This window comes from Bacillus sp. JZ109 (genome assembly GCF_053903135.1).
The window spans coordinates 3,308,015-3,365,685 of the sequence record NZ_CP096388.1 but is presented as its reverse complement, the minus strand read 5'-3'; the positions used below and the strand labels follow the sequence as shown (position 1 = coordinate 3,365,685).

Sequence of the window (57,671 nt, the reverse complement as noted above, 5' to 3'; positions counted from 1 at the left end):
TGCAGCTGGCCTTTCAGAAAAAAGCCGGGGCTATTTTGGGCTGGATCATGTTAGGGTCCGTTCCGATCGGCGTTCCCATCATCGCTTTGACTGGCGCGCATTACGTCAGTTACGTCACAGAGGCGGCCGATTGGCAGGTTACATCGATTGCTGGTTGTATGCTGGCTATATCTATTTTGCTTCATATGAAAGGGATTCAACTATCAGCAAACATCAGTACACTCGTTATATGTGTCATTGTATTTCTGCTTGTCACTTCTATTGCTGTGTCATTGCCACACGTCACGATAGCAGAATTCAAACCGTTTCTTCCGCATGGCTGGTCTGCCGCGGGATCTGTTTCTGTTATGATTTTTTTCTCTTTTGTAGGCTGGGAAATGATTACTCCATTGGCTGAGGAATTTCATCGCCCTGAAAAAGATGTCCCAATCAGCTTGTTCTTGGGAGCGTCTTGTGTGGCAGGGCTGTATATCATGCTGTCATTTGTGACGGTGGGGACTCATTCATATGGAGAGAATGGAGAAATTGCATCGCTCGCCATGCTCATCTCAAAAGGAGCAGGGGAAAGCGGTGTATACGTCACGGTATGCTTAGCGCTGTTTATTACATTCGCCACCATCCATGCCAATATTGCTGGTTTTTCAAGAATGGTGTACGCATTGGCGAGAGAGGGGCACATACCCGTATTTTTTGGAAAACTCAGTGCGACAAAACGTACGCCTATTCGCGTTTTGACAGCGATGGCCGCAGTGTTTGGCTTAGTGCTTGCGGCGCATGGTCTGTTTCAAATCGATTTGACGACTCTGTTGAAAGGGCCGAGCGCGGCTTTTATCGCATCTTACATATGTACAATGGCGGCAGCACTGAAACTGCTGGGCAGGAGAGATATAGGCTGGTGGATGGCGCTCGGGGCATTTGTCGCGTGCGCGGTGATTTATTCATTCAGCGGCTGGGCACTGCTTTATTCGGCAGTGCTGGCAGCTGCAGGATATTTCTATATGAAAACAAAGGGTGGGCATAAAAAAAAGCTTGATCACGTTTTGTGATCAAGCTTTTCCATTTATCCGTTTTGATGCTCGTTATTTCCAGAATCACTGTGTTGAAACATGTAGGTCACAGGACAGAAGCGCAAGATTCCCGAACCCGCTTTCATGGCCCCCATAAAGATGTAAAAGAGATGCATTCTGCACCAAGGTTTTTTCGTAAACTTTGCACTGGCGGCTGACATAATCGTCAATCCGCAGGCGATTCTGAACACGGCATTGATGAGACTGATGTTTGGCTTCAAGGAAATCCGCTCCTTTTACTTAAAAAAGTTTTTTAACCGAACCTTCAAAAATTTGTAACGTTTTTATCGTGCGTGATGAGGAAGGATGTGATACCATGAGTCTAATACATGTAAAGGAGAGTATGTGAATGTCCGAACGCACCTTTAACTGGAAAAACAAAGACATCAGGGCACAGGTTGATGTTGTAGACTCAAAGCTGCTTCCAACGCTCCTTTTACGGAATGCTCTCGTCTTAAATCCATATGTAAAACAATGGCTGAAAAAAAACATTTGGATTTATCAGGACCGCATTGTTTATGTGGGTCATGAACTTCCGAATAGAGCCGAAGAAATTCATACGATTGATTGTGAAGGAAAATACATTGTGCCAGGTTATATTGAACCGCACGCACATCCTTTTCAAATATATAATCCCCAAACACTGGCGGAATATGTGTCTCAATACGGAACAACGACATTCGTGAATGATAACTTATTTTTGCTTTTGCAAAGCGGAAAAAAGAAAGCGCTTACGATTTTGAATGAACTCAAAAAGCAGCCTGTCCAGTATTTTTGGTGGTCACGCTATGACCTCCAGACCGAGGTTCTGAACGAGGACCACGTCCTTCCATTTGACGTCAGAAAACAGTGGATTGAACATCCGGATGTGATTCAAGGCGGAGAAATGACCGGATGGCCTCGCTTGGTAGATGGTGATGATTTAATGCTCCACTGCATGCAAGCTACAAAGAAACAGCGAAAACGCATTGAAGGGCATTTTCCCGGCGCATCTGATAAAACGCTTACAAAAATGAAGCTGTTCGGTGCGGATTGTGATCATGAAGCGATGACAGGTGATGAAGTGATGAGAAGGCTGGAACTGGGCTATTATGTTTCCCTTCGGAACTCTTCCATTCGCCCCGATGTAAGAAAAATCTTGCAAGAGCTGCATGAGAAGGGCTTCCGTTATTATGACCACTTCTTTTACACGACAGATGGCGCAACCCCGAATTTCTATAAAGGCGGCATGACAAACGAGCTGATTCGCATCGCTTTAGAAGAAGGCGTACCTGCAATCGATGCCTACAATATGGCATCATTTAATATCGCAAAGTATTACCAAATGGATGATTATTTAGGAGTTGTCGGACCGGGTAGACTGGCATCGCTGAACATATTGGAAGATCCGTTAAATCCGAATCCCGTGACTGTTCTGTCAAAAGGGACCATTCTGCGTGAAGACGGCTGTGATTTGAAGGCGTTTACAAAGACGGACTGGCACAAAGGCGGTCTTGTCCCGCTTGAGCTTTCATATGATATGACGATGGATGACTTGCAGTTTTCTATGCCGATGGGCGTGAAAATGCGGAATGCGGTCATTATGGAGCCATATATGATTGAGATCGACAATTCGATGGAGCAGCTCTCGTTTGACCATGATGAAAGCTATTTGACAATGCTTGATAAACATGGAAAATGGCGTGTGAATACGATGATAAAAGGATTTGCCTCAAGCGTGCAGGGATTTGTAAGCTCCTTTACGACGACGGGCGACATTGTCGCGATTGGAAAAAATAAAGCGGATATGCTGCTCGCTTTTGCCCGCATGAAAGAAATCGGAGGAGGAATTGTTCTGGCGGAAAATGGCAGCATTCTGTATGAAATTCCGCTTGCGCTGTGCGGCTGCGCCTCTTCGGAAGCGTATGAAGACGTGCTTGAGAAGGAACAAAAGCTGAGAGATCTTTTGACTGAAAGAGGCTATGAGTTTTGCGATCCTATCTATACGCTACTCTTTTTGCAAAGTACGCACCTTCCGTATATACGCATTACGCCAAGAGGAATCTTCGACGTCATGAAAAAAACTGTACTCTTTCCATCGATAATGCGTTAAAATATAAAAGAGCAGGGAGCCGACATATGAAAAAATGGATGACAGTTTGCGCGCTGTGTTTCGTGTTTTTTCTGCTGGTATCCTGCCAGCAGAAGGATGCTGTCCCGGATACTGCAAAGAAGCTGAAAGCTCCTTTAACGGGGCTAAAGACTGAACAGAAGGTGACTGAACGCCGGCCTGTTGCTGTTGTGGTGAACAATCACCCGAAGGCGAGGCCGCAGTCTGGACTGTCTAAAGCCGACATTGTCATAGAAGCGCTAGCCGAAGGGCAAATCACAAGATTTCTGGCCATTTTCCAAAGCCAGATGCCCGAAACTGTCGGACCTGTGCGGAGCGCGCGGGAATATTTCGTCACTCTCAGCAATGGCTTTGACAGCATATTTGTCCATCACGGCTGGAGTCCCGGCGCCAAAAAGCAGCTGGAATCCGGAGCTGCCGATTATATGAACGGATTGGATTTTGACGGAAGCTTATTTTGGAGAGCTGATTTCAGCAAACCGCCCCACAATTCCTATACGTCTTATGATTACATAAAAAAGGCGGCAGAACAAAAGGGTTATAAGTTGAAGCAGGAAACAAATCCGCTGCTGTTTCAAACATCAGATGCAAAACCTGCAAATGAATCTTACAATGTTCGGGTAGATTATGGAACAAATAACGTTACAAATCTTGTCGAATACAACTATGATAAAAAAGCTGAATCTTATACAAGAAGCTCTGATGGTGTCATAACGACAGACCGGGAAACCGGAAAGCCGGTTGCAATGCAAAATATTTTCATTGTTGAAGCCAGCCATCATATTATTGATCAAGATGGAAGGCGGGACATCGACTTGGAATCAGGGGGAAAAGGTCTGTTGTTTCAGCACGGAAACGTCATTGAAACAGACTGGAAACAAGTGAATGGCAGAATTGTGCCGGTAAAAGACGGCAAGTGGCTTCCGTTTGTGCCAGGAAAGACTTGGATCAATATCGTACCTGATCTTGATGCGGCTTCCATTAGTAAAGGAGAAGGTGTGTAACGATGCAAATCGATAAATTACGCGGCAAAGAGCTGGACCAGTTATTTAACTCGATCTTATCGCTGAAAGACCTGGAGGAATGTTACCGATTCTTCGATGATCTATGCACAATTAACGAAATTCAATCGCTGGCTCAGCGCCTTGAAGTGGCGCGCATGCTTCGCGAAGGAAACACGTATCATAAGATTGAAACAGAAACAGGAGCTTCCACGGCTACGATTTCCCGTGTGAAACGCTGCTTAAATTACGGAAATGACGCTTATGAAATGGCGCTTGACCGTGTGAAGGAGACTGAAACTGAGTCTTCTTCAAAATAATAAACAACCGCCCTGCCGTTCGGCAAGGGCGGTTTCTTTATGAAACAAATTGGTGGATCAGGTTGTCGATATCGATGATACTGCCATCCTCTTTCCGATAGACAACATGCTCCTTGGAAAAGTGAATCGGCGAATTGATCCCTGCTGCGGCTGCAAGATTAAACAGCCCCTCGCGCAGGGAAATGACGTAGTTGCAGACACGATGCTGTTTTTCCTCAACGCTCAACGCTTTTTGCAATTTCGGATCTGTCGTCGCCACACCTGCCGGACAGGTGTTGGTGTGGCAGACGAGAGCGCGGATGCAGCCAACGGAAAACATCATGCCGCGTGCGATGTTGACAAAGTCAGCGCCGAGGGCTAAGGCGACCGCGATTTTATCAGGGGTCAGGAGCTTTCCGGAAGCAAAGATTTTCAGCTGGCTGCGCAAGCCGTACTGTTTAAGAAGCGTGTCAACAATAGGCAGCGCTGTCATAATCGGAAGGCCGACTGTATCCGCGAGCTCGTAAAAGGAAGCTCCGGTACCGCCTTCACTTCCGTCGATCGTGATAAAATCCGGATGCTTTCCGCTTTTCTGCATATGAGAGAAAAGCTCATGCAATTCTTCAGGATGCCCTGCGACCAGTTTGATGCCGACTGGCTTTTGTCCGACATCTCTAAGTTTTTCAATAAAGTCGAGCATTTCAGGAGGGTTTGAGAATTCATAAAAGCGGTTCGGGCTGTCAATCGACTTTCCAGGTTCGACATTCCGAATATCTGCCACTTCCTCTGATACTTTGGCGCCGTCCACATGGCCGCCGCGGGTTTTCGCTCCTTGTGCCAGCTTTAGCTCAAACGCTTTAATCTGGTCAATCCTGCTTTTTCTTTTAAATTCCTCCCATGAAAATTCCCCGTTTCTTTTGCGCACGCCGAATAGGCCCGGTCCGATTTGGCAAATGATATCCCCGCCGCCCTTTAAGTGATACTCAGACAATCCTCCTTCACCTGTATTCATCCAGGTGCCGCCTGCCTGATGGAGCCCTTTTGAGAGCGCCGTAACAGCCCGTTCTCCAAGAGAACCGTAGCTCATGGCGGACTGGCCGACTAAGCCCTTCACATAAAATGGCTTCTCGCATGTATGCTCGCCAATCACCTGTACATCATCAGGATGGAGAAAATACGGGTCTGCCTTGATATGTTCGGCATGCTCCTTGCGTTTGAATAGATTGTCAGCATCCATTTTATAGATTTGGGTTTCAATTTTTGGCGTTTGATTTACGTGCATTTCTTCCCTTTGTTTTGGAAACATAGCGTTACGGATATAATAGCCAGGTTTATCAAAATCTCTTACAGATCCAAAGCCCATCATTCTGCTTTTGTATTTGCCGGAGATGACGGTTTGCTCATATTCCTTTCGTGAAAATGGCTGCTCTTCATTGTCATTGCTGTATAAATACTGTCTGAGCTCCGGCCCGATTTTTTCAAGGATATACCGAAACCTTCCGATGACGGGATAGTTGCGAAGAATTGAGTGCTCCTGCTGTTTTTCATCCTTTATGTAGATCCAGGCAAACAAGACGATCGGGATAGCGATGATCCCAATGATAAATGCGATGAGTGCTATTATGATGGTTTCCATCTCTCAGCCTCCCTTTTTATGTAACCATTTCCACAGTAGAACACTTTCCAAACAATAGCAGAAGGAATCTGGTGAAAAATGTGTGCTCCTGCCGATACAGGACTCACCATGCAGGTACTGCCCTATGCTCTCTTTTTTTATGAAAATAGAATCAAAACACCTTTTTCAGTGAATAACGAGATTAACGGCTTTTTCCGTTTTTCCGCGCTATGTGAATTTGTTATAATGTTTAAATGGTAACAAACGAATGGAGGAACGTATGACGTGTACGATGTAACAGAGTGGAAGCATGTCTTTAAACTCGATCCAAATAAAGATTTGCCTGACGAACAGCTGGAGATTCTTTGCGAATCAGGAACGGATGCGGTCATTATCGGAGGCAGTGATGGTGTGACAGAGGATAATGTCCTGCGGATGATGTCTAAGGTAAGACGGTTTTTGGTACCGTGTGTCCTTGAGGTATCAGCGATTGAAGCGATCGTTCCCGGCTTTGACTTATATTTTATTCCGAGTGTATTAAACAGCAAAAACGCGGATTGGATTGTCGGAATGCACCAGAAAGCCATGAAGGAATACGGAGAACTGATGTCTATGGAAGAAATCGTGGCGGAGGGCTACTGCATCGCAAATCCAGATTGCAAAGCCGCGGCACTGACTGAAGCGGACGCCGATCTGAATATGGATGATATTGTCGCCTATGCGCGTGTGTCGGAGCTGCTGCAACTGCCGATTTTTTATTTAGAATACAGCGGCGTGCTTGGAGACATAGAAGCTGTCAAGAAAACGAAGGCTGTATTGGAAACGTCCACCTTGTTTTACGGCGGCGGCATCAAGGATGCGGAAACGGCCAAGCAGTACGCAGAGCATGCGGACGTGATCGTTGTAGGCAATGCTGTGTATGAAGATTTTGACAGGGCTTTGAAAACAGTAGCGGCTGTGAAAGGCGAGTAGTAAATTGTACGGATTTGGTTTATGATAGAACATATGTTTTGTATAGGCGGGTGAACAAATTTTGAATTATATTAGCAATCAATTACTAAGCGGTTTAAACCCCGTTCAGCAGGAAGCAGTCAAAACAACGGACGGGCCCCTTTTGCTGATGGCGGGAGCGGGAAGCGGAAAGACGCGTGTCCTGACACACAGAATTGCTTATTTAATGGCAGAAAAGCATGTGGCGCCGTGGAACATTCTGGCGATCACATTTACAAATAAAGCGGCACGCGAAATGAAAGAACGTGTGGAAAGCATCCTTGGACCCGGCGCGGACGATATCTGGATTTCCACATTCCACAGTATGTGCGTGCGGATCTTGCGCAGAGATATCGACCGGATTGGGATCAACCGAAATTTCTCCATCCTTGATACGGCTGACCAGCTTTCAGTGATCAAGGGGATTTTGAAGGAGCGCAATCTTGATCCGAAGAAGTTTGACCCGAGAAGCATCCTCGGCACGATCAGCAGTGCAAAAAACGAATTGACCGAACCGGAGGAATTCTCTAAAGTTGCCGGCGGCTACTACGATCAGGTGGTCAGCGATGTATATGCTGATTATCAGAAGAAGCTATTGAAAAACCAGTCGCTCGATTTTGACGATTTGATTATGACGACGATTAAACTGTTTGACCGAGTGCCGGAAGTGCTTGAATTTTATCAGCGCAAATTCCAGTACATCCATGTTGATGAGTATCAGGATACGAACAGGGCGCAATACATGCTCGTTAAGCAGCTTGCCGAGCGTTTCCAGAACCTTTGCGTTGTCGGGGATTCTGATCAGTCAATCTACAGATGGCGCGGCGCGGATATCACCAACATTCTTTCATTTGAAAAAGATTATCCGAATGCAAGCGTGATTTTGCTAGAACAAAACTATCGTTCAACGAAACGGATTTTGCGCGCGGCTAACGAGGTCATTAAAAACAACTCTAACCGCAAACCGAAAAATTTGTGGACGGAAAACGATGAAGGCATCAAGATTTCCTATTATCGCGGTGATAATGAGTTCGGTGAAGGACAGTTTGTGGCCGGCAAAATTCATCAGCTTCACAGCACAGGCAAGCGGAAGCTGTCGGATATCGCCATTTTATACCGGACAAACGCGCAGTCCCGTGTGATTGAGGAAACGCTTCTCAAAGCGGGTTTGAACTATAACATTGTCGGCGGCACAAAGTTCTATGACAGAAAAGAAATTAAAGACATTCTTGCGTACCTGCGCCTCGTATCCAATCCGGATGACGATATCAGTTTCACGCGCATTGTCAATGTGCCGAAGCGCGGAGTCGGCGCGACATCACTTGAAAAAATCGCTTCGTATGCGGCCATAAACGGCTTGTCATTTTTCCAAGCGATTCAGCAGGTTGATTTTATCGGCGTCAGTGCCAAAGCGGCAAACGCGCTTGACAGCTTTAGACAGATGATTGAAAACCTGACAAATATGCAGGATTACTTATCCATTACAGAGCTGACAGAAGAAATTCTTGATAAGACGGAATACAGAGAAATGCTGAAGGCCGAGAAATCGATCGAAGCCCAAAGCCGTTTAGAAAACATCGACGAGTTCCTGTCTGTTACGAAAAACTTTGAACAGAAAAGTGAAGACAAGACACTCGTTGCGTTCCTGACAGACTTGGCGTTGATCGCAGATATTGATCAGCTCGATCAGAAGGAGGAAGAGTCAGGCGGCAAGGATGCGATCACCCTGATGACACTGCACGCTGCGAAAGGACTGGAGTTCCCGGTTGTTTTCTTGATGGGGCTTGAAGAAGGCGTCTTCCCGCACAGCCGTTCACTCATGGAGGAAGCGGAAATGGAAGAAGAACGCCGCCTTGCGTACGTTGGGATTACAAGGGCGGAACAGGAGCTTTATCTGACCAATGCTAAAATGCGCACCTTGTTTGGCCGGACAAATATGAACCCGGAATCTCGCTTCATTGCTGAAATACCGGATGATTTATTGGAAAACCTAAATGAGAAAAAAGAAACGAGAGCGACGTCTGCGAGAAAAATGCAGCCGAGACGCGGCCCTGTTTCACGCCCGGTATCCTACGCCAGCAAAACAGGCGGCGACACCTTGAACTGGGCAGTCGGAGATAAGGCGGGCCATAAAAAATGGGGAACAGGAACTGTCGTCAGCGTGAAAGGCGAAGGAGAAGGGACAGAGCTTGATATTGCCTTCCCGAGCCCTGTCGGCGTGAAACGCCTGTTAGCAGCATTTGCTCCTATTGAAAAGCAGTAATTGAAGAGGAAAGGAAGAAGCAGATGGACAAAGAAACAGCGAAGCAGCGGGCAGAAGAACTGCGCCGCACCATCAACAAGTATAGCTATGAATATTACACCTTAGATGAACCGAGCGTCCCAGATGCCGAATACGACAGATTGATGCAGGAGCTGATTGCGATCGAGGATGAGCACCCAGACCTCAGAACGCCTGACTCTCCTACGCAGCGCGTCGGCGGAGCCGTGCTTGAAGCGTTTCAAAAAGTCACCCACGGCACACCGATGCTCAGTCTGGGCAACGCCTTTAATGCTAATGATCTTCGTGATTTCGACCGCCGTGTGCGCCAAGCCGTCGGCGACGATGTGGCGTATAATGTGGAGCTGAAAATAGACGGTCTTGCTGTTTCTCTCCGTTATGAAGACGGCTATTTTGTCAGAGGAGCCACCCGGGGTGACGGAACGACGGGAGAGGATATCACGGAGAATCTGAAGACGATTCGCAATATCCCCCTCAAAATGAACCGTGAGCTGTCGATCGAAGTGCGCGGCGAGGCGTATATGCCGAAGCGTTCGTTTGAAGCACTCAATGAGGAACGGATTAAAAATGAAGAAGAACCGTTCGCTAATCCGCGAAATGCCGCGGCGGGATCACTTAGACAGCTCGATCCGAAAATTGCAGCGAAACGAAACCTCGATATCTTCGTCTACAGTATAGCGGAGCTTGACGAGATGGGTGTAGAGACGCAAAGCCAAGGGCTTGATTTTCTCGACGAACTCGGATTTAAAACGAATCAGGAACGAAAAAAATGCGGCAGCATAGAAGAAGTCATAGTGCTGATCGATGAGCTTCAGGCGAAGCGCGCGGACCTGCCGTATGAAATAGACGGCATTGTTATTAAAGTCGATTCTCTCGATCAACAGGAGGAGCTCGGTTTTACGGCGAAAAGCCCGCGCTGGGCCATCGCGTATAAGTTTCCTGCTGAAGAGGTCGTGACGAAGCTTCTTGATATCGAATTAAATGTCGGCAGAACGGGTGTGATTACGCCGACCGCGATTCTTGAGCCGGTAAAAGTTGCCGGCACAACGGTCTCAAGAGCATCCCTTCATAACGAAGATTTAATTAAAGAGAAGGACATTCGGATTTTGGATAAGGTTGTCGTCAAAAAAGCGGGCGATATCATCCCGGAAGTTGTGAATGTCCTCGTTGAACAGCGCACAGGAGAAGAAAAGGAATTCAGCATGCCGACGGAATGTCCTGAATGCGGCAGTGAGCTCGTCCGGATCGAAGGAGAAGTGGCGCTTCGCTGCATTAACCCTGAATGTCCGGCGCAAATCCGGGAAGGGCTGATCCATTTCGTTTCCCGCAATGCCATGAACATTGATGGGCTCGGCGAACGAGTGATCACACAGCTGTTTGAGGAAAACCTTGTCCGCAATGTGGCAGATTTATATAAGCTGACGAAGGAACGAGTCATCCAGCTCGAGCGCATGGGCGAAAAGTCCACTGAAAACCTGATCAGCTCCATCCAAAAATCAAAAGAAAATTCGTTAGAGCGTCTGCTGTTTGGGCTTGGCATCCGTTTTATCGGATCAAAGGCCGCAAAGACGCTTGCCATGCATTTTGAAAGCTTGGAGAACCTGAAAAAAGCCTCTAAAGAGGAACTTCTCGCGGTAGATGAAGTCGGTGAAAAAATGGCTGATGCTGTGATCACCTATTTTCATAAAGAAGAAATGCTTGAACTCTTGAATGAACTTCAGGAGCTGGGCGTAAACACGCTCTACAAAGGCCAGAAAAAAGTAAAAGCAGAGGACAGCGACTCTTACTTTGCCGGTAAAACAATTGTTCTGACAGGAAAGCTGGAAGAGCTGTCAAGAAACGAAGCCAAAGCGCAAATTGAAGCGCTGGGCGGAAAGCTGACTGGAAGCGTCAGCAAAAACACAGACTTAGTCATCGCCGGAGAAGCGGCGGGAAGCAAGCTGACAAAAGCACAAGAGCTGAACATTGAAGTGTGGAATGAAGAACAGTTAATGGGAGAGCTAAAGAAATAAGAGGAGTGTTTTCTATTGAAAAAGACGTTGGCATTGGCGGCAACGGCGGCAGTATTAATGCTGTCTGCCTGCTCGTCAGGTTTTGGGGGGGAGAAGGAGGAAGAGATTACGCAAAAGACGGCGAAATCGTCAGAAAAAGCGATTGTCCCGAAATATAATATCTCTGACTCCTATTACAAAATGGTGCTGCCGTTTAAGGCAGGCAAAGCGCGCGGCTTAACAACGGAACAGCTGAATACTAGGCTGGACATTGACGAGTTTGAAACAGGGCTGATGCGTCTTGCCCAAGATTCTTTCTCGACTGACGATTATCTGTTCCAAGAAGGACAATATTTAGATGAGGATACAGTATTAAGCTGGCTGGCACGGAAAAAAACGGGCTCTGATTTGAAAAAAGCCGAAAAAGAAGATAAAAACTTCAAAAATGAAGGCTTGAACCCAGCGCTCCCGAGCTCTGGTTCAACAGAAGAAAAGAACGAAAGCAGCCCGATTTATTTAGCATCCATGCTTGAGCACGATTATTTAGTCAGAAAGGACAAGAATTCTATCCAGCTTGGCGGCGTCATGATCGGACTGGCGTTAAACTCCGTGTATTACTATCGTGAAAAAACTGGCGACCCGCAAAAAGAAGTGGAGATTAAGGACAGCACGCTTCGCCAGCAGGGAGAAAAAATTGCACAGGAGGTTATTAACCGCCTCCGCAAAAAAGATAACTTGAAGAATGTGCCGATTACCGTCGCGCTTTATAAGCAGGCGTCAAAAACATCGATTGTGCCGGGGAACTTCATCGCCAAAACAGAGGTCAAAGCAGGCTCTACTGATATCTCAAATTGGGATGACATCAATGAAAAATATGTATTCTATCCGGCAGATACAACCACAGCAGAAAAATATCCGGATGACACCGAGGTCTTTAAGCGGTTCAAAAACTCAATTGAAGAATATTTCCCGAACTATACAGGCGTTGTCGGTACAGCGCTGTATGAAAATGATGAAATGAAGAAAATGAAGATTGACATACCAATGCAATTCTACGGAAAAAGTGAAGTTGTCGCGTTTACCCAGTTTTTAACGGGTGAAGTGATGGACTACTACTCTAAAGGCTCAGTTGATGTCGAAGTCAATATCACGTCCTCAGACGGACAGGAAGCGGTTATTATCCGCAATGCCGGAGATAAAGAGCCGACTGTTCACATTTATGACTGATAGAAAACCCTTGTGCCATATTGGCACAAGGGTTTTTATGTTACAATTAACAGGAAAAGGGAAATTATTTTCGCTTCTGCCGAAACACAAATCAAGGGGAGGTATGTTGATGCTGGAAATCGTGTGAAAACAATCATTATCAAATCTATAGCAATGAAAGGATGTTAGACATGCATAAAGATATCAAAAAAATATTTCATGAAGAGCAGGTTTTGGCAGAAGCTGCAGCGAGATACGGTTTCTCAAAAGATCAGGTGCGTTTTCTGGCTGATGCGGAAAACTATGTATATGAATGTATGAAAGACAATCAACCTTATATTTTAAAGATTACCCACACGATTCGGAGATCTTCTGATTATATAATGGGAGAGATGGAATGGCTCCGTCACCTTGCAATAGGGGGAATTTCAGTAGCCAAACCGCTCCCGTCGCTGAACGGAAAAGACGTAGAAGCAGTGCCGGACGGAAACGGCGGGTCATTTTTATTGAGAGTGTATGAGAAAGCTCCGGGGCAAAAAGTGGATGAATCGGGCTGGAATGAAACGCTATTTTATGAGCTTGGCAGATACACAGGCAGCATGCATAGCCTGACAAAAAGCTACAAATTGAGCAATCCCGCTTTCAAAAGACAGGAATGGGATGAAGAGGAGCAATTAAAGCTGAGAAAATATGTGCCTGAAGATCAGATAAAGGTGTTTCAGCAAGCCGATTCTTTGATGAATGAACTGCGGAGGCTCCCGAAAAGCCAGGACAGCTACGGCTTGGTGCATGCGGATCTGCACCATGGCAATTTTAACTGGGATCATGGCAAAATCACGGCATTTGATTTTGATGATATCGGCTACAACTGGTTTGTTAACGATATTAGCATTCTTCTCTACAATGTCCTGTGGTATCCTGTTGTGCCATATGATGATAAAGCTGCGTTTACAGAAGAATTTATGACGCATTTTATGAAAGGGTACTGGGAGGAAAATGAGCTTGACCCTGCATGGCTGATGATAATACCTGATTTCCTCCGCCTTCGCCATATGCTGATTTACGGATTGCTGCATCAGATGTTTGACCTTAACACAATAGGAGAAGAAGAAAAAGAAATGCTGGCCGGTTTCAGAAGAGATATAGAGAATGGCACGCCGATTACAGCATTTGATTTTTCAGCACTGGTGTAGATAGAAAAAGCCAATGGGATTCCAGTCCCATTGGCTTTTATAATGTATCACACTTCACGCCGACTACGCCTTCAATGGCTTTAATGTCATAGTAGACATCGGTCGTGTATCTGTTTTTATGGACGCGGACCTTCACTTCCATAATTGGAAAATCCTTTTCGCCCAGGTCGTCGATCCGAACGGAGTGTGCTTTGATATCTCTTCTTTTCATTTCTTTTAAAATCTCTGTCATTTTGTCTTTATCAGAAAGCGACATTCTGATGCGGATGTCTTTTTCCTGCAGGCGGTCGGGGCCGATTTTTCTGACCACCCATGGGAGAAATTCCACGCTGATCAGGATGAACAGAAGACTGGCAAACGCTTCTTTATAAAAACCGGCTCCCGTAGCAAGCCCGAGCCCCGCTGCCCCCCAGATCATGGCCGATGTCGTCAGGCCAGAAATGACATCATTGCTTTTTCGCAGGATGACACCGGCGCCGATAAACCCGACGCCGGAGATGATTTGTGCCGGCAGACGAAGCGGATCCATCATGATGCGGTAGTATTTAGGGAAATGATATGCCGCATTAATACTGACGATCGTCAGCATGCATGAGCTGACTGCGATGACAATACAGGTTTTTAATCCGAGCGGCTTATTTTTTAATTCGCGTTCAAGCCCGATGACCATGCCAATCAATGTGGCAATGCCCAATTTCAATAAAATATCAGGATCAATATACCAGCTCAACAGCAAACTTCCCCCTTCTCTATGGTGTTTTTAAATAAATATGATTTTCTCACAGTATTTATCGCAAAACAAGGGCACAAAAGCCACCAAGCTGCGCTTGATGGCTTATTGCTTACTTTTTGCGTTTTAACAGCTTTTCCATGACACCGAATAATCGGTAAGAGGCTTTTGCAGGACGTTTTGTGATCATGCTGACAATGATGCCGGCAATCATACTGAGAATAAACCCAGGGATGATTTCGTACACACCGGTTGATTTTGCCAGGCCGGTTGTAATCCAGATCAACACGGTCGCAGCCCCGACAATCATGGCAGCAAGCGCGCCCCATTCGTTCATTCGCTTCCAATACAGACTGAGCAGAATCGCAGGTCCGAAAGCTGAACCGAAGCCGGCCCAAGCGTATCCGACCAAATCAAGAATGGTGCTGTTCGGGTTCAATGACAAGAGTACCGCGATAACGGCAATGACTAAGACGGACAATCGCCCGATCATGACCAATTCTTTATCAGAAGCTTTTCGTCTGAAAAATGACCGGTATAAATCCTCTGTAACAGCACTTGCTGTGACCAAGAGCTGTGAGGAAATCGAACTCATGATGGCAGCCAAAATAGCTGACAATAAGAACCCTGTAATTAATGGGTGGAACAAGATTTTAGAGAAGATAATGAAAATCATCTCCGGATCTTTTACAGCAACTCCGAATTTATGGGCGTATGCAACACCGATTAAACCCGTCAGCACGGAACCTAGAACTGTAATGATCATCCAGCTCATGCCGATTCGGCGTGCAGGCTTCAAATCTTTAATGTTTTTAATCGCCATAAATCGGACGATGATATGAGGCTGGCCGTAGTAGCCCAAGCCCCAGGCTAAATAGGAAATAATGCTAATGACGCTCGCGCCTTTAAAAATATCCAATAAGTGTGGGTTAACAGCGCCGATTTCATGGAGAGTCGGAGCAACGCCGCCCACGTGGGTAAAAGCAACGATCGGCACAAGCACTAGTGCTGCAAACATGATCGCACCCTGCACGAAGTCAGTCAGACTGACAGCAAGGAAACCGCCAAACAGTGTGTATAATACGACAACTGCGGTGGTCAGAAACAAGCCTAATTTGTAATCCGCACCAAAAGCAGATTCAAACAGCCGTCCGCCAGATACCATACCGGAAGAGGTATACAATGTGAAAAAGATCATGATGATCAATGCAGATACGATTTTCAGCAGTGATGAAGAATGCTGGAATCGTTTATCAAAGAAATCAGGAATCGTAATCGCATCATCCGCCGCTTCTGTATAAGCACGCAGCCTTGGAGCCAGCAGCAAGTAATTTGAGTACGCCCCGATTGTAAGACCTAAAGCAAGCCATAAGGTGGACAGCCCTGTCGCAAACATCGCGCCGGGAACACCCATCAGCATCCATCCGCTCATATCGGCCGCGCCGGCAGACAAAGCAGTAACGAATGGTCCGAGGCCTCTTCCTCCAAGCATGTAATCATTGATGTCAGTGGTTTTCTTGAATGCATACCAGCCGATTAACAGCATGGCAATAAAGTAAATTCCTAAAGATATAATAATTTCAATACTCACGTTTTACCCTCTCTTCATTTCTAATAATGTTGCATCACCTCTCAAATTGATGGTGCCAGTTAAGCAGCCTGGCGTAAGTGCAAAACAAAAGAAATTCTTTTGCGGGTGCACTTGGTAACTTAACCTAACAAAGTATTCCCGGCCATTCAAGCGATGAAACATTGATCATAAACTGGAAATACCGTTGCAAACCTAGAAGGGAATAAAGAATAAAACGCTTTCAAAAAATAATTAAAGTAAAAATATTCAGAAAAATATTTCGTTTCTCCTTCTCCTCATTTTAGTATAAAATATATAGGGTATTGTTTCGAAAACACAGGCCTGTCTCAAGGCGTTTTGTTGCTTTAAAGGGCTTGTTTTTGATATGATCAGTATTATATGACTTAACGGAGAAATATGTGGAGGTGGATCATATGTCACGAATTTCAATAGAAGAAGTAAAGCACGTTGCGCACCTTGCAAGACTTGCGATTACTGAAGAAGAAGCAAAAATGTTCACTGAACAGCTCGACAGTATCATTTCATTTGCCGAGGAGCTTAATGAGGTTAACACAGACAATGTGGAGCCTACAACTCACGTGCTGAAAATGAAAAATGTCATGAGAGAAGATGAAGCGGGTAAAGGTCTTCCGGTTGAGGATGTCATGAAAAATGCGCCTGACCATAAAGACGGCTATATTCGTGTGCCATCAATTCTGGACTAAAGGAGGGACACAAGAATGTCATTATTTGATCATAAAATCACAGAATTAAAACAGCTCATACATAAAAAAGAGATTAAGATTTCTGATCTGGTTGATGAATCTTATAAACGCATCCAAGCGGTTGATGATAAGGTACAAGCCTTTTTGGCATTAGATGAAGAAAGAGCGCGCGCATACGCGAAGAAGCTTGATGAGGCGGTTGACGGCCGTTCTGAGCACGGTCTTCTTTTCGGTATGCCGATCGGCGTAAAAGATAATATCGTAACAAAAGGGCTGCGCACAACATGCTCCAGCAAAATTCTCGAAAACTTTGATCCGATTTACGATGCTACTGTCGTTCAGCGCCTTCAAGACGCTGAAGCGGTCACAATCGGAAAACTGAACATGGACGAATTCGCCATGGGGTCATCTACAGAAAACTCAGCTTACAAGCTGACGAAAAATCCTTGGAACCTGGATACAGTTCCCGGCGGTTCAAGCGGCGGATCTGCGGCTGCGGTTGCTGCGGGAGAAGTTCCGTTTTCTCTTGGATCTGACACAGGCGGCTCCATCCGTCAGCCGGCTTCTTTCTGCGGCGTTGTCGGATTAAAACCTACATACGGACGTGTATCTCGTTACGGACTGGTCGCATTTGCGTCTTCATTAGACCAAATCGGACCGATTACACGTACGGTTGAGGATAACGCGTTTTTACTTCAAGCGATTTCCGGCGTAGATAAAATGGACTCCACGAGTGCAAATGTGGACGTGCCTGATTTTCTTTCTTCATTAACTGGCGACATCAAAGGACTGAAAATCGCCGTTCCGAAAGAATACCTTGGTGAAGGTGTCGGCAAAGAAGCGAGAGAATCTGTCTTGGCAGCGCTGAAAGTCCTTGAAGGTCTCGGCGCTACATGGGAAGAAGTGTCTCTTCCGCACAGTAAATATGCGCTTGCGACATATTACCTGCTGTCATCTTCTGAAGCGTCAGCGAACCTTGCACGCTTTGACGGCATCCGCTACGGCTACCGCACAGACAACGCGGATAACCTGATCGACCTTTACAAGCAAACGCGCGCTGAAGGTTTTGGAAATGAAGTCAAACGCCGCATCATGCTTGGAACGTTTGCTTTAAGCTCAGGCTACTACGATGCGTACTACAAAAAAGCGCAAAAAGTGCGTACGTTGATTAAGAAGGATTTCGAAGACGTATTTGAAAAATATGATGTTATTGTTGGACCGACTACACCGACACCTGCGTTTAAAATCGGTGAAAACACGAAGGATCCGCTCACAATGTACGCAAACGATATCTTAACGATTCCGGTCAACCTTGCCGGCGTACCGGGAATCAGCGTGCCATGCGGATTAGCAGACGGTCTTCCGCTCGGCCTGCAAATCATCGGAAAACACTTTGATGAAAGCACTGTATACCGCGTTGCTCATGCATTTGAACAAGCGACAGACCATCATAAAGCAAAACCTGAACTGTAAGGGGTGAAAAGAATTGAACTTTGAAACGGTAATCGGACTTGAAGTCCACGTTGAGTTAAAAACAAAATCAAAAATTTTCTCAAGCTCTCCAACGCCATTCGGCGCGGAGGCGAATACGCAGACAAGCGTCATTGACCTCGGATACCCGGGCGTCCTGCCTGTCCTGAACAAAGAAGCCGTTGAATTCGCAATGAAAGCCGCTATGGCGCTCAACTGTGAGATCGCAACGGATACGAAGTTTGACCGCAAAAACTATTTCTATCCTGACAACCCGAAAGCGTATCAGATTTCTCAATTTGATAAGCCAATCGGCGAAAACGGCTGGATCGAAATTGAAGTCGGCGGCAAAACAAAACGCATCGGCATCACGCGCCTTCACCTTGAAGAGGATGCCGGAAAGCTGACGCATACAGGCGACGGCTATTCTCTTGTTGACTTCAACCGTCAGGGAACGCCACTTGTTGAGATCGTATCAGAGCCGGATATCCGCACGCCGGAAGAAGCGTACGCGTATCTTGAAAAGCTGAAATCCATCATCCAATATACAGGCGTTTCCGACTGTAAAATGGAAGAAGGCTCACTTCGCTGTGACGCCAATATCTCTCTTCGTCCGATCGGCCAAGAGGAATTCGGCACAAAAACAGAATTGAAAAACTTGAACTCCTTTGCGTTTGTTCAAAAAGGCCTTGAGCATGAAGAAAAACGCCAAGAGCAGGTTCTTCTTTCCGGCGGCGTCATCCAGCAAGAAACTCGCCGTTATGATGAAGCAACGAAGAAAACCATTCTTATGCGTGTCAAAGAGGGATCTGACGACTACCGTTACTTCCCAGAGCCAGATCTAGTCGAGCTCTACATTGATGATGAATGGAAGGAACGCGTAAAAGCAAGCATTCCTGAGCTTCCGGATGAGCGCCGCAAGCGTTATATCGAAGAGCTTGGCTTGCCTGCATATGACGCGATGGTTCTGACGCTGACAAAAGAAATGGCTGATTTCTTCGAAGAAACCGTTCAAAAAGGCGCTGAAGCTAAACAAGCGTCTAACTGGCTGATGGGTGAAGTGTCAGCTTACCTAAACGCAGAACAAAAAGAGCTTGCCGATGTTGCCCTGACACCTGAAGGCCTTGCCGGCATGATCAAATTGATTGAAAAAGGCACCATTTCTTCTAAGATCGCGAAGAAAGTGTTTAAAGAATTGATTGAAAAAGGCGGCGACGCTGAGAAGATTGTGAAAGAGAAAGGCCTTGTTCAGATTTCTGACGAAGGCGTGCTTCTGAAGCTTGTCACTGAGGCGCTTGACAACAATCCTCAATCAATCGAAGACTTTAAAAACGGAAAAGACCGCGCGATCGGCTTCCTAGTCGGACAGATTATGAAAGCGTCCAAAGGACAAGCCAACCCGCCGATGGTCAACAAAATTCTGCTTGAAGAAATTAAAAAACGCTAATAAAAAAGCAGCCCTTAGAGGCTGCTTTTTTTATGGTCAAATTGAGATAAAGACAGAGATGAGGGCTCGAAGCCTTTCAACTTCTTTGTCGTTGGTTCCGGTCAAATTGGACAGCATGCCTTTAATAATCGGTTTGCGCGGTTTATCCTGAGTCAATTCTTCCTCGATAACATCAAGTGACACGGTGATATCCTCGGGCAGCGTGCTGTTTTCTTTCACTTTCTGAATGTCCTCAAGCAGCTGGTCTTTCCCCGCAGGCATCGGGTTGAAAATGTCTTTTGGCACAATCGGATTGAGTGCTGAACGGCTCAGCCCCTGTACAAGATCATCCAGTCTTTCAATAATAAAGGCTGAGATTTCTTCTGCATCGATATTAAGCTCACCGTTAAATACCATCACGTTCATATAAGAATGTACAATGCCTCTTGCCATGATGGACAGATCTGCGACGTACGGCTCGATTCCTTTTCCATAGGACGACAGCAAGGCGTTCCGGTACAGCTTATCCGTCTCCATGGTTACTTTGTAAAAGTATTGCTTGATTTCTTGATTTTCCGGAATGATATTTTCGGTAAGCAAAAGTACGATAAAATCTTTATGATCACGAAAATCCTCAAATTGAGCGCCAATTTGTTTTTTCAAAACATCTTTAGGCGGCTTTCCAGCAAGATCTTCTTCTATATTTTTCATTTTGTTCATAGACATACCGATATAATATTCACAGGCAGATAACAGCAGCGCTTCTTTCGATTTGAAGTGCAAATAAAAAGCGCCCTTCGAAATGCCGCATTCACTGGCGATTTCTTGGATCGTCGTAGCTGCGAATCCTTTTTTCGCAAATAAACGAATGCTGGTTTTTATGATTCTCTCTTTTTTTTCATTCATGACGTGCTTCCCCTTAATCCTTGAAAAATTTAGTAAAATTTTCTGGTATATGAGTTGACGTTGTTGCGTTATAACGTTTAGTATTATATAGAATGACCAGTCAGTCAATAAAAAATGTAATGGAGGATATGATGAACCACGTTATTAATTTCGTTCTGAAAAACAAATTCGCCGTATGGCTGATGACGATTATTGTAACGGCAGCCGGCTTGTATGCGGGTATGAATATGAAGCAAGAGTCTATTCCTGACGTGAATATGCCTTACTTGACGATCAGCACGACATATCCGGGTGCGACACCAAGCCAAGTGGCTGATGAAGTGACCAAACCGGTTGAACAAGCCGTGCAGAACTTGGACGGTGTCAGCGTTGTGACGTCGACGTCCTATGAAAACGCATCGTCGGTCATGATTGAATATGATTATGAGAAAGATATGGACAAAGCGAAAACAGAAGCAGCTGAAGCGTTAGAAAACGTCAGCCTGCCTGATGACGCGAAGGATCCGGAGATTTCACGCTACAGCTTGAACTCATTCCCGATTCTGACGCTGAGCGTGTCCAGTGATAAAGATAACCTGCAAGAGCTGACGAAAAAAGTGGAGGACAGCCTCGTTTCTAAGCTTGAAGGCATAGAAGGCGTTGCGTCCGTCCAAGTATCGGGCCAGCAGGTGGAAGAGGTTGAATTCTCTTTCAAAGAAGACAAACTGAAGGAATACGGCCTTGATGAAGATACTGTGAAGAAAGTGATTCAAGGTTCAGATGTGACAACTCCGCTTGGATTGTACACATTCGGAAATGAAGAAAAATCTGTCGTCGTCAGCGGCGATATTGAAACAATTAAAGATTTGAAGAATATGAGAATTCCTACGGCATCTGCTTCAAGTGCAGGCAGCAGCGCAGCATCTCAAGCGGCGGCGCAAAGTGCACAAGCAGCTCAAAGTGCACAAGCTGCAGCACAGGCACAGCAAAGCGCAAGCACAGCAGTGCCGACGGTCAAGCTTTCTGACATTGCTACAATTAAAGATGTGAAAAAAGCTGAATCCGTTTCACGCACAAATGGCAAAGACAGCATCGGCATCAACATCGTTAAAGCAAACGATGCGAATACGGTAGAGGTTGCCGACAATGTCAAAGCTGAGCTGAAGAAGTTCAAAGAAGACCATAAAGGCTTCAACTACAGCGCAACTCTCGACATGGCGGAGCCGATCACACAGTCAGTTGACACGATGTTAAGCAAAGCCATCTTCGGTGCTATTTTTGCGATTGTGATTATTCTCTTATTCTTAAGAGATATCAAATCTACATTAATTTCGGTAGTTTCAATTCCATTATCATTGCTGATCGCACTCCTTGTGCTGCAGCAGCTTGATATCACACTGAATATTATGACGCTCGGCGCAATGACCGTCGCCATCGGACGTGTCGTCGATGACTCCATCGTTGTCATCGAGAACATTTATCGCCGCATGAGACTCAAAGACGAGCCGCTCCGCGGAAAAGCCTTGGTTCGTGAAGCGACGAAGGAAATGTTTAAACCGATCATGTCATCGACGATCGTGACAATTGCGGTATTCCTGCCGCTCGCACTTGTAGGCGGACAAATCGGTGAATTGTTTATTCCATTTGCCTTAACGATTGTTTTTGCGCTTGCCGCATCCCTGGTGATTTCAATCACGCTTGTGCCAATGCTCGCACACAGCCTGTTCAAAAAATCATTAACCGGTGCGCCGATTAAAGCGAAAGAACACAAACCAGGCAGACTTGCAAACATCTATAAAAAAGTATTGAACTGGGCGCTGAGCCACAAATGGATCACGTCTATCATCGCTGTTCTGATGCTCCTTGGAAGCTTGTTCCTTGTACCGTTAATCGGTGCCAGCTACCTGCCGTCCGAGGAAGAAAAAACGATGCAGCTCACATACAGCCCAGAACCGGGTGAAACGAAAAAAGAAGCCGAAAATGAAGCTGAAAAAGCGGAAAAAATCCTGCTTGACCGCAAGCATGTCGATACGGTTCAGTATTCATTAGGCTCTGGCAGCCCGCTCGCCGGAGGAGATTCTAACGGTGCGTTATTCTATATCAAATATGAAAGCGACACACCTAACTTTGATAAAGAAAAAGATAACGTTCTGAAGGAAATCCAAAAGCAATCTGACCGCGGAGAATGGAAGTCACAGGACTTCAGCTCTTCAGGCAATAACAACGAATTAACATACTATGTGTATGGCGATTCTGAAAACGATATTAAAGACACGGTCAAAGACATTGAAAAAATCATGAAAGATGAAAAGGATCTGAAAAACGTAAACTCAGGCCTTTCCAGCACATATGATGAGTACACATTTGTCGCTGACCAAGAAAAACTAAGTAAACTCGGTTTAACTGCGTCTCAAATTTCTCAGGCCTTAATGTCACAAACATCGCAAGAACCGCTCACCACCGTGAAAAAAGACGGCAAAGAGCTTGATGTGAACATTAAGACAGAAAAAGACGAGTATAAGAGTGTGAAAGATTTAGAGAATAAAAAGATCACTTCCGCGACTGGCCAGGAAGTCAAAATCGGCGATGTGGCAAAAGTGAAAGAAGGATCAACATCAGATACTGTGTCAAAACGTGACGGAAAAGTCTATGCGGATGTCACAGGTGAGGTTACATCTGACAACGTCACAGCCGTATCAGCTGCTGTACAGAAGAAAATCGATAAGCTAGACCATCCTGATAACGTATCGATTGACACAGGCGGTGTATCAGCGGATATCGCTGATTCCTTCACGAAGCTCGGTTTAGCGATGCTGGCAGCAATAGCGATCGTTTACCTTGTGCTCGTGATTACCTTCGGCGGAGCGCTAGCGCCATTTGCGATTCTGTTCTCATTGCCGTTCACAGTCATCGGTGCCCTGGTCGGACTTTACGTATCAGGTGAAACGATCAGTCTGAACGCAATGATCGGTATGCTCATGCTGATCGGTATCGTTGTCACGAATGCGATTGTCTTAATTGACCGCGTGATTCATAAGGAAGCGGAAGGCCTGTCTACGAGAGAAGCGCTCTTGGAAGCCGGCTCTACACGTCTCCGTCCGATCCTGATGACAGCCATTGCGACAATCGGCGCCTTGATTCCATTAGCACTCGGCTTTGAAGGCGGAAGCCAGGTCATTTCAAAAGGACTCGGCGTCACGGTTATCGGCGGTTTGATCAGTTCAACGCTTCTGACGCTCCTGATCGTGCCAATCGTATATGAAGTATTGGCGAAGTTCCGCAAGAAAAAACCGGGAACGGAAGAAGAGTAAAAAAACTAAAAGCCTCAGCTCTGCTGGGGCTTTTAGCTTGTTGAAAAACCCTCGCATTCGTTGTCAGGTCTGCGCGTCGGTGCTCACGAATTTTACATTCGCTCCGCTCCAATGCTCCCCCTTCCTAGACTACAAGGGTTTTCAATCAAGCTGAAAGAATGGTAAGGATGACAAAAGCTCAAAACAAGAATCAGTTTTGAGCTTTTGTGCGTTTTCACCTGTAAGATTATGTACATTTTGTTGCGATTTTTTTAACTCATAGTATAATTAAAGGTTGTTAGTGTAAAAATGGATCGGATACTCTTAAGTAGGATGATGAGATAATGAAACGTGCACGCATAATATACAATCCGACTTCAGGACGGGAGATCTTTAAAAAGCATCTTGCCCAGGTCCTGCAAAAATTTGAACAAGCCGGCTATGAAACCTCCACCCATGCGACGACATGCGCAGGAGACGCTACACACGCTGCCAAGGAAGCGGCATTGCGTGAGTTTGACCTGATCATTGCGGCAGGCGGAGACGGAACGATCAACGAGGTCGTCAACGGGCTTGCGCCTTTAGACAACCGGCCGACACTCGGTGTGATTCCTGTCGGCACAACGAACGACTTTGCCAGAGCGCTCGGCATTCCGCGAGAGGATATTTTAAAAGCGGCAGATACGGTCATTAACGGCGTCGCCCGCCCGATTGACATCGGACAGGTCAACGGCCAGTATTTTATCAATATCGCCGGAGGAGGCCGCCTGACGGAGCTGACGTACGACGTGCCAAGCAAACTCAAAACAATGCTAGGCCAGCTTGCTTATTATTTAAAAGGAATGGAAATGCTGCCTTCACTTCGTCCGACAGAAGTCGAGATTGAATATGACGGCAAGCTGTTTCAAGGTGAAATCATGCTGTTTTTGGTCACGCTGACAAATTCCGTCGGCGGGTTCGAAAAGCTCGCGCCGGATTCCAGCCTGAATGACGGCATGTTTGATTTGATGATATTAAAGAAAGCAAACCTTGCTGAATTTATCAGGGTCGCCACGATGGCGCTCCGCGGCGAACACATCAACGACCAGCACATTATTTATACAAAAGCGAACCGCGTGAAAGTCAATGTATCAGAAAAGATGCAGCTGAACCTGGACGGCGAGTACGGCGGCATGCTGCCGGGCGAATTCGTGAATCTGTACCGGCACATTCACGTCGTCATGCCAAAGGAGAAAGCGGAACAGCTGGATGACTAAAAACTTGGCTTTAATAGGCCAAGTTTTTCTTTCGCTTAAAACAAGAGGTGAACATACATGAAAATGAAACCCCCAGTAGAAAAAAACGAATACTATGACGTGACATTTGAGGATTTGACCCACGAAGGAGCGGGCGTCGCAAAGATCCAAGGCTTCCCGATCTTCGTGCCGAACGCCCTGCCGGAGGAAAAAGCCCAAATCAAAGTCACACGTGTCAAAAAAGGGTTCGCCTTCGGCCGTCTGATTGAGCTGAAGGAAGAAAGCCCGCATAGAACGGACGCCCCATGCCCGATTTACAAACAATGCGGAGGCTGCCAGCTTCAGCACATGACCTACGAAGGCCAGCTCCTGTTTAAACAGAAACAAGTCAAAGACGTCTTAGAACGCATCGGCAAGCTGGACCTTTCAAAAGTCACCGTGCACCCGACACTCGGCATGGAAGACCCGTGGAACTACAGAAACAAAGCACAGGTGCCGGTAGGAGAACGGGAAGGCGGACTCGTCGCGGGATTCTATCAGCAAAGAAGCCATGACATCATCGACATGAGCGCCTGCCTGATCCAGCAATCCAAAAACGACGAAGCCGTCCAAGCCGTCAAAGACGTTTGCGCCAAATACGGTGTCAAAGCCTACAATGAAGAACGCCACAAAGGCTGGCTCCGCCACATTATGGTCAGATACGGCGTTGTTACGGGCGAAATGATGATCGTTTTCATCACAAGAACAAACGATTTCCCGCATAAAGCGAAGATCATCGAAGACATCACAGCGCAATTCCCGCACGTCAAATCCATCGTGCAAAACATCAACCCAAACAAAACAAACGTCATTTTTGGCAACGAAACAAACGTCATCTGGGGCGAAGAATACATCTACGACCTCATCGGAGATGTCAAATTCGCCATCTCCGCCAGATCGTTCTATCAGGTCAACCCGGAGCAGACAAAGGTGCTCTACGACAAAGCGCTTGAGTACGCTGAGCTTCAAGGGGAAGAAACCGTCATTGACGCTTACTGCGGCATCGGAACGATTTCTCTCTTCCTGGCAAAGCAGGCGAAAAAAGTGTACGGCGTAGAAATTGTACCGGAGGCAATTGAGGATGCCAAACGCAACGCTGAATTAAACGGCATCACAAACGCAGAGTTCGCGGTCGGGGAAGCGGAAACCGTGATTCCAAAGTGGTATGAAGAAGGCATCACGGCCGATACGCTAGTCGTAGACCCGCCAAGAAAAGGTTGCGACGAAGCCCTCCTGCGGACAATTGTGGAGATGAAACCGAAGCGGGTTGTGTACGTTTCCTGTAATCCTGGCACGCTTGCGAGGGATTTGCGGGTGCTTGAGGATGGCGGGTATGCGACGCGCGAAGTGCAGCCTGTGGATATGTTTCCGCATACGAATCATGTGGAGTGTGTGGCTCAAATTAGTCTAAAAGAAGAAGCAGGTTTCCATTAAGTGGATTCCTGCTTTTAGTTTTAAAGAGGGTTGTGTTTATAATGACAATTATCCTCAATTGTTTTACTTTTTGAAAGGTTCTTTGCATTCGTACTTGAATTTTCTAAGGTTAAAGCATTGTTAAACCATATAACATACTAAACAGATAACAAGCACTTCTTATTTTAGTCAGTTTTCTCTCACTTTAAACTGGCATATATTTGAGTAAAATGTGAAATTTTAGTATTATAAATATAAGGACAATTAGAATTTGATTAGCTTATAAAAAAACCCTTAAAAATTTTTAGAATAAAAGAGAATGAAGGGGTACCTATGAGAGCAACAATTAACACATTTAAATCGATCTCCTTTACCGAGAATAAAATTGAATTACATTTCATTGACTTAGAAGATTATTCATTAGAACTCATGGAATACATAAACCATCACTTTGTTACAATCTGTGAAGGTGATAGTGGAAGTGATATTGAAACAGTAAAGCAAAGAGCAAGAGATTTTTTTGAACACAAATCAGATGAAATAAAAATGGGAGCTATTGCTGAATTTTTCATACACTTATATCTAAAGAAACAGGGTTTTAAACAGGAATGTACTTTCTTTAATCTTGAGGAAGGCTCAATTAAAAAAGGGTTTGATGGTTATTATTCTAAAGGCGAAGCAGAATGGATTATGGAAAGCAAAGCAGGGAGAAAAGAAAGCCAAAACAGTTCACATTGGAATAAGATCAAAACAGCTTATAATGATCTAACTGATAAATTTAGAGGAGCTGTAAAAAACAATCCTTGGAAAAATGCTTACAATCATGCCTCACTTATTGATGTTGGTACACACAATAGTATAAGGAAAAATATCAAAATGCTATCTGATAATTTCACTAAAAGAATATTCCCTTCAATTAACGATTTTAACATTATACCTGCCTCAACTATTTTTCTTAATGGACAATGGGAGGACTATAACATAGATGAACTAAAAACAAACATACTTGACAAGGTTAGTAAGCTAAATTTTAAAACTATGATTATAATATGTGTTACCAAAAAATCAATTGATCTCTTTTTAGATTTTTTAAGGGCTTAATGGGGGATTTATGAATAATACAGAAAAGTTAAATTTAACGAATATTAATAAGATAGATAGTTTTAATAAAATAATGCGAAAACTAACTATTAAAGAACAATTAACCAGTGAAGAAAAAAGTTATATTCTAGGATGTGCAATTTTGTTCTTAAAACATTATGAATCAGATAGAAGATTTAAGAGTTACCTGGATTTAGCCTACTATATTATTTTGAAATATTCTATATCATATCAAGATTACTTACCTTTGTATGACTTTTCAATTAACTTTGGGTTTTATCCTATTGCGAAGGATATTATAAATTATAATCTATTAGAAGATAATTTGACTCTAAATGATACTTTAATGGAAATTAAATTAGATGGTTTCAGGAATAAAGAATATATTGAAACGTTTCAACAAAAGAAGACTAGAGTTAATATAATAGCTGATGAATCGCAGGACATAAGTTATGTGGCTCCTACATCATTCGGAAAAAGTTCCTTAATAATAGAGCATATTCAACACAATACTATGCATAAAAAAATTGCAATAATTGTTCCGACTAAATCTCTTTTAATACAGACATATAGAGATATTAGGCAGGCGAAAATAGGTAGGAGAATTTTAATTCATGATGAAATGTATCAGGGTGATAATAAGTTTATAGGAATTTTCACTCAAGAAAGAGCCCTCAGATTATTAGATAAGAATAATATACACTTTGATGTACTTTATATTGATGAAGCCCATAACATATTTGGTAAAGATCAAAGAAATATTTTATTATCGAGACTAATTCGAAGAAATCGTACTCGTAATCCGAATCAAAAAACTATTTATCTTTCACCCTTAATATTTGATAGTAATAATTTAAAGATAGATAAGGAACAAGTGATTAGTGAACAAAGAATAACCAATAATATGAAAGAACCCGAAATATTTGAATATAAATCGTCAGGTGAAGTTTTCCAGTATAATAGATTTGTAAACCAATTTTATAAACTGGAATTTAAAGAGGACTTTTTTAAATATATAACAGATAATAAAGGAGAAAAGAACTTTATTTATATAAGATCTCCAAAAAAGATTGAAATGTTTGTAAAGGATTTTGTTAATAAGCTAGTTAATTCTTATCAAACAGATGTAGAAATTCAAGAACTTAAAAATGAACTAGGAGATTTTGTTCATGAAGACTTTTATGTGATAAATTTGCTTTCAAAAGGTGTAATTTACCTTCATGGAAAAATCCCTGATATAGTAAAAGAATATTTAGAGTTCAAATTTAAGAGAATTGATAATCTTAAATATATTATTGCCAACTCTGTAATACTTGAAGGAATCAACTTACCAATTGATACATTATTTATTCTAAATACACATGATATGGATGGCAAGGTATTAACTAATTTAATTGGTAGGGTAAACAGATTAAATAATATATTTAATGGCTATTCTAATCAATTACATAAGTTACTTCCACCGATTCATTTCGTTAACAATGATATATATAATAGGGCAAATGGTAAGATGGAGAATAAAATATTAAAACTTAGAAGTAGTGTATTTAAAGATAAAATTGAAAATCCCACATTAGATTCTTTTGATATTGATAAATTGGGGATTGATAAAAAAAGTAGAAAAGCAGCAGAAGAAAGATTTAATAAAATAATTGAAAATGAAAATATTTTGCTTGTATCAGATGATAACGAAGTAAATCTACTCAAGAAATATTTGATTAATTCAGGATTAGAAAGCGTTTATGATATCAGCAATACAACTTTTTTAGCAATGTTGAGTAATAAGTTGAAATCCATAAAAAATTTATCTGATTCATGGTTAAAAATGAATATAATAGATAAAATCCATTCAGTTTTCATTGAAAATTTGGAAAAATTCATTTTAGATTTTCAATTTTCCCGGTTATCTAACAAACAAGCAAGAAATTATTATAAAAAGTACTTTTTAGTTAATCGAACAAACTCTTTAAAAGAGAATATTAATTTAACATTTAAATATTTTAAAAAACGCATAAAGGAGGGTAATAGTTTATTTTATATAGGAGCTTCCTATGGAGAAGTCAGTAAAGAAACAGGAAATTACAGAGCTAATAATAAAGAAGTCTATATTGATCTTGTAGACAAAACTGATCCGGAAATAATAAACTTAGCAATAGTCAAACTTAAATTAGAAGAGGATTTTGTAAATTATCATCTGAACAAACTTGTTATTGCTCTATATGATTATTCATTAATTTCTGAAGATGAATATAACTTAACTATATATGGAACTAATGATAAAAAGAAGATTAACTTAATAAAGACTGGTTTATCATTAAATCTAATTAATAGACTTCAGAAGGATGGTCAGTTGAAAAATTTACATTTGGATAATAATAATAATTTAATCACTAATGAAAAGTTTAATAAATATAAAAATTCATTAAAAGGGTTTTATAAATTTGAACTAGATAAATTTTTATAAGTAATAATTTTTATTCTCCAAAAACAAAACCAAAGACGCAGCTCGTTAAGCTGCGTCTGGTTCTAACCAAGTACCTCATTCTCCGAAGCTATCATTTCCTTGTCAAAGATGGCTTTGTCTGCTAGGGAGTTCGTTGAATCATTTGCAGCTTTGCTTGTCATGTTTCTGGATGCTACGTTTACTTCATTTCCCAAGGAAGAACTGATAAAGCTTACACCGATCAAAGCAATTACAGCGCACAAAGTCAGTTTAAATTTCATACAAACAATCCCCTCTCTGAATTTGTTTGCGGGCATGAACCATCTTTTTGAAACAGATAACAGAATCATCCATCTGCCCAATTTCAGTATAAAACTTTGCGGCTAATAATGCCAACTCTTCCATATAAGGATATCCTTGGGATGTCTCTAATTTGTTGAAAACATTTAATAAAATGGATGCTTCTCCTTTTTTGATAAACAGCGCCTGCAATCCTTCAAACATGATTTTAAATAGGTTATCGCCGAATTTACATGCGAAGCGTACGCCTTTTCTGAAACAATCCATTGCTTGGTCTTGTTTATGTTGAAGAAAATAAATTAAGGCTAAATCGTGGTAAGCTTGTGTCAAGTTGTTGAAATTTGATTTTTTAAATTGGAGTATCGATTTCTCCATGTATTTTGCTGCTTTCGTCAATTCGCCCATTTTAAGGTAACAATTTCCGATATTGAATAAAGCTTGGCCGTAAATCCGCTTGTTTTTGCTTTCAAGCAGTCGTGCGCCTTTTAGCGCCTGCTCGAGGTGAGGGAGTGCCTTTTCATGACTTTCTAAATCGTCGTAGTTACCTGCGATCACAAAATGGCATTGTATGCGGCGGACTGAGTAAAGATCGTGCGTTTTATAGATGTTATACGCCTGAGAAGAATAGTGCATGGATACGTGGGTTTGTTTCATATGATAAAACACTTCAGCCATTTTAAAATAAAATTCCGCCCGCTCAATTTCATCTGAAATATAGGGAATTGTGTTTTCTGCTTTTTGATAGAGTGTAATAGCAGTCAAGAAATTGCCTTGTTTAAATTCATACATTCCCTGAAAAAAGTAATAGTAATATTCAACTAGTTTCTCCATCTTCCTGTTGTTGCCTTCAATTCTCTTTAAATATTCTGACAACTTCATTTGTTTTCCTTCAGATGGAATCACATAGTCAATCATAAGCTGATGGCGAAATGCAATGAGCTGATAGTAAATCAAGAGGTCTTGGTCTTCTTCCATAATGTCAATGTCCCGTTCGATCTCAGCTTTAAGCATTTCAGCATCTGTCACATTAAACTTTTGAATTTGCCGGTTCCACTCATTAATTTTCATCCCAACGTGCGGAGACGAAATCTTGCCCAAACTTCTCACCCTTCCTCTTCTCACTAATTATGTAAATTTTATCAATACTGAAATTTAATAGGAAGGGGTTGAGCAACCGCAAAAAAAATTTTCGGTGCAGTCCGCAAATGGCAGTTTGGGTGTTTCGCGTTATATTTGGTTTTGTGAAGGTTAGCGGAAACTCAATTCGTGAAGTTAGGATTGCGGTTATTACGACTGAGTAGTCGTTTCGTCATACTCTTTTAGCAGTTTTTCTGTCTTATGCATTTCTTTGAGCATCGGATTCATGTAGTCGCTATCTGATTCTAGGTTTGCTCTTGTCAGAGTATCTAGTTTATTTTTAACTTTAGAGAGGTCTTATTCGAATTGTTCCTCTGAATGTTGGATAAATTCTTTTGCCTCTTCATATCTTTTTAATATGTTTTTCATCATTGGAGTTGGATTCTTTTGATTAATTGTTTTTATTACGGTTATTGTTAAATTTATTTGCTTTATTATTTCTTTTCTTACTGTCAAGGTGATGCTCCTTTTATAAAGTGAGATGAGATAAAAATAAAGCCCTCGAGTAAGAGGGCTTCATATTTATTTAGAATTTTTTACTTAAACATAGGATACTGCACCAATAAATTTAAATGAATAGTTTTTATCGTTTATTTCTTTCTCCCTGCCGTCATATTCAAAATTATATAAAAGAACAGCAGCATTGATGTGTTCAGGAATTGCGGTACCTACTATGTTCTCAAATCGAGGTAAGATGACACTATCGTACGAACAGCCGCCAATTAGTTCAGATAAATTATTACAATTTTTTTCATGTGCAACTTTTTCTATAAAATCTTCATCTAATTCATCTATATCTATATCAAAATCAATTAAAAATTGGGAAGGAAGAAAATCACCTTCATCCTCATTGTAATCTAATTCAACATATTTACTTAATGATTCATCATCATTTATACTTCCAATCCACAATGATACGAAATTTTGACGTTCCATATTAACCTCCTATTATTTAGTCCTTAATCCTTCTGGCAGTGCTGCCGCTCCACCTTTTAGCCTATAGTTCGCCCAATTATTTAATCTTCGGACAAACATATTATAGTTTAAGGATGAATCAATAATTCCTAGCAATTCATTATGAGCAGCGGTTGAACCCAATCCTCCGTGTTTACCAACTGGATTCACAAACTCGACTTTGTTTATGGCAGTTCTTAAATCTCTAATTTGTTCAGCTGTAACTCCCCAATGTTTGAAAGTAGGGGCCCGAGAAACTAAATGCCATTCGTGCATGCCGCCGGGTGCTCTCAATTGTCTTTCAATTGCTCTTCTAACTTTCTTATCTGTCCAAAGCTCATCAAGTTGCTTCGTTGTTAATGAGTTGAACCAATTATTAAATTCACCACTTTTTACTGTAGGAATTATTGTTTTTCTAGGTTTCTTTATGTTCTGTGTTTTTCTTTCAGTTTTTTGCAATGCATTTGATTTCTGTTCTTCAATTTCTTTTTTCAGAAGCGATGTATTCTTTACATTATGCGTATTCTCAATATCCTGAGCAATCCCTGCAAAAGCGACTTGATTTTTACCTTTTAAAGCACTGCTGAAATCTTTTGTTTTCTGGATTCCTGTCTTTACATGTTTAGTAGTAGCTTTTTCTCCAGCTTCAAGCACTTTATCGATTTTGGCAGCACCTGCTTTACCAAGTTTACTTGTTACTTTCACAACAGAGCCAGCACCTTTTAGTCCGACGAGGCTCCCGACCACATAGGTAATATAATGAGATCGTGAGTATGCATCACCGTTAACCATTTTATCATTCCATGAATCTGCTATGTTTGTCCATATGATTTTTGCATAAGAAGGTGTCTTCAATACAGTTGAAATTGTTTTGGCTAATTTTTGTTCTTCGGAGAGCTGGGAAAACTCCCACGCTCCGACAGCTAAATCTTTAACACCAGTCACAGTATCCTTAGCGACATCGTAGAGACCGACTCCAACTCCTTTCAGAACTTCCCATGTGGTTTCACCAACTTCTTCGAGCTGTTTTGCTTGCTCAAGCTGCACCACATACTGTAACTGTGCAGGCTCAAGGTTCTCATACCCAATCTTCTTCGCAATTTCTAAATATTCATCAGGATCAGATACCCCATCCGCAAGCTTTTTCTTCAATTTTTCAATCTCGCGTTCCTTCGCTTCCTCTTTCTTAATCTTCAAATAAGCATCCGTCCGCTTTTCAATGTCGCCTTTTTTCTTATGTATGTCACTCTCACGGTACGCCTTGGCGTTGTAGTGGATGGGTGTGGCATTTTTGCCTTTACCCGTTGCTTCTTGGAGCTTTTGGAAGTCGGATTTGATGAATTGTTCGTTTGGTTCAGACAGGGCGTATTCTGTTTTCAGGTCTTCGTCCAAGGCGTCCAATTTTTCCAGTGTTTTTTTGCGTTTGTCGTTGGCATCGGCCAGCTCGTCTTTGAAGGTTTCGGTTGAAAACAGGTCGAGCGGGAGGATGTCGTCGATATCGTTTAAGATGTCTTTCATCGCTTTTTTCTGTTCAGACATGATAGATTTTGATTTTTTATTTGCATTTGCCAGTTCGTGCTCCAGAAAGGATTCTTCGATGTATGCGTCTGAGAGGCCTTTGTCCTCGGCGGCTCCGGCGATGCTGTTGAAAAATGCGATTTTCATATCGATGTAGTCGATCCACTGGTCGGTGACGCCGACGTGGTCGTGATAGAATGCTTTGATGTTGCTGGCGCCTTTTCCTGAGAATTCGCTGTCACTGAGATCAGCGACGCTTTTTAACGCTTTTCTCAAGTTGACCATTTGCGTTCTTAGTTCTTTGTACTCTTTTGCACGGTCTGTCGCTTCCGAAAGCAGTGTTTTCGCTTCAAATACTTTCATGACCATTTCCCTTCTTTTGTTCACTCAATATCAAAATTTTACCACGGGGTGGGATGATGGTGGGTGTGAGAACGTGTTTTGGTGGAAAAATGAGTCATTTGGCATGTGTCTAAGTGCACGGTTTTGATAAGATAATGATAGATCAATAAAAAGGGGAAGAGCTCATTTGGATAAAGATTTCTTAATCATAAAGATCAAGGATATTCAAAAAGGCGACACGCTAACGAACCGCGCTTGCGGGAACTGGGATATGAAATTGTCCAGAGCAAAGGAATGTAAACGGGCAATTGTTGTTCGGAGCGGTGTGATTTTAAATGTTTACAAGATCGTTGACGCTTGGGAATCTGATGAACCAGCCAAAATCACTAAAACGAACAATAGAGTCCGGTTTCAATTGGCAGAGTGCCGAGACTATTCTTATTTGATTGGCGGTACGCTGAAAACAAAAACGCAAAATCCGGTTTCGAGTCTATCCTTAGAAACCTTAATGGAACTAGTAAAATAAAAGGGGTCCAGCATGTATCTCTATAAAGTAAACAATCAAAATCAAATCGAAGATATTCGCGAGAAACCGTTTAAAAAAGAAAAAGAGATTCAGGATTTATTTGAGACCAATCTTCAGCAAATGTTGGGGCTCAGTTTTGTGAAATCTGAATTCAGGATTAGCAATTTCCGCATTGATACGTTAGCGTTTGATGCTGAGACGAAATCTTTTGTGATTATCGAGTATAAAAATACGAAAAACTTCAGTGTTGTTGATCAGGGCTACGCCTACTTAGCGGCAATGCTCAATCATAAAGCAGATTTCATTCTTGAGTACAATGAAAATCATGATCTTCCGTTAAAGCGGGATGATGTAGACTGGTCGCAGTCGAAGGTCATTTTTATCTCACCTGTATTTACAGTGTATCAAAAGCAATCGATCCATTTTAAAGATCTGCCAATTGAATTGTGGGAGATTAAAAGGTACGAAAATGATCTGATCCAGTTGAATCAAATGAAGGCTGATGGCGTCTCCGAGTCGATTAAGACCATTTCGCAGCAAAGTGAGACCATTCAAGAGGTCAGCAAAGAAATTAAAGTGTTTTCTGAAGAGGATCATCTTGCAGATAAACCGTTTGACATCATAGAGCTTTATCAGCAGCTAAAGGAATTCATTTTTAATTTGGACGATCATATTTCAATCAAACCGACAAAGCTTTATATTGCGTTTACATCAAATAAGCGAAATTTCACTGACATTCTTCTTTTAAAAAGCGGACTTAAGCTGTGGGTGAATATGAAAAAGGGAGAATTGCATGATCCCGAGGACAGAATGCGCGATGTCTCTGAGACCGGCCACTGGGGAAATGGCGACTATGAGATTTTCATAAAAGATGATGAACACATTGAATATATCATGGGATTGATCAAACAATCCTATGAGAAAAATAAGTGAGAACTTCCATTGAGAAGTTCTTTTTTTTATTGGGTTACAAGGGATATGTACAGGGCATGTTGAAAACGATATAGAGTTTCGGACCATATATTGGGAGTTGTTTATATGAAGAAGCGTTTTATATTATTGGGTTTGTTCGCAAGTGTTTTTATGTTGGCTGTCTATATTTCCTTTCAAAATAAGAATGCGTATCCTGTCAAAGCTTCCGCCATTCACCCCGAAGAAGACCGTATCTTTTTTATTTACTCCAATCCTCTCATAAAAGAAAGCACGCTGCTCTCAACCTCAACAGGCGAAAGATTTAATAGGCGCACGTTTAAGGTGGCGGATGTGCCGTACATCCAAACGAAGTCTTACGCATCAACAGACATTGTATTACTAGCGGAACATGAGTCCTTTTATTACACGCTGGAGAAGGATGCCATAAAAAAGCATCCGCTATCAAATCCATTTTTGTTTTGGTATGAGGGGAAGGATGTTTCTGTTAAGGCCTATAACGTTGATACGACGGGGAATGATGTGCATATAAACGACAAAAGAACGAAAAAGGAATATAGCCTCACCTTGCCTTCGCTTGTCACGATGGGGTCGAGTGACGAGAATTATATTTATGTCATTCAAGGTATGGCTATTTACGTGATCGATAGAAACACAGAGGAAATCATAGAGACCCTGACCTTAGCCTCATACGCTGATCAATTCGCAGAATCGGAGGAATTTATTGTCGCGAGCTCGGATCATAAATTGACTGTGATTGAAAAAGGGACATGGAAAACGACATATATTCCGTATCCTGATGATCTTGAATACGCTGATACCGTATACTATGACAAAGAAAGCGGCAGTTTTTACGTTACGTACGAGGACAAAGAGGGTGAGGCGAACTTGCTGGAGTATGGGAAGGACTTTTCTTTTCATACATACGACTTGAAATTCCCTTATATGGAGGGGAAGTTTAAGGGGAGTCAACTGTATGTTGTTGCCCAGGAAGAGCATAAAAAGGGCATTGGCGGGTATGTGGGTGTGTTTGATATCCATTCTAAGAAGATGCTTTATCAGTTTGATTTGCCTGAGGAACAAGTGAAGGTTCAGGATTTTGTTGTGGTTGAGTAAGCTCATTTCACTCTCTTTCTGCTTCTGTAAAAATGAAATGTACAAACTGACAAAAGACCTATAAAATTAAAAAGCTACCATGAGAGAGCAGAAGGGTGAGAGAGACAATGAGTTATAAATTAGGTGCGATGCTTTTATCGATACTATTCCTATTATCGGCGTGTTCTAATAGCGGATCTTCTGATAAGGATCAAGAAAAGCAAGCCGTGAAGAAGGCGAGCGTTGCGAAGCTGACGGAGCAGGAAGTAAAATCAGCTTTGAAAAACGATGTAGATTCGATCTTCAATGCATTTGATAAAGCGGGAAAGGAAAACGGCTGGAGCACGGCAAACAAGGCGGATTTCAACAAGCTACGGCCTAGTGTGCTGCCTTATGCAACAGAAACGTTTGCAGATCAGACCTTAAAGAATTTGGCCGGAGAGTACTTTTGCGAGTGTGATGCTCCTTTTCACCCCGGCACTGATTTCGATGTGCGTTTTACATATAAACAGAACAAGAATAAGATAGAGGCTTCATCAATAGATCCGGCAACAGAATTAAACAACATGGGCACGTTATGGACGTTTGAATTGGTGAAGGAAGATGGCGATTGGAAGATCAACAAATGGGACAGCAAGTCGCTTCAAGGGGATGATATCAAGCTGACAAAAGAAGAAGCGAAAACGATTCTGTCGAGAAACGGTGAAACGGCGGAATTTGTGAAGTCCTATGAATCGAAGGCTGCCGGCGGAACAGCTTATCTTTTCAATGTGAAAAGTTCAAATGGGGAAAGAAAGGCAGCGATCGGCTCAAAGGATACCAGTCTGATAAGTGATAATGAAAACGAGACTGAGGCCCCGGAGCAAGAGACAGCTCAGAAGACTGCGGAAACCGCATCGCCCGATACAGCGGATACACAGAGCAGTGAGCAGACAACGGGAAGCAAAAAAGCAGATTATGTTGCCAAATTGTCAGCGACAGAACAGAAAGAAAAGCACAATGACTATCAAAGTGATTATCAGATGATTGAGGATTACGGTTACAACTATCAAATGTGGGACGGATTGCTGAACGAGATATACGGCGTGCTGCAAAAACAGCTTTCTGCTTCAGATATGGCGGCATTAAAAGTGAAACAACGCCAATGGATGAAGGATAGGGATGCTGCGGCCCAGAAACGATATGATGAGGAGGGCGGCGGTTCATTATCCCGAGTCGTCCAAACGGAAGAGCTTGCCAAACAGACGAAAGAGCGCTGTTACGAGCTCGTGAATACGTATATGAAATAGAATGACAAAGACCCTTGCGTAAAGGGTCTTTTTTGCGTAGAAAAACAAATTGACAGGATGAAAAAACAATTTCTTCCTTTCGTATTGTTTTCAAAATTTGGGATTGATAGAATATGACATATCTCATAGAGAAGGAGGGAAGCCGTTGAGTCAAGCCATACCGTCTTCGCGTGTTGGTGTTAAGATTAATGAATGGTATAAAATGATTCGCCAGTTCAGTGTTCCGGATGCTGAGGTTCTGAAAGCGGAGGTGGAGCAGGACATTCAGCAGATGGAAGAAGACCAGGATTTGCTGATCTATTATTCTCTGATGTGTTTTCGTCACCAGCTGATGCTTGATTATTTGGAGCCGGGACAAACATACGGGAATCGCCCTACAGTGACAGAGCTTCTTGAAACGATTGAGACCCCTCAGAAAAAACTCACAGGCCTTTTGAAATATTACTCTTTGTTTTTCCGCGGCATGTATGAATTTGATCAAAAAGAATATGTTGAAGCCATCGGGTATTATCGCGAGGCGGAGAAAGAACTGCCGTTTGTGTCAGATGAAATTGAGAAAGCGGAATTCCATTTTAAAGTGGCCGAAGCGTATTATCACATGAAGCAAACCCATGTGTCGATGCATCATATTCTTCAAGCCTTAGACATTTATCAAAACAATCCCCTATACAGCATTAGAACGATACAAAGCTTGTTTGTGATCGCCGGCAATTATGATGATTTCAAACATTATGATAAAGCGCTCCCGCATTTAGAGACGGCGCTCAAATTGGCAACGGACATTCAAAATGACAGGTTTATCGCCATTTCTCTATTGAACATCGCGAACAGCTATGACAGATCAGGAGACGATCAGATGGCTGTAGAACATTTCCAAAAAGCGGCGAAAGTAAGCAGAGAGAAAGTGCCTGATCTGCTTCCGAAAGTCTTGTTTGGATTAAGCTGGACATTATGTAAAGCGGGCCAAACACAGAAGGCGTTTCAGTTCATAGAGGAAGGATTAGACTATATCACAGCACGTTCTCACAAATTTTATAAAGAATTGTTTCTGTTCTTGCAGGCCGTGTACAAGGAGACTGTTGACGAACGAAAAATTCATGATCTTATAAGCTATTTCGAAAAAAAGAACCTGCACGCGTACATTGAAGCATGTGCCCGGAGTGCTGCCACTGTTTTTGAAAGCAGCTGTCACTTTGAACAAGCCGCTGCGTTTTATCGGAAAGTGCTGAAAGCCCAAGAAGATATTCTAAAAGGAGAGTGTTTATATGCCTATTAAGAAAAAAGTGATGATGTGTCTGGCTATTACTCTAGTTTTGGGAAGCATGTCGTTTCCAACCCTGACAAACTCCGGCGGATTTAAGGAATCAACAGATCGAAATACGACGTATATCGATCATTCCCCTTACAAACTTAGTGATCAGAAGAAAGCCCTTAGCTAGGGCTTTTTCTTGCTTTACGGAAGACGTTCCATTTTTCACATCGCGGCATTCCTTCTATTTCTAACGCAAGACACTCGAAACAACCAAACCATTTGAGGTATAATGGATAAAGTGAATAACAGTATTTAGATTGATATATATGAAAGAGAGTGGAACATCATGGGCCGTAAGTGGAACAATATTAAAGAGAAGAAGGCGTCTAAGGACGCAAATACGAGTCGAATTTATGCGAAGTTTGGCCGTGAGATTTATGTGGCGGCGAAACAGGGCGAGCCTGATCCGGAATCCAACCAGGCGCTGAAGGTTGTGCTTGAGCGTGCGAAGACTTACAGCGTGCCGAAAAACATCATTGAACGTGCGATCGAGAAGGCGAAGGGCGGAGCGGAAGAGAATTACGATGAGCTTCGTTATGAGGGCTTCGGGCCGAACGGATCAATGATTATCGTTGATGCGCTGACGAATAATGTAAACCGTACGGCGCCGGAAGTGCGTGCGGCGTTCGGGAAAAACGGCGGAAACATGGGTGTGAGCGGATCTGTTGCTTACATGTTTGACGCGACGGCTGTAATCGGTGTGGAAGGCAAAACTGCTGACGAAGCGCTTGAAATCCTGATGGAAGAGGATGTTGATGTACGTGACATTTTAGAAGAGGATGACAGCGTGATCGTATATGCTGAGCCTGATCAATTCCATGCGGTGCAAGAGGCGTTTAAAAACGCGGGTGTCGAGGAATTTACAGTAGCGGAGCTGACAATGCTTGCGCAAAGTGAAGTAACGCTTCCGGATGATGCAAAGGAACAGTTTGAAAAATTGATTGATGCATTAGAAGATTTGGAAGATGTTCAACAGGTATATCATAACGTTGATTTAGGTGAGTAAGGAGTGAGCAGGCTGTTATGGCCTGCTTTTTTTGTCCTGGAAATTGTTTTAGCTGTATGTAGGCGGCCGCCTATACGATCTATAAGATATTCTCATACTCTGGACTGTAACCTATGTGAAGGAGAGAGTGAATATGACTGATACAAGACATATGTATGGCGGACCTGGTTTTGGTCATTATCAGGGCTTTGGTATTGGCCACCCGGGTTATGGCATGTATGGAGGCCACCCGGGCTTTGGCATGTATGGAGGCTACCCAGATCACGGCATACATGGAGGTGTCGGCGGCTATCCGGGATATGGAACGTACGGAGGATACGGAGGATCCGGCGGTTACCCAAGCGGCGGCTATGGAGGCTCTCCGGGAACTGTAAATTATCCGAACATGCACCATGAAAATGATGGCCATCACCACTATTATCACCATCATCATGATGGAAAAGATAATCTTCATCACCATCATCACCATGTTGGAAAGGATAATTATCACCACCATCATGATGGTCATTATGGCCACCATCACCACCATATGGGCCACTGGGGAAAAGACGGTTATAAATAAAGAAGATGATGGTATAAAGAGGACACTCTTGCAGATCAAGAGTGTTTTTTATCTTTTTTTCTTGACTGTTCAGTCTGGAAACTGGTAACATTTGTTTCAGGAGGTGATCGTTTTTTGGGGAGGAATAAAGAATTTGATACGGCACTTGTTCTTCACAGGGCGATAGAGGTTTTTGGAGAGTATGGCTACGAAGGAACGTCTCTTCAGGGTCTGCTCTCTCATTTAGGCATTGCGCGCCAGAGCTTGTATGATACGTATGGCACGAAGCGTGATTTGTTTTTGTCCGCGGTGAAATCGTATCTTGAAGGGAAAAACGCTGCAGTTATGGAAAGGCTTGAAGCGCCAGGATCTGTAAAGGAAGCCATTCGTGATATTTTTCAGGAAGGTGTCAATGCCCTGAGGGATCCGGAACGGGCGAAGGCGTGCTACATTATGAACAGTGCGATTGAACAGATCCCGCATGACCCTGAGCTTGCCCGGTATTTTGACAGACAATCCAAGCAGCTTGAGGACGCTTTTTATCAGGCGCTTTTAAGGGCGAAGGATCAAGGAGAATTGAATGGCGAAGATCATGATATATCTGCGCTCGCCCGGTACCTGAATCAGAGCAGGCTGTCACTGACATTTATTGCAAAAGTGACGGCAGATATGGATCGTCTTCAGGACCATGTTGACGTGAGTTTATCAGTGCTTGATTAACATGTGGTAAAGAATTCTTTGCCCATGTGTGTATTTTTTGGACTGAATGGTCTGGAAATAAAAAAAGAGGTGATGATGAATGTTGATGAATGAATTTGAAAAAGCATGTGAAACATTGAGAAAGTTTATGGCTTATATGCTTGAGAAGGACATGAAGAGCTGGATGGAGCTTTGGGATGAGAATGCTGTATTTGAGTTTCCTTATGCGCCGGAGGGATCACCAAAAAGAATAGAAGGAAAAGCGGCCATTTACAACTATATTAAGGATTATCCTAAGCAGATCCATCTTTCTTCATTTACCACTCCGACAGTGTACCGTTCAGCAGACTCGAATACGGTGATTGCGGAGTTTCAATGTGACGGCCATGTGATTGAGACTGGACTGCCTTATCGCCAAAGCTATATCAGTGTCATCGAAACGAGAGACGGCCGCATTGTGCGTTATAGGGATTATTGGAATCCGCTTGTTGTAAAAGAGGCCTTTGGAGGATCATTTTTGCAAACAGAGGAGAGTGGGAAATGATGAAACAGAATCCGATTTTAATCACGGGCGGGACCGGCACAGTCGGCAGCCGAATTGCCAGCCGTTTAATAAAGCTGGGATACAGAGTGCGTATTGCAAGCCGAAAAAAGGGCGCGCTTGCAAGTGCGGAGTATGTGTATTTTGATTGGAAGGATGCCTCCAGTTTTAGGCCTGCTCTAGAACAGGTAAAAGACATCTATCTTGTTGCTCCGGTTGGTGTACTTGATCCGGCTCCCTATGTGCTTCCCTTTTTAAAGGAAGCAAAGCGTCTCGGCGCAAAGCGGGTAGTGATGCAAAGTGCGTCTGTTGTCTCCGAGAACGGTCCCGTGTTTGGCGCGCTTCACCAGGCAGTGCGCGAGTTTCCAGAATGGACGGTGCTGCGGCCCTCATACTTTATGCAAAATTTCATCAATGTCCAGCATCACATGTCTATTCAAACGGAGGGCCGCATCACAACGGCTTCGGGTGAAGGAAAACTTGGGTTTATTGACGCTGATGACATCGCAGAAACAGCCGTCAGGGCTTTGATTGATGATGTTCCTCATCAAACACATCATATTCTGACAGGTCCCGAGGCGCTGAGCTATGCCGAAGCGGCGGAGATCATTGGAGCTGCGGCGGGACGCCGGGTGGAGCATGTCAGCATTTCTCGTTCCGAGCTGCAGCATAAAATGGAGGCAGGAGGTTTGCCCGCGGATTATGCCCATTTTATGGCGAAGCTTGATGAGGCAATCAGCCATGGTGCGGAACATCGGGTAACGGATACAGTGAAGCGTGTGACGGGAAAAGAACCTCGTTCGCTGTCAGAGTTTGCGGATGCTCATGCTGCATATTGGAAACACTGACCTCATTTTGGACTGAATAGTCTAGAAAGACCTTCGGCGCTTCCGAAGGTCTTCTTATTGAAAAAGCTAAGTCGTGTTTTAGTCATAATCATGCCTCCTGCCTCATACCTATTAAGGTCATTGTTTTTGAGAAAGGAGGAGCCGGAATGAAGGATATGCAGCCGTTTACGCCTGTCAAATCATATACGCCCTTTCACAGCCGTTTTGATCCCTGTCCGCCCATAGGGAAGAAATATTACAGAACGCCCCCTAACCTTTATATGACCTTTCAGCCTGAGCACATGGAGCAGTTTTCGCCGATGGAGGCTTTGAGGAAAGGCACCCTTTGGAAGGATCTCTATGATTTTTATGAAAACCCTTATCGAGGGGGAGACGCACATGGCAAAAAAGGTTGACGCCGAATATTATCGTCAGCTTGAGCAAATACAGGCTGCTGATTTTGTGCTTGTTGAGCTGAGTCTTTATTTAAATACACATCCTCATGATGAAGATGCGCTGAAGCAATTCAATCAATATTCCGGCTATTCAAGGCACTTAAAAAGACAGTTCGAATCCTCTTACGGACCGCTTTTGCAGTTCGGCAACAGCCCCGCGGGCAAGGATTGGGATTGGGGAAAAGGGCCATGGCCGTGGCAAGTATAAGGAGGAATGCCTGAATGTGGGTGTATGAAAAGAAGCTGCAATACCCTGTCAAGGTCAGTACGTGCAACCCGACGCTGGCGAAGTATTTGATTGAGCAGTATGGCGGAGCGGACGGCGAGCTGGCCGCAGCTCTCCGGTATTTGAACCAGCGTTATACGATTCCTGATAAGGTCATCGGCCTTTTAACAGATATCGGCACGGAGGAGTTTGCTCATTTGGAAATGATTGCGACCATGGTCTATAAGTTAACGAAAGACGCCACACCGGAGCAGCTGCGTGAAGCTGGGCTTGGCGATCATTACGTCAATCACGACAGCGCGCTTTTTTATCATAATGCGGCGGGCGTGCCGTTTACCGCGAGCTATATCCAAGCGAAGGGCGATCCGATTGCCGATTTATACGAAGATATTGCCGCAGAAGAAAAGGCGCGGGCGACGTATCAATGGCTGATTGATATTTCGGATGATCCTGATTTAAACGATTCCCTGCGTTTTTTGCGTGAGCGTGAAATCGTACACTCTATGCGCTTCAGAGAAGCGGTTGAAATTTTAAAAGAAGAACGGGATAAAAAGAAGATTTTCTAATAGGCAGATTGGCCTCTCCTTCATACACCCTTTTACATACAGAGAAAATGGTCTGTTTTTGCAGTTTGGTCTGCATTATAATCAAGGTGTGTGTGCAAGCTTACTTTTTAATTGGGAGGCCTTTATGTCAGCTTTTAAGATTGAGAACGAAACGATTGCAGATGGAATTTACGCGTGTCCGGCCGTCTATGAGGATGCAGAATCGATTACCGGGTTGCTCGTCCGAACAGCTGAATGGCTCCGGGATCGGGGTTCTAACCAATGGAGCGGACTTCTGAAAGGGCAAGATATACATGATATTACGGGGTCAATTGAAAAGGGACATGTGTTTGTGTTTAAAAAAGATGATGAGCTTGCGGCTGTCGTGATGCTGCTGCCTGAACCGAGCGAGTGGGACCGGACGCTTTGGGGAGACGATGGGCATGAGGAGTCCATTTATTTGCATCGCCTCGCAGTAAGCCGCCGGTTTGCGGGACAGGGGCTTGGAGCCCGCGTCCTTCAGTGGGCGGAGACGGGCATACACTTTCCGGAAAAAACGCGGATCCGGCTTGACTGTGTCGCTGATAGCGATGCCCTGCATTCCTTTTATCGGCGTATGGGATATGAATTCATGGGTGCTGATGCGTCCGGATATCATTTGTTTGAGAAAGAGATTACGGCAGAATAAGCGTCCTTTGCAGGGGGCTTTTTTGTCTTTTCTAAAAGGGAGGGCAGGCGATGTGTGGTCAATTTTATTTGTGACAGGGATTGTGACGGCTTGTCTGTTTGCTGGCGTATCCGTTTTGATGCGGATGAGATTTCCTGACAAAAGTCGGCCGGAATGGATGTTGGCCGGGCTGATCGTCCTTGGTGTGTTTGCGATCTGGTACAGCCTCGTGTATGTACGCGGCTGGGAAGGGGCTGCGCTCGGAATGCTTGGATTCAATGTCATTTTCGGAGCCATTGCCGGATATTTGATCGATAAGGCCATCCGGCGTTACAGGAAAAGATAAGGCTGCTGCCGTCTCTCATCATGTCGAAATTTTCACAGAACGGCAGGAATTTTCTTTCGAAAGGAGAAATACATATTACTTTAAAATGAAAGCGTTTTCCGAAGCAGGAAGGTGATGTTGATGATACACAGTGTGACAAATGGGCTGAATCGTTTTTGTACGTGGGTGATGAGACTGGCCTATTTGAATGTGCTTTGGATTTTGTTTTCTCTTGCAGGCCTGGTTGTATTTGGGCTGATGCCCGCTACTGCCGCGATGTTTACAGTGGCGAGAGAATGGGCGAAGGGGAATACAGATGCCCCGGTGTTTTCTGTCTTTTTTCGGACGTTTAAAAAGGAATGGCGGGCATCACAGATCCTCGGGCTTATCGTTGTGACGGCTGCCCTGTTTCTGTTTGCGGATATGCGGATAGCGGCTCAGATGGATCAGCCTGTGCTCGTCAATGTATTCCTGAGCATTAGTTTGATTTTCGCGTTTGTTGTGCTGTATGTGTTCCCGGTATTTTCTCATTTTGACGTAAAAATCAGAGAGGTGCTGAGCATCAGCTTTTTGATTGCTTTCAGCCGTCCGGCGGTGACACTTTTGATGGCAGCGGGCGCTGTCGGTGTGCTTTGTCTCGTTCTGTTTCATGTCACGTTTCTATTGTTTTTCAGCGGGAGTTTACTCAGCCTGATCTTAACGAAGCTGTCCTTTAAAGCGTTTCGGTCAATGGATCAGCGGCAGGAGAAAGAAAAGGCGGCATGAAGAAAAGAGTTGCTGGCTGGTACAGGCGGATGAAGATTAAGGATAAGCTGTTTGTGTTTCTATCGTTGATTATGGCCGTATCCTTTCTATTTGTATACAGCGGGGTCCAGTATGCCTTTCATGTGTATGATGAGCAGATTTACCGCAAGTCCTCGGAGGTGCTTCGCATGTCTTCTGAAAGGATCGAAGACGAGCTGAAGAAGATAGAGGATGTGTCATATGAAATCATTACAGACGAACAGATTCAGCGCATCCTGAGCATGCAAAATCGGGATGATACGTATGATCAATATCAAATGAAGCAGGAGCTTTGGGATCAGCTTGCGGGATATGCCAGTGATGAAAAGTACATCGATTCCATTCATTTGATTGATGCCCGCGGCTCAGAGTATTCAGCCGGAAGCAGTTCTTCAGATCTTTTGCAGCAGGAGCAGGAAGAGGTATTTAAGCGAGCGAAAGCGAAAAATGGAAGAAATCTTTGGATGACGCTCGGCGGGTCAGATCCTGTCCTGATTTCAGCACGGCAGATCAGGTCATATCACCAGCTGAGTCTGAACGGCTTGGGCATGGTGCTGATCCAAGTCAATGTAAAACAAATGATTCGTGATGTGCCGAAGGATTGGGGCGATTCAGTCGGAGACATTATGATTGCCGACCAAGGCGGGAATTTGGTGTATACGGCACATGCATCAGCGCATGTTCCTGAGGCAGCAAAAGAGACGCTGAAGCACCCCGGTTATGACTTGATAAAAAAGAATGGCAAACGTTACTTTATTTCTTATCTTCAATCATCCTACCAAAATTGGAGCTACTATAACGTTATCCCCTTTGATCAGATGTTCGCGAAAATTTCCTTTATGAAAACAGTGATCGGCACATGCTTTCTCCTCTTTTTCTGTGTGGTTTTGCTTTTCGGAAGGAAAATCGCCAACAGCATCACGGAGCCGATTGAACAGCTTGTGACCGCGATGAAATCGGTACAGCACGGCGGTATTGAAGCAGGTGTGTCGCTTTCTCTGCCGGAACATACACAGGATGAGGCCGGCATGCTGAACCGCCATTTTACTGTCATGATGAAACGGATTAATGAGCTGATGGAAGAAAATGTGGAAAAACAGCTCATTATTAAAGAAACCGAATTGAAAGCACTGCAAGCCCAGATCAATCCGCATTTTTTATATAACACGCTCGAGTCCATCAATTGGCTGGCCAAGGCGAATCAGCAAAAGCAAATCTCAAAAATGGTGGAATCGCTCGGTTTTCTTCTGAGAAACAGCATACATATGAAAAAGGATATCGTGACCATTCAGGAGGAGGCGGACATTTTACGTCACTATATGACCATTCAGCGATTTCGATTTGAAGAGCGCCTGAATTTCACGTTGGATATTGACGATGAGGTGAAGCATTGCCTCATTCCGAAACTGACGCTCCAGCCGCTTGCGGAAAATGCGATTCAATACGCGCTTGAACCCTTTACAAGGCCATGCGCCATCCGGATTCAGGCGAAAAAGGCAAAGGAATGTGTCTGTATTACGGTCGAAGATAACGGTCCTGGCATGGATGGACGGATTCTTGAATCAACGGGCGGAAGAGGAATCGGACTTTGGAATATTCGCGAGCGCATCAGCCTGACATTCGGAGAGCCATACGGCTTGCGGATTCATAGTGAGCATGAAAAGGGGACGAGGATTGTGATCACAATACCGTGCCGAAATGAGGTGGTGTGATGTATAAAATACTGCTGGCTGATGATGAGAGGATTATCCTTGATGGAATGGCAGGAATCATTGAGTGGGAGTCGCTTGGCGCCTCATTGATCGGTAAAGCGCAGAACGGACATGAAGCATATGAAAAGATTGTACATAAGCAGCCGCATATCGTCATCACAGACGTCAAAATGCCCGGCATGGACGGGCTTGAGCTGATCAAAAAGGTGTCAGCCATCAGCCCGTCGGTGCAATTTATCGTCCTGTCCGGGTTTGGAGAGTTTGAGTACGCAAAGGAAGCCATGAAATATGGGGTGAAGCATTATTTGCTGAAACCCTGCAATGAACAGCAGATTATCAGCTCGCTGGAGGAAATCATTGCTGAGCTGAAGCGGCAAGATGTGCACAAAAAGAAAACAGCCCATCTGAAACACGAGCTGGACCATATCCGTTCCTTTGCAGCTGATCAATACTTGGAAGGCTTGATCGCCGGTGTGGCCCAGCTGTCTCCACCGCCTTCACTTGCCGGAAAAAAGATCCGCCTCTTGATCTTAAAAGGGGAACAATCTATTGATGCCACAGCCAGAGAGGCACTCGGGTCGGCACTGACAGCGGTTAGCAGCAGCGGAGAATGGACCGTGCTCGCCGTAGTGGAGAACGCCACTGAAAAGGCGGCGGAGGTTTTTGCGGACCGCAAGATGGCCATCAGTCAGGCGGGAGAACTCCGGAACGCGGGGCAGCTGTTTCGTGACACAGCCGAAGCGTCTGGTGACCTGCATGGGAGCGCAGTGATTTCAAAAATGATCAGGCTTATTGCCGACGAGCTCGGAAATCCGAATCTGTCCTTAAAATGGGCGGCGAAGGATATGCTGTTTATGAATCCTGATTATCTCGGGAAGTTATTTAAGCAGGAAACAGGCGAGAAATTTTCACAATATGTTACACGAGTGCGTCTTGAACATGCGATAAAACAGATGAAAATGAGGCGGGATGCGAGTGTATCAGAAATTGCTGAAGAAATCGGGTTTGGCGATAATCCGAAGTATTTCAGTCTTGTTTTTAAAAAATATACCGGTCTGACACCGTCAGAATTCAGAAGAAAACAGGGAGGCGCTTCCGCAGGATAGCCATCTCTGTTTTTTTGACTTTCGCCACTGTTTTTTGAGTGTTTCGCCCTATCCGAACGCTTTAAAATAAAATGTAAGCACTTACATTAAAGGGGGGATTGGTTTGAAGAAGATTTGTTACGTTCTGTTATCGCTTGTCTGTGTCTTTATTTTCAGCGGATGTTCTGTGGGCGAAGAGGCATCGGGGAAAAAAGAAGACATTACGCTCAGAATCGCGTGGTGGGGCGGGCAGCCAAGGCATGATTATACAACAAAGGTAATTGAACTTTACGAGAAAAAGAATCCTCACGTCCATATTGAAGCGGAATTTGCGAACTGGGATGACTACTGGAAAAAGCTTGCGCCCATGTCTGCCGCCGGCCAGCTTCCGGATGTCATTCAAATGGATACCGCTTACTTAGCCCAATACGGAAAGAAGAACCAGCTGGAGGATTTAACGCCGTATACAAAGGATGGAACGATTGACGTCAGTTCAATCGACGAGAATATGCTGTCGGGCGGAAAAATCGACAATAAGCTTTATGGATTTACGCTAGGTGTCAACGTGCTGTCTGTGATTGCCAATGAAGATATGCTGAAAAAAGCCGGTGTGTCTATCAATCAGGAAAACTGGACGTGGGAGGATTACGAGAAGCTGGCGTATGATCTTCAGGAAAAAGCTGGTGTCTACGGTTCCAACGGAATGCATCCGCCTGATATTTTCTTCCCGTATTATTTGCGCACAAAGGGTGAGCGCTTTTACAAAGAAGACGGCACTGGCCTCGCGTATCAAGATGATCAGATGTTTGTCGATTACTTTGAACGGCAGCTGAGGCTGGTGAAAGCGAAAACGTCCCCAACACCTGATGAAAGCGCACAGATTAAAGGGATGGAAGACGATTTTATCGTTAAAGGCAAATCAGCGATTACATGGAACTACTCCAATCAATATTTGGGCTTTGCCCGGCTGACAGACTCGCCTCTGTCTCTCTATCTGCCGCCGGAGCAAATGAAGGAAAAGGCGCTGACACTGAAGCCGAGTATGCTGTTTTCCATTCCGAAAAGCTCTGAGCATAAAAAAGAGGCAGCGAAATTTATTAATTTCTTCGTGAATAATGAGGAAGCGAACCAGCTGATTAAAGGCGAGCGAGGCGTTCCAGTCTCCGACAAGGTGGCGGATGCGATTAAACCGAAGCTGAATGAGGAAGAAGCCAACATCGTGGAGTATGTAGAAACCGCGTCAAAAAACATCAGCAAAGCCGATCCGCCAGAGCCTGTGGGAAGCGCGGAGGTCATCAAGCTGCTGAAGGATACGTCAGATCAGATTCTGTATCAGAAGGTATCGCCGGAAAAAGCCGCCAAAACGTTCCGGAAAAAGGCCAATGAGATATTAGAGAGGAATAATTGACGGGAAATGGGGCTGACGCAATGAAAAAAAGCCGGAGTATTAGAAAAGACAATCTGGCGGGATATGCTTTTATTTCTCCGTTTATCATCGGGTTCCTATGCTTTACGGTGATTCCGATGGGGGCGTCCCTGTTTCTGTCCTTCACGAGTTATGACTTGTTTACGGCGCCGAAATGGATCGGGCTCGACAACTTTAAGGAAATGTTTACGGGTGACGAAAAGTATTGGCAGTCTCTGAAGGTGACGTTTACGTATGTGCTTGCCGGGGTTCCGCTCCGCCTCGGCTTCGCGCTTTTTATCGCTGTCATTTTAAACAATGCAGCAAAAGGAACGGCCATTTACAGAACGCTCTTTTATCTGCCTTCGATCATCGGCGGGAGCGTCGCCGTGGCGATTATGTGGCGCAATATTTTTGGCAATGACGGGGTCATCAATGCGCTGCTGTTTTTTGTCGGGATTGATCAAAAAATTCTTTGGTACCAGAATCCGACAAGTGCGCTGTGGACATTGATTCTGCTGTCCGTCTGGCAGTTCGGGTCGTCAATGCTGATTTTTCTGGCCGGGCTGAAAAACATTCCGTCTTCGTATTTGGAAGCGGCAAGTGTGGATGGGGCAAATCGGGTGCAGCGTTTCTTCAAGATCACGCTTCCGATTCTTACACCGATTATTTTCTTTAACCTAGTGATGCAGACGATTTCTGCTTTTATGACATTTACACCTGCCTATATCATTTCGAAGGGCGAGGGCGGGCCGCTTGACGGGACACTTCTCTATTCGCTCTATTTGTTCCAGCGTGCGTTTAACTATTTTCAAATGGGCTACGCATCGGCGATGGCGTGGGTCATGCTTGTCATTGTCGGGCTGATTACGCTCATATTGTTTAAAACATCATCATATTGGGTTCATTACGAGTCAAAGGAGGAATGACGGATGGAGCCGGTCAACGAGCCTGTCAGAAAAGCCCCGGTTTTAGAAAGAAAAAAAGCCGGTCGCGTCAGTCCCAAACGCATACTGTTCCATGTTTTTACGGCAACGCTGGCGGTGTTACTGCTGTACCCGGTCATTTGGCTGTTTGTCAGCTCGTTTAAAGAAAGCGCCAGTATTTTTACAACCTCACATTCTCTCATTCCCGACCCTTTTATTCTCAGTAACTATGCTGAAGGGTGGAAGGGTATCGCGGGACAGCCGTTTCTGACGTTTATTAAAAACTCGGCGATCATTGTCGGACTGTCAACAATCGGTGCCGTCCTGTCATCGGCTGTCATTGCGTACGGATTTGCGCGTATTCCGTTTAAGGGAAAAAAATTTTGGTTTGCGTGCATGATGGGGACGTTAATGCTGCCTCATGAAGTGTTGATGATTCCGCAGTATATTATGTTTGCGAAATTAGACTGGCTGAATTCCTTTAAACCAATTGTCGTTCCGCAATTTTTCGGGCATGCGTTTTTTATCTTTCTGATGATCCAGTTTATCCGGACGATTCCCGAGGAGCTGGATGAAGCCGCGCGAATCGACGGATGTGGGCGCTTTGCCTGCTTTTGGCGGATCATTCTCCCGCTGATTGCCCCGGCGCTTGCGACGTCTGCGATTTTCTCCTTCTATTGGAAGTGGGAGGAGCTGATTCAGCCGCTCTTGTATTTGAATAAGCCGGAGCTTTACCCTGTTTCACTTGCGCTGAAGCTTTTTCTCGATACAGAGTCGGCTTCGAACTGGGGCGCGATGTTTGCCATGTCAGCCGTCTCGTTATTGCCTGTGATTCTTGTATTCTTTTTGTTTCAGAAATATATCGTTCAGGGCATCAGTACGACCGGATTAAAATAAAAAGGAGTGTTGCAGATGGCACAGCTTATCTTTGATGAAGAAAAGGTGACGTCGGTTATTGACCGGATCGTGAAACGGACATTTCAGATGGATTTTGCGTGGGATTGGCCGGGCGGCGTCGCGTTTTACGGCGTGGCGGAGGCCTATGAAGCGACGGAAAACGAGGAATATATCAATCTGTTAAAAACGTGGGTGGATGAACAGCTGGAGGATGGGCTGCCGTCGCTTTCAATCAACGGAGTTTCCATCGGGCATACGCTTTTGTTCCTCCACAAGGTGACGGGTGATGACGTGTATTTGGAAACAGCGGCCGAGATGGCGGAATATGTGCTGCATAAGGCGCCGCGCTTTGGCGAGGGTATCCTTCAGCATACGGTGAATGCGGCAGAATACGTATTCCCTGAACAGGCATGGGCGGATACACTGATGATGGCTGGGCTGTTTATGCTGAGAATCGGGCGGATCATGGAGCGTGAGGATTATTTTGAAGACGGCCTGCGCCAGTTTCACGGACATGAGGATGTGCTTCAGGACCCTGTCACGAATTTGTACTACCACGCCTGGGACAACAAAGCGCAAAATCATCTGTCGGGGATTTATTGGGGCAGGGCGAACGGCTGGGCGGCACTCACGATGGCAAAGGCGCTCCCGCTCATTGAGGTGACACATCCTTCCTTTATGATCATCGACGGATCGCTCAGAGACCAGCTGAGCGCGCTTGTCCGGCTTCAGGATGAATCAGGGCTGTGGCATACGATTTTGGATGATCCCGATTCTTATCTGGAGGTTTCGGCATCAGCGGGTATTGCCTCTGCTCTGATGTCGAGCGGAAAGCTGTATACAAAATATGTGCAGAAATCGCTTGCCGCCATTTTGGATGCGGTGGAAGAGGACGGACGGGTCAGCAAGGTATCGGCAGGGACAGCCGTCATGAAAAATGCCGAAGGATACAAACAGGTGCCTTACAAACGAATACAAGGATGGGGGCAGGGACTTGCGCTGACGTTTCTTGCTGATGTTTTGAAAACGAAAAAACGCGTGTATCAGTAAAGACAGCGGCGGGGGGAAAGGGATGAAAAAACAGCCTCAACAGAAGGAACGGGTTTCTCGCTGGAAGGGAACGTATTTCAAAAGAAACTTTGTCTTCATTTTGCTGATTGCCTGTATTCCCGGATTGCTGACTGGCGGCGCAATCTACTTTCTTTCGATCGACAAGGTGGAGAAAGAGCTGCAGAGATCGCATGAAACACAGGTGGCGCGTGAGGTCAGCCGAATGGATGAGAAGCTGGGAGTGCTTGAACTGGCACTCACCCAGATGGCCTACGATTCTTCACTGATGAATGGATTGGCCGAGAGGGATTTGGAGAAAGACTTTACGTTCTCCTATCAATTAACGAAAAAGCTGTTTCTTTTGCGGGACCAGCAGCCGCTGATCGAGCAGGCTTCCATCTTTCTGAACAGCCCCCGGCCACTTGTGCTGAGCCCTGAATACAGCGCTTTGACAGAACAGGAGGCGCTTCGCAAGTATCGCTCGCTGCTTGCCTCAGACCACAGCATTTATTGGAAACGGTCGGGAAACCAAGCGATGCTGATCCAGCTCATTCCGGGCGCGGCGGAGAAACCGTTCGGCGCGATCATGCTGGCGGTTGATCCGAAAGAAATGGAATCAATCCTGCAAAGCTTGTCCCCCTATCCTGATGGCAGTGCGCTACTTTTAGATCAAAATCAAGAGGTGCTGTTTCATGAAGGGGAAAAAGATTTTGAAAAGACTTTACTTCAAGAGATAAAAAAACAGCCTGCTGAGAACGGCCATTTTCAGATGGAATGGGAAGGCAAGGTGTATTCTGTCTCCTTTGGAGAAATGAACCGGATGCATCAGCAATGGACCTTTGTGTCAGCGGCGCCTCTTTCAGCTATTACAGCGCCGATGGTGTTTTTATCAAAAGTGATCATCGTGATGCTGGTCATTTGCATCGGTTTGGCGGTGTGCATGACATGGTATGCATCAAAAAAAATCTATCGTCCCATCCAGCATTTGCTTGGCTTGTTTACCGGAGGAGAGAAGAAAACATGGCAGGCGTCCGGGCAGGATGAATTCAAATGGATTGAAAAGAGATGGCAGGATCTATCCCTTGAAAGCCGGAAGCTCCAACAGCAGCTCCTGCGGCAGACGCCCCATATGAAAAAAAGTTTTTTGCAGCATCTCTTGCAGGGCGATTTTTACTATGACAACGAGGAAAGCCTCAGATTGCGGATGGAGGAGGCTGGCTGGAACATCGGCGGAAACGTGTTTCATGTGCTGGATCTTCAATTGACAGGACTCCGCTGTGAAAAAAGCATCTTCTGTTGCGATGATGAACAGCTCGCTGTGTTTACACTGACTAATATCGCTGAGGAATTGGCGGATAAACGCGTTTTTCAGCTCTCCATACTTGATATCGGCCGGCTTTCTATCACCGTTCTTGTGATGAAAACAAACAGCTCTGATCTGAAGGCGTATATAACGGAGCTGGCACGCCAATTTGGGGATGTAACCGGACTATGCCTGACCTCGACATTGAGCAGCAAAACGGAGCGTGTCACGGAAATCCCTTCTTTATTTCAGAATGTAAAATGCGGCAAATCCTGCAGGCAGTTTGCCAACCGGAATCAGGTCATTGATTTGCAGGCCGACTTCCCTCAGGATGAGCAGTTCGCTCCTTATTACCCTTTTGAACTGGAAAAACAAATTGTTCAGGCCATCCGGCTGGAAAGAAAACAGGAGGCCGAGGAACTGATTCGTGTATGCATGGAGGAACTGGCGGAAAAGGCGGCTATAGACAGGCATGTGCACTCCGCCCTGATTCAGCTGTTTTCCCGCATTCAGGAGGATATTTTGCATTCCGGGCTCAATCCCAGCGAACTATTTCAGCACCGGAATCCGTTTCTTGATATTTCAGAATTGCGCGAACCTAATGAAGCGGCGGCCTGGCTGATGGATGCAGTGGTGACGCCTTACCTTTCCAAGCTTGAGGGCAGAAAAAACAGACAGCAAAAGCAGCTGGCAGAACGTGTGATTGCGATGATTCACGAACAGTATATGGCGGATATTTCATTGGAAAGCTGTGCCGATGCGCTTGGCATGAATTCATATACGTTAAGCAAGGCATTTAAGCAAGTGACCGGCATTAATTTTATCGATTATGTGACCCAGATCAGAATCGAAAAGGCGAAAGAACTGCTGGTCAATACGAATAAAAAAATTCATGACGTGTCAGAAGAAGTCGGCTACCGCCACAATTACTTTAACCGGATTTTTAAAAAACAGGTCGGCATGCCGCCGGGTGTCTTCAGGCAAATGTATCAGGAAACGCCGTGAAAGGAGAGAACATGTGATGAAGAAACCAATTCAAGTATTTTTAGCGGGAGATTCCACTGTGAGTGACTGCCCGCCTCATGAAGCGCCGATGGCGGGGTGGGGGCAGGTATTCGGGCAATTGTTTTCTGAAGAGGTAGTGGTACACAATCATGCCAAAGGAGGAGCGAGCACCAATTCTTTTGTGGAGGAAGGAAGGCTTCAAGCAATTGCTGAACGCATCACACAAGGCGATTATTTGTTGATTCAATTCGGCCACAATGACCAAAAACCGCGGGGGACGAAGCCGTACTCCACATTTCAGCAGTTTCTTACCTTGTTTGCAGATACGGCACGCGAAAAGGGCGCGCATCCTGTGTTCGTCACATCGGTGCAGCGCCGCCGCTTTGATGAAAACGGACGAATCGAGCATTCCCTCGGTGAGTATCCCGATGCGATGAAAGCACTGGCGAAGGAGCTCGATGTACCTGTGATTGATCTGCTTGCGAAAACAAAGGTGCTGTATGAAGCATACGGGCCGGAGGAGTCGAAGCGATTGTTCGTTTGGTTTCAGCCGAATGAACATCCGAATTACCCGGACGGCATTGAGGACAATACGCATTTTTCGGAAGAAGGTGCAGTGGAGGTTGCGAAGCTTGTGGCAGAAGGCATTGAAGAGCTCGGACTTCCGCTTAAGAACCACCTTGTGAGCCGGGAGGGGAAAGAACATGTATAAGGAAGGCGCGTGTCTGTACCGCAATCCGCTCCGGTCTAAAAGCGATGTGAAGGACTGGCGGATGGAGGGAGGCGGACAGATCTCATTTGACGATCACAGCTTGCACCTGTCACATGTCCAGGACGATGTGCACTTTGTCTTTTGGTGTCCGGAAACCTTTCCAGACGGCATCATTGTGACATGGGACTTCTCTCCGATCGAGCAGCCGGGATTGTGTATGCTGTTTTTTTCTGCTGCGGGAATGGGAGGCGAGGATTTGTTTGATCCAAGTCTCCAGAAAAGAACGGGAAAATACCCCAAGTATCATTCGGGGGACATCAATGCGCTCCACCTGTCGTATTTCCGCAGAAAATACGCGGAGGAAAGAGCGTTCCGCACCTGCAATTTAAGAAAAAGCCGCGGTTTCCACCTCGCCGCAATGGGGGCCGATCCGCTGCCTTCTCCAGACGACGCTGATTCTCCGTATCGTATGAAGCTGATCAAAGACAAAGGCTATGTGCACTTTTCAATCAATGGTCTGCCCATTCTTGAGTGGATGGACGACGGCAGCACATATGGGCCTGTGTTAACAAAAGGAAAAATCGGGTTCCGGCAGATGGCCCCCATGAAAGCAGCTTATAGGGATTTTGCCGTACATCAAGCGGTGAGAAGATGAAGACGACTGTAACGGACACGCTTTATGCAGGCTGCGAAGCGGTGGTGAAAATAGCATGGCTCAACGGGCTGTGGCTGTTGTTTACACTTTTGGGCGGCGTTCTTTTCGGATGGGCGCCGAGCACAGCTGCGATGTGTGCCATTATAAGGAAATGGCTGATGGGGCAAAAGGATGTCCCGATATTTTCGTTATTTCTCGATACCTATAAAAAAGAGTTTCTCAAGGTTAATGCGATCGGATTGGCGTTTTCGGCTCTTTTGCTCATATTGTCTGCCAACTATCATTATTTTTCTGCCAGTACGAATTGGCTGTCCTTTGCAGTAACAAGCTGCACGCTGCTTGCAGGGCTTTTGTATATCATCGCGCTGATGTATGTGTTTCCCCTTTATGTGCATTACCAGCTCCCGCTTCGCAAATATATTCCGCAGGCACTGCTGTTTGGCGCCATGAGACCGCTGACAACCGGCTGTATGCTGATCGGGTGCGGATTTGTCCTTTATTTGCTTTATACGCTTCCTGGCCTGATCCCATTTTACGGCCCGTGTTTATTTGGGCTTGTGTTGATGTTTTTTGCTCTTAGGGGATTTCAAAAGACGGAGGCCCAGCACCATCAAGCCGGGTAACAAAAAAGTGACAAATACGCAAAAAAGTGCAGTGTCCGAAATAGGCAGATGCAAAAAAGTGAAATTGAAGACAGCTCACACAGCGCATAAAATTCAATTTAAGTAAGCGCTTACAGATAAATGAGAAGGAGCTGTCTGATGATTACACGAAGGAAACGCATGTTTACCGCTGTTACGTTGCTGGTCTTGTTGGTGATGGG

The 57,671-nt window shown here is 44.5% G+C and carries 52 protein-coding genes and 3 pseudogenes (2 of these 55 running past the window's edge); 45 read left to right on the top strand and 10 right to left on the bottom strand.

The window, feature by feature from the left end; translation table 11 throughout:
* Positions 1 to 1,046, top strand: the 3' portion of a protein-coding gene (locus M1D94_RS17710) for an APC family permease (protein WP_124048417.1). Its footprint begins 229 nt before the window's first position; the window shows 1,046 of its 1,275 coding nt (coding positions 230-1,275); its start codon lies off the left edge, out of view; the stop codon is at positions 1,044 to 1,046.
* Between the two features lie 14 nt (positions 1,047 to 1,060).
* On the opposite strand, the gene M1D94_RS17705 is transcribed toward M1D94_RS17710, so the two are convergent.
* On the bottom strand, positions 1,061 to 1,288 hold the full coding sequence (locus tag M1D94_RS17705) for a YgaP family membrane protein (RefSeq protein WP_003233931.1): 228 nt from the start codon (positions 1,286 to 1,288) through the stop codon (positions 1,061 to 1,063).
* Positions 1,289 to 1,416: 128 nt separating this feature from the next.
* On the opposite strand from M1D94_RS17705, the gene M1D94_RS17700 reads away from it, so the two are divergent.
* The 3 genes from M1D94_RS17700 to M1D94_RS17690 are packed head-to-tail and all read left to right on the top strand — an operon-like array spanning position 1,417 to position 4,498.
* Positions 1,417 to 3,159 carry an adenine deaminase gene (locus M1D94_RS17700; RefSeq protein WP_282627519.1) on the top strand — a complete coding sequence of 581 codons (1,743 nt, stop codon included), beginning with the start codon at positions 1,417 to 1,419 and terminating at the stop codon, positions 3,157 to 3,159.
* A 26-nt stretch (positions 3,160 to 3,185) separates the two neighbouring features.
* Positions 3,186 to 4,181 (top strand): DUF3048 domain-containing protein, encoded by a 996-nt coding sequence (locus M1D94_RS17695; RefSeq protein WP_134991990.1) that lies wholly within the window; start codon positions 3,186 to 3,188, stop codon positions 4,179 to 4,181.
* Between the two features lie 2 nt (positions 4,182 to 4,183).
* Positions 4,184 to 4,498: a YerC/YecD family TrpR-related protein gene (locus M1D94_RS17690; RefSeq protein ID WP_003219429.1), complete on the top strand. Its 315-nt coding sequence runs from the start codon at positions 4,184 to 4,186 to the stop codon at positions 4,496 to 4,498.
* Positions 4,499 to 4,535: 37 nt separating this feature from the next.
* On the opposite strand, the gene M1D94_RS17685 is transcribed toward M1D94_RS17690, so the two are convergent.
* Positions 4,536 to 6,113 (bottom strand): FMN-binding glutamate synthase family protein, encoded by a 1,578-nt coding sequence (locus M1D94_RS17685; RefSeq protein ID WP_282627518.1) that lies wholly within the window; start codon positions 6,111 to 6,113, stop codon positions 4,536 to 4,538.
* Between the two features lie 264 nt (positions 6,114 to 6,377).
* Here M1D94_RS17685 and pcrB point away from each other — a divergent pair, with 264 nt between their 5' ends.
* The 5 genes from pcrB to M1D94_RS17660 all read left to right on the top strand — a co-directional run bounded on the left by pcrB (position 6,378) and on the right by M1D94_RS17660 (position 13,753).
* Positions 6,378 to 7,064 carry a heptaprenylglyceryl phosphate synthase gene (gene pcrB, locus M1D94_RS17680; RefSeq protein ID WP_003233922.1) on the top strand — a complete coding sequence of 229 codons (687 nt, stop codon included), beginning with the start codon at positions 6,378 to 6,380 and terminating at the stop codon, positions 7,062 to 7,064.
* Between the two features lie 61 nt (positions 7,065 to 7,125).
* Entirely contained in the window at positions 7,126 to 9,345 is a 2,220-nt protein-coding gene (pcrA, locus tag M1D94_RS17675) for a DNA helicase PcrA (protein ID WP_003233919.1), read from the top strand.
* Positions 9,346 to 9,368: 23 nt separating this feature from the next.
* Complete coding sequence (gene ligA, locus M1D94_RS17670; protein ID WP_424935177.1) at positions 9,369 to 11,375, top strand: NAD-dependent DNA ligase LigA; 2,007 nt, start codon at positions 9,369 to 9,371, stop codon at positions 11,373 to 11,375.
* 15 nt (positions 11,376 to 11,390) lie between these two features.
* Positions 11,391 to 12,581, top strand: coding sequence for a CamS family sex pheromone protein (locus M1D94_RS17665; protein ID WP_014479076.1), 1,191 nt, complete (start codon positions 11,391 to 11,393; stop codon positions 12,579 to 12,581).
* Positions 12,582 to 12,742: 161 nt separating this feature from the next.
* On the top strand, positions 12,743 to 13,753 hold the full coding sequence (locus M1D94_RS17660) for a phosphotransferase enzyme family protein (RefSeq protein WP_282627516.1): 1,011 nt from the start codon (positions 12,743 to 12,745) through the stop codon (positions 13,751 to 13,753).
* Positions 13,754 to 13,790: 37 nt separating this feature from the next.
* Here M1D94_RS17660 and M1D94_RS17655 read toward each other — a convergent pair whose 3' ends face one another.
* Together M1D94_RS17655 and opuE are read right to left on the bottom strand one after the other, a co-directional pair.
* Positions 13,791 to 14,489: an MgtC/SapB family protein gene (locus M1D94_RS17655; RefSeq protein ID WP_010886431.1), complete on the bottom strand. Its 699-nt coding sequence runs from the start codon at positions 14,487 to 14,489 to the stop codon at positions 13,791 to 13,793.
* Positions 14,490 to 14,595: 106 nt separating this feature from the next.
* The gene (gene opuE, locus M1D94_RS17650) at positions 14,596 to 16,074 is read right to left on the bottom strand and encodes a proline transporter OpuE (RefSeq protein ID WP_003233905.1); all 1,479 of its coding nucleotides are present in this window, start codon (positions 16,072 to 16,074) and stop codon (positions 14,596 to 14,598) included.
* 413 nt (positions 16,075 to 16,487) lie between these two features.
* Between opuE and gatC the strand changes: the two genes are divergently transcribed.
* From gatC to gatB, 3 genes are read left to right on the top strand one after another with little or no spacing between them, the layout of a single operon-like run.
* Positions 16,488 to 16,778 carry an Asp-tRNA(Asn)/Glu-tRNA(Gln) amidotransferase subunit GatC gene (gene gatC, locus M1D94_RS17645; RefSeq protein WP_003219442.1) on the top strand — a complete coding sequence of 97 codons (291 nt, stop codon included), beginning with the start codon at positions 16,488 to 16,490 and terminating at the stop codon, positions 16,776 to 16,778.
* Positions 16,779 to 16,793: 15 nt separating this feature from the next.
* On the top strand, positions 16,794 to 18,251 hold the full coding sequence (gene gatA, locus M1D94_RS17640; protein ID WP_095252640.1) for an Asp-tRNA(Asn)/Glu-tRNA(Gln) amidotransferase subunit GatA: 1,458 nt from the start codon (positions 16,794 to 16,796) through the stop codon (positions 18,249 to 18,251).
* Between the two features lie 13 nt (positions 18,252 to 18,264).
* Positions 18,265 to 19,695 (top strand): Asp-tRNA(Asn)/Glu-tRNA(Gln) amidotransferase subunit GatB, encoded by a 1,431-nt coding sequence (gene gatB, locus M1D94_RS17635; RefSeq protein WP_003219444.1) that lies wholly within the window; start codon positions 18,265 to 18,267, stop codon positions 19,693 to 19,695.
* A 14-nt stretch (positions 19,696 to 19,709) separates the two neighbouring features.
* Here gatB and M1D94_RS17630 read toward each other — a convergent pair.
* Positions 19,710 to 20,580: pseudogene (locus tag M1D94_RS17630) on the bottom strand (TetR/AcrR family transcriptional regulator).
* Between the two features lie 131 nt (positions 20,581 to 20,711).
* Here M1D94_RS17630 and srfP point away from each other — a divergent pair.
* From srfP to M1D94_RS17605, 5 genes are all read left to right on the top strand, one after another.
* Positions 20,712 to 23,870, top strand: coding sequence for a surfactin resistance protein SrfP (gene srfP / locus M1D94_RS17625; protein WP_424935176.1), 3,159 nt, complete (start codon positions 20,712 to 20,714; stop codon positions 23,868 to 23,870).
* Positions 23,871 to 24,193: 323 nt separating this feature from the next.
* Complete coding sequence (locus M1D94_RS17620) at positions 24,194 to 25,105, top strand: diacylglycerol kinase (protein ID WP_003233894.1); 912 nt, start codon at positions 24,194 to 24,196, stop codon at positions 25,103 to 25,105.
* Positions 25,106 to 25,162: 57 nt separating this feature from the next.
* Positions 25,163 to 26,557, top strand: a complete 1,395-nt coding sequence (gene rlmD, locus M1D94_RS17615) for a 23S rRNA (uracil(1939)-C(5))-methyltransferase RlmD (RefSeq protein WP_282627515.1) — start codon at positions 25,163 to 25,165, stop codon at positions 26,555 to 26,557.
* 312 nt (positions 26,558 to 26,869) lie between these two features.
* Complete coding sequence (locus M1D94_RS17610; RefSeq protein WP_282627514.1) at positions 26,870 to 27,637, top strand: hypothetical protein; 768 nt, start codon at positions 26,870 to 26,872, stop codon at positions 27,635 to 27,637.
* A 10-nt stretch (positions 27,638 to 27,647) separates the two neighbouring features.
* A complete protein-coding gene (locus tag M1D94_RS17605) occupies positions 27,648 to 30,101 on the top strand; it encodes a DEAD/DEAH box helicase (protein WP_282627513.1) in 2,454 nt (817 codons plus the stop codon).
* 62 nt (positions 30,102 to 30,163) lie between these two features.
* On the opposite strand, the gene M1D94_RS17600 is transcribed toward M1D94_RS17605, so the two are convergent.
* The 5 genes and pseudogenes from M1D94_RS17600 to M1D94_RS17580 form a co-directional block, all read right to left on the bottom strand.
* Positions 30,164 to 30,361, bottom strand: a complete 198-nt coding sequence (locus M1D94_RS17600) for a hypothetical protein (RefSeq protein WP_282627512.1) — start codon at positions 30,359 to 30,361, stop codon at positions 30,164 to 30,166.
* Positions 30,351 to 31,478 carry a Rap family tetratricopeptide repeat protein gene (locus tag M1D94_RS17595; RefSeq protein WP_282627511.1) on the bottom strand — a complete coding sequence of 376 codons (1,128 nt, stop codon included), beginning with the start codon at positions 31,476 to 31,478 and terminating at the stop codon, positions 30,351 to 30,353. The genes M1D94_RS17600 and M1D94_RS17595 overlap by 11 nt, the downstream gene beginning before the upstream one ends.
* A 189-nt stretch (positions 31,479 to 31,667) precedes the next feature.
* Positions 31,668 to 31,973: pseudogene (locus tag M1D94_RS17590) on the bottom strand (hypothetical protein).
* Positions 31,974 to 32,057: 84 nt separating this feature from the next.
* On the bottom strand, positions 32,058 to 32,453 hold the full coding sequence (locus M1D94_RS17585) for an immunity 22 family protein (RefSeq protein WP_029317425.1): 396 nt from the start codon (positions 32,451 to 32,453) through the stop codon (positions 32,058 to 32,060).
* 12 nt (positions 32,454 to 32,465) lie between these two features.
* Positions 32,466 to 34,352 (bottom strand): ribonuclease YeeF family protein, encoded by a 1,887-nt coding sequence (locus M1D94_RS17580; protein WP_424935175.1) that lies wholly within the window; start codon positions 34,350 to 34,352, stop codon positions 32,466 to 32,468.
* A 166-nt stretch (positions 34,353 to 34,518) separates the two neighbouring features.
* Here M1D94_RS17580 and M1D94_RS17575 point away from each other — a divergent pair, with 166 nt between their 5' ends.
* From M1D94_RS17575 to rhgW, 28 genes and pseudogenes are all read left to right on the top strand, one after another.
* The gene (locus M1D94_RS17575; RefSeq protein ID WP_021481280.1) at positions 34,519 to 34,857 is read left to right on the top strand and encodes a hypothetical protein; all 339 of its coding nucleotides are present in this window, start codon (positions 34,519 to 34,521) and stop codon (positions 34,855 to 34,857) included.
* Between the two features lie 12 nt (positions 34,858 to 34,869).
* Positions 34,870 to 35,790, top strand: a complete 921-nt coding sequence (locus M1D94_RS17570) for a DUF5655 domain-containing protein (protein WP_424935174.1) — start codon at positions 34,870 to 34,872, stop codon at positions 35,788 to 35,790.
* Positions 35,791 to 35,895: 105 nt separating this feature from the next.
* Positions 35,896 to 36,903, top strand: a complete 1,008-nt coding sequence (locus M1D94_RS17565) for a YncE family protein (RefSeq protein WP_326243316.1) — start codon at positions 35,896 to 35,898, stop codon at positions 36,901 to 36,903.
* 107 nt (positions 36,904 to 37,010) lie between these two features.
* Positions 37,011 to 38,171, top strand: coding sequence for a lysozyme inhibitor LprI family protein (locus tag M1D94_RS17560; RefSeq protein WP_424935173.1), 1,161 nt, complete (start codon positions 37,011 to 37,013; stop codon positions 38,169 to 38,171).
* Between the two features lie 145 nt (positions 38,172 to 38,316).
* Complete coding sequence (rapH, locus tag M1D94_RS17555) at positions 38,317 to 39,447, top strand: response regulator aspartate phosphatase RapH (protein WP_326243318.1); 1,131 nt, start codon at positions 38,317 to 38,319, stop codon at positions 39,445 to 39,447.
* Positions 39,437 to 39,610, top strand: coding sequence for a phosphatase RapH inhibitor PhrH (gene phrH / locus M1D94_RS17550; RefSeq protein WP_032726704.1), 174 nt, complete (start codon positions 39,437 to 39,439; stop codon positions 39,608 to 39,610). The genes rapH and phrH overlap by 11 nt, the downstream gene beginning before the upstream one ends.
* A 159-nt stretch (positions 39,611 to 39,769) precedes the next feature.
* The gene (locus M1D94_RS17545) at positions 39,770 to 40,489 is read left to right on the top strand and encodes a YebC/PmpR family DNA-binding transcriptional regulator (protein ID WP_326354475.1); all 720 of its coding nucleotides are present in this window, start codon (positions 39,770 to 39,772) and stop codon (positions 40,487 to 40,489) included.
* Between the two features lie 133 nt (positions 40,490 to 40,622).
* Positions 40,623 to 41,051, top strand: coding sequence for a hypothetical protein (locus M1D94_RS17540; protein ID WP_064671874.1), 429 nt, complete (start codon positions 40,623 to 40,625; stop codon positions 41,049 to 41,051).
* A gap of 114 nt (positions 41,052 to 41,165) precedes the next feature.
* The gene (locus tag M1D94_RS17535) at positions 41,166 to 41,750 is read left to right on the top strand and encodes a TetR/AcrR family transcriptional regulator (protein WP_038828345.1); all 585 of its coding nucleotides are present in this window, start codon (positions 41,166 to 41,168) and stop codon (positions 41,748 to 41,750) included.
* Between the two features lie 79 nt (positions 41,751 to 41,829).
* The gene (locus M1D94_RS17530) at positions 41,830 to 42,273 is read left to right on the top strand and encodes a nuclear transport factor 2 family protein (protein ID WP_015715468.1); all 444 of its coding nucleotides are present in this window, start codon (positions 41,830 to 41,832) and stop codon (positions 42,271 to 42,273) included.
* Positions 42,270 to 43,138, top strand: a pseudogene (locus tag M1D94_RS17525) (NmrA family NAD(P)-binding protein). The gene M1D94_RS17530 and the pseudogene M1D94_RS17525 overlap by 4 nt, the downstream one beginning before the upstream one ends.
* A 126-nt stretch (positions 43,139 to 43,264) precedes the next feature.
* Positions 43,265 to 43,513: a spore coat-associated protein CotJA gene (gene cotJA, locus M1D94_RS17520; protein WP_003219489.1), complete on the top strand. Its 249-nt coding sequence runs from the start codon at positions 43,265 to 43,267 to the stop codon at positions 43,511 to 43,513.
* Positions 43,497 to 43,760, top strand: coding sequence for a spore coat protein CotJB (cotJB, locus tag M1D94_RS17515; protein WP_003219491.1), 264 nt, complete (start codon positions 43,497 to 43,499; stop codon positions 43,758 to 43,760). Before cotJA ends, cotJB begins: the two co-directional genes overlap by 17 nt.
* 14 nt (positions 43,761 to 43,774) lie before the next feature.
* A complete protein-coding gene (gene cotJC, locus M1D94_RS17510; RefSeq protein WP_003233850.1) occupies positions 43,775 to 44,344 on the top strand; it encodes a spore coat protein CotJC in 570 nt (189 codons plus the stop codon).
* Positions 44,345 to 44,468: 124 nt separating this feature from the next.
* The gene (locus M1D94_RS17505; protein WP_456270296.1) at positions 44,469 to 45,011 is read left to right on the top strand and encodes a GNAT family N-acetyltransferase; all 543 of its coding nucleotides are present in this window, start codon (positions 44,469 to 44,471) and stop codon (positions 45,009 to 45,011) included.
* Positions 45,012 to 45,033: 22 nt separating this feature from the next.
* Positions 45,034 to 45,336 (top strand): YesK-like family protein, encoded by a 303-nt coding sequence (locus tag M1D94_RS17500; protein ID WP_049140816.1) that lies wholly within the window; start codon positions 45,034 to 45,036, stop codon positions 45,334 to 45,336.
* Positions 45,337 to 45,450: 114 nt separating this feature from the next.
* Complete coding sequence (locus M1D94_RS17495) at positions 45,451 to 46,080, top strand: YesL family protein (protein WP_019712807.1); 630 nt, start codon at positions 45,451 to 45,453, stop codon at positions 46,078 to 46,080.
* Positions 46,077 to 47,810 carry a two-component system sensor histidine kinase YesM gene (gene yesM, locus M1D94_RS17490; RefSeq protein WP_019712808.1) on the top strand — a complete coding sequence of 578 codons (1,734 nt, stop codon included), beginning with the start codon at positions 46,077 to 46,079 and terminating at the stop codon, positions 47,808 to 47,810. The genes M1D94_RS17495 and yesM overlap by 4 nt, the downstream gene beginning before the upstream one ends.
* Positions 47,810 to 48,916: a two-component system response regulator YesN gene (yesN, locus tag M1D94_RS17485; RefSeq protein WP_249852569.1), complete on the top strand. Its 1,107-nt coding sequence runs from the start codon at positions 47,810 to 47,812 to the stop codon at positions 48,914 to 48,916. Before yesM ends, yesN begins: the two co-directional genes overlap by 1 nt.
* Before the next feature lie 103 nt (positions 48,917 to 49,019).
* A complete protein-coding gene (locus M1D94_RS17480; RefSeq protein WP_456270295.1) occupies positions 49,020 to 50,303 on the top strand; it encodes an ABC transporter substrate-binding protein in 1,284 nt (427 codons plus the stop codon).
* On the top strand, positions 50,300 to 51,229 hold the full coding sequence (locus M1D94_RS17475; RefSeq protein WP_003233835.1) for a carbohydrate ABC transporter permease: 930 nt from the start codon (positions 50,300 to 50,302) through the stop codon (positions 51,227 to 51,229). Before M1D94_RS17480 ends, M1D94_RS17475 begins: the two co-directional genes overlap by 4 nt.
* Before the next feature lie 3 nt (positions 51,230 to 51,232).
* On the top strand, positions 51,233 to 52,123 hold the full coding sequence (locus M1D94_RS17470; protein WP_015252615.1) for a carbohydrate ABC transporter permease: 891 nt from the start codon (positions 51,233 to 51,235) through the stop codon (positions 52,121 to 52,123).
* A gap of 15 nt (positions 52,124 to 52,138) precedes the next feature.
* Positions 52,139 to 53,173, top strand: a complete 1,035-nt coding sequence (yesR, locus tag M1D94_RS17465) for a rhamnogalacturonyl hydrolase YesR (protein WP_125121414.1) — start codon at positions 52,139 to 52,141, stop codon at positions 53,171 to 53,173.
* A 22-nt stretch (positions 53,174 to 53,195) separates the two neighbouring features.
* Positions 53,196 to 55,481 (top strand): transcriptional regulator YesS, encoded by a 2,286-nt coding sequence (gene yesS / locus M1D94_RS17460; protein ID WP_125121413.1) that lies wholly within the window; start codon positions 53,196 to 53,198, stop codon positions 55,479 to 55,481.
* A 13-nt stretch (positions 55,482 to 55,494) separates the two neighbouring features.
* Positions 55,495 to 56,193, top strand: coding sequence for a rhamnogalacturonan acetylesterase (gene rhgT / locus M1D94_RS17455; RefSeq protein ID WP_072173401.1), 699 nt, complete (start codon positions 55,495 to 55,497; stop codon positions 56,191 to 56,193).
* The gene (locus M1D94_RS17450) at positions 56,186 to 56,848 is read left to right on the top strand and encodes a YesU family protein (protein WP_424935167.1); all 663 of its coding nucleotides are present in this window, start codon (positions 56,186 to 56,188) and stop codon (positions 56,846 to 56,848) included. Before rhgT ends, M1D94_RS17450 begins: the two co-directional genes overlap by 8 nt.
* Positions 56,845 to 57,471, top strand: a complete 627-nt coding sequence (locus tag M1D94_RS17445; RefSeq protein ID WP_032726692.1) for a YesL family protein — start codon at positions 56,845 to 56,847, stop codon at positions 57,469 to 57,471. Before M1D94_RS17450 ends, M1D94_RS17445 begins: the two co-directional genes overlap by 4 nt.
* A 138-nt stretch (positions 57,472 to 57,609) precedes the next feature.
* A protein-coding gene (rhgW, locus tag M1D94_RS17440; RefSeq protein WP_456270294.1) for a rhamnogalacturonan lyase crosses the window boundary here: on the top strand, positions 57,610 to 57,671 show its start. The gene runs 1,783 nt beyond the window's last position; the window shows 62 of its 1,845 coding nt (coding positions 1-62); its start codon is at positions 57,610 to 57,612; its stop codon lies off the right edge, out of view.

Bases quoted from the DNA above. Each gene is read 5' to 3' on its own strand.
- M1D94_RS17445 (WP_032726692.1), top strand. From the start codon at position 56,845: ATGAAGACGACTGTAACGGACACGCTTTATGCAGGCTGCGAAGCGGTG.
- yesS (WP_125121413.1), top strand. From the start codon at position 53,196: ATGAAAAAACAGCCTCAACAGAAGGAACGGGTTTCTCGCTGGAAGGGA.
- gatC (WP_003219442.1), top strand. From the start codon at position 16,488: ATGTCACGAATTTCAATAGAAGAAGTAAAGCACGTTGCGCACCTTGCA.
- rlmD (WP_282627515.1), top strand. From the start codon at position 25,163: ATGAAAATGAAACCCCCAGTAGAAAAAAACGAATACTATGACGTGACA.
- cotJB (WP_003219491.1), top strand. From the start codon at position 43,497: ATGGCAAAAAAGGTTGACGCCGAATATTATCGTCAGCTTGAGCAAATA.
- yesR (WP_125121414.1), top strand. From the start codon at position 52,139: ATGGCACAGCTTATCTTTGATGAAGAAAAGGTGACGTCGGTTATTGAC.
- M1D94_RS17620 (WP_003233894.1), top strand. From the start codon at position 24,194: ATGAAACGTGCACGCATAATATACAATCCGACTTCAGGACGGGAGATC.
- M1D94_RS17610 (WP_282627514.1), top strand. From the start codon at position 26,870: ATGAGAGCAACAATTAACACATTTAAATCGATCTCCTTTACCGAGAAT.
- M1D94_RS17605 (WP_282627513.1), top strand. From the start codon at position 27,648: ATGAATAATACAGAAAAGTTAAATTTAACGAATATTAATAAGATAGAT.
- M1D94_RS17690 (WP_003219429.1), top strand. From the start codon at position 4,184: ATGCAAATCGATAAATTACGCGGCAAAGAGCTGGACCAGTTATTTAAC.
- M1D94_RS17560 (WP_424935173.1), top strand. From the start codon at position 37,011: ATGAGTTATAAATTAGGTGCGATGCTTTTATCGATACTATTCCTATTA.
- M1D94_RS17580 (WP_424935175.1), bottom strand. From the start codon at position 34,352: ATGAAAGTATTTGAAGCGAAAACACTGCTTTCGGAAGCGACAGACCGT.
- phrH (WP_032726704.1), top strand. From the start codon at position 39,437: ATGCCTATTAAGAAAAAAGTGATGATGTGTCTGGCTATTACTCTAGTT.
- M1D94_RS17585 (WP_029317425.1), bottom strand. From the start codon at position 32,453: ATGGAACGTCAAAATTTCGTATCATTGTGGATTGGAAGTATAAATGAT.
- srfP (WP_424935176.1), top strand. From the start codon at position 20,712: ATGAACCACGTTATTAATTTCGTTCTGAAAAACAAATTCGCCGTATGG.
- M1D94_RS17545 (WP_326354475.1), top strand. From the start codon at position 39,770: ATGGGCCGTAAGTGGAACAATATTAAAGAGAAGAAGGCGTCTAAGGAC.
- M1D94_RS17530 (WP_015715468.1), top strand. From the start codon at position 41,830: ATGTTGATGAATGAATTTGAAAAAGCATGTGAAACATTGAGAAAGTTT.
- M1D94_RS17660 (WP_282627516.1), top strand. From the start codon at position 12,743: ATGTTAGACATGCATAAAGATATCAAAAAAATATTTCATGAAGAGCAG.
- M1D94_RS17450 (WP_424935167.1), top strand. From the start codon at position 56,186: ATGTATAAGGAAGGCGCGTGTCTGTACCGCAATCCGCTCCGGTCTAAA.
- yesN (WP_249852569.1), top strand. From the start codon at position 47,810: ATGTATAAAATACTGCTGGCTGATGATGAGAGGATTATCCTTGATGGA.
- M1D94_RS17565 (WP_326243316.1), top strand. From the start codon at position 35,896: ATGAAGAAGCGTTTTATATTATTGGGTTTGTTCGCAAGTGTTTTTATG.
- M1D94_RS17700 (WP_282627519.1), top strand. From the start codon at position 1,417: ATGTCCGAACGCACCTTTAACTGGAAAAACAAAGACATCAGGGCACAG.
- M1D94_RS17505 (WP_456270296.1), top strand. From the start codon at position 44,469: ATGTCAGCTTTTAAGATTGAGAACGAAACGATTGCAGATGGAATTTAC.
- M1D94_RS17685 (WP_282627518.1), bottom strand. From the start codon at position 6,113: ATGGAAACCATCATAATAGCACTCATCGCATTTATCATTGGGATCATC.
- M1D94_RS17495 (WP_019712807.1), top strand. From the start codon at position 45,451: ATGTTGATGATACACAGTGTGACAAATGGGCTGAATCGTTTTTGTACG.
- M1D94_RS17470 (WP_015252615.1), top strand. From the start codon at position 51,233: ATGGAGCCGGTCAACGAGCCTGTCAGAAAAGCCCCGGTTTTAGAAAGA.
- gatA (WP_095252640.1), top strand. From the start codon at position 16,794: ATGTCATTATTTGATCATAAAATCACAGAATTAAAACAGCTCATACAT.
- yesM (WP_019712808.1), top strand. From the start codon at position 46,077: ATGAAGAAAAGAGTTGCTGGCTGGTACAGGCGGATGAAGATTAAGGAT.
- cotJC (WP_003233850.1), top strand. From the start codon at position 43,775: ATGTGGGTGTATGAAAAGAAGCTGCAATACCCTGTCAAGGTCAGTACG.
- M1D94_RS17600 (WP_282627512.1), bottom strand. From the start codon at position 30,361: ATGAAATTTAAACTGACTTTGTGCGCTGTAATTGCTTTGATCGGTGTA.
- ligA (WP_424935177.1), top strand. From the start codon at position 9,369: ATGGACAAAGAAACAGCGAAGCAGCGGGCAGAAGAACTGCGCCGCACC.
- M1D94_RS17570 (WP_424935174.1), top strand. From the start codon at position 34,870: ATGTATCTCTATAAAGTAAACAATCAAAATCAAATCGAAGATATTCGC.
- M1D94_RS17695 (WP_134991990.1), top strand. From the start codon at position 3,186: ATGAAAAAATGGATGACAGTTTGCGCGCTGTGTTTCGTGTTTTTTCTG.
- cotJA (WP_003219489.1), top strand. From the start codon at position 43,265: ATGAAGGATATGCAGCCGTTTACGCCTGTCAAATCATATACGCCCTTT.
- M1D94_RS17540 (WP_064671874.1), top strand. From the start codon at position 40,623: ATGACTGATACAAGACATATGTATGGCGGACCTGGTTTTGGTCATTAT.